The organism is Streptomyces sp. NPDC000229, assembly GCF_040300825.1.
GTDB lineage: Bacteria > Actinomycetota > Actinomycetes > Streptomycetales > Streptomycetaceae > Streptomyces.
The window spans coordinates 1-43971 of record NZ_JBEPEL010000063.1; the positions used below are offsets into that span (position 1 = coordinate 1).

The 43971-nt window shown below is 71.5% G+C and carries 41 protein-coding genes and 3 pseudogenes; 25 read left to right on the top strand and 19 right to left on the bottom strand.

The annotated features are described in order from the left end of the window. The first annotated feature begins 189 nt into the window (after positions 1–189). Positions 190–1599, top strand: a complete 1410-nt coding sequence (locus tag ABT360_RS25695; protein WP_351820995.1) for an RtcB family protein — start codon at positions 190–192, stop codon at positions 1597–1599. A 34-nt stretch (positions 1600–1633) separates the two neighbouring features. On the opposite strand, the gene ABT360_RS25700 is transcribed toward ABT360_RS25695, so the two are convergent. The 7 genes and pseudogenes from ABT360_RS25700 to ABT360_RS25730 all read right to left on the bottom strand — a co-directional run bounded on the left by ABT360_RS25700 (position 1634) and on the right by ABT360_RS25730 (position 8849). Next, on the bottom strand, positions 1634–2089 hold the full coding sequence (locus tag ABT360_RS25700) for an archease (protein WP_351820998.1): 456 nt from the start codon (positions 2087–2089) through the stop codon (positions 1634–1636). A gap of 52 nt (positions 2090–2141) precedes the next feature. Further along, entirely contained in the window at positions 2142–3689 is a 1548-nt protein-coding gene (locus ABT360_RS25705; RefSeq protein WP_351821001.1) for an IclR family transcriptional regulator domain-containing protein, read from the bottom strand. 5 nt (positions 3690–3694) lie between these two features. Then, positions 3695–4288 carry an RNA polymerase sigma factor gene (locus ABT360_RS25710; protein WP_351821004.1) on the bottom strand — a complete coding sequence of 198 codons (594 nt, stop codon included), beginning with the start codon at positions 4286–4288 and terminating at the stop codon, positions 3695–3697. 700 nt (positions 4289–4988) lie between these two features. Beyond that, entirely contained in the window at positions 4989–5447 is a 459-nt protein-coding gene (locus ABT360_RS25715) for a MaoC family dehydratase (protein WP_351821007.1), read from the bottom strand. A gap of 35 nt (positions 5448–5482) precedes the next feature. Continuing rightward, positions 5483–7037 (bottom strand): annotated as a pseudogene (locus ABT360_RS25720) (acyl-CoA synthetase). An 11-nt stretch (positions 7038–7048) separates the two neighbouring features. Beyond that, entirely contained in the window at positions 7049–7936 is an 888-nt protein-coding gene (locus ABT360_RS25725; protein ID WP_351821010.1) for an amidohydrolase family protein, read from the bottom strand. A gap of 1 nt (position 7937) precedes the next feature. Further along, positions 7938–8849, bottom strand: a complete 912-nt coding sequence (locus ABT360_RS25730; RefSeq protein ID WP_351821013.1) for an SDR family oxidoreductase — start codon at positions 8847–8849, stop codon at positions 7938–7940. Positions 8850–8979: 130 nt separating this feature from the next. On the opposite strand from ABT360_RS25730, the gene ABT360_RS25735 reads away from it, so the two are divergent. Beyond that, positions 8980–9435, top strand: coding sequence for a MarR family winged helix-turn-helix transcriptional regulator (locus ABT360_RS25735; protein ID WP_351821016.1), 456 nt, complete (start codon positions 8980–8982; stop codon positions 9433–9435). Positions 9436–9465: 30 nt separating this feature from the next. On the opposite strand, the gene ABT360_RS25740 is transcribed toward ABT360_RS25735, so the two are convergent. Further along, positions 9466–9927: a DUF3237 domain-containing protein gene (locus ABT360_RS25740; RefSeq protein ID WP_351821019.1), complete on the bottom strand. Its 462-nt coding sequence runs from the start codon at positions 9925–9927 to the stop codon at positions 9466–9468. Between the two features lie 446 nt (positions 9928–10373). On the opposite strand from ABT360_RS25740, the gene ABT360_RS25745 reads away from it, so the two are divergent. Both ABT360_RS25745 and ABT360_RS25750 read left to right on the top strand, forming a co-directional pair. Then, positions 10374–12026 carry an ABC transporter substrate-binding protein gene (locus ABT360_RS25745; RefSeq protein WP_351821022.1) on the top strand — a complete coding sequence of 551 codons (1653 nt, stop codon included), beginning with the start codon at positions 10374–10376 and terminating at the stop codon, positions 12024–12026. A gap of 67 nt (positions 12027–12093) precedes the next feature. After that, a pseudogene (locus ABT360_RS25750) lies at positions 12094–13431 on the top strand (amidase); the annotation flags it as partial. Positions 13432–13476: 45 nt separating this feature from the next. Here the strand turns inward: ABT360_RS25750 and ABT360_RS25755 are convergent. The 3 genes and pseudogenes from ABT360_RS25755 to ABT360_RS25765 form a co-directional block, all read right to left on the bottom strand. Beyond that, positions 13477–14001: pseudogene (locus ABT360_RS25755) on the bottom strand (TerD family protein); the annotation flags it as partial. Between the two features lie 112 nt (positions 14002–14113). After that, the gene (locus tag ABT360_RS25760; protein WP_351821025.1) at positions 14114–14599 is read right to left on the bottom strand and encodes a peroxiredoxin; all 486 of its coding nucleotides are present in this window, start codon (positions 14597–14599) and stop codon (positions 14114–14116) included. Positions 14600–14722: 123 nt separating this feature from the next. Continuing rightward, a complete protein-coding gene (locus ABT360_RS25765; protein WP_351821028.1) occupies positions 14723–15163 on the bottom strand; it encodes a DUF3052 domain-containing protein in 441 nt (146 codons plus the stop codon). Positions 15164–15614: 451 nt separating this feature from the next. Between ABT360_RS25765 and aceE the strand changes: the two genes are divergently transcribed. Together aceE and ABT360_RS25775 are read left to right on the top strand one after the other, a co-directional pair. Beyond that, complete coding sequence (gene aceE, locus ABT360_RS25770) at positions 15615–18347, top strand: pyruvate dehydrogenase (acetyl-transferring), homodimeric type (RefSeq protein WP_351821031.1); 2733 nt, start codon at positions 15615–15617, stop codon at positions 18345–18347. A 91-nt stretch (positions 18348–18438) separates the two neighbouring features. Next, on the top strand, positions 18439–19209 hold the full coding sequence (locus ABT360_RS25775; RefSeq protein ID WP_351821034.1) for a potassium channel family protein: 771 nt from the start codon (positions 18439–18441) through the stop codon (positions 19207–19209). Between the two features lie 126 nt (positions 19210–19335). On the opposite strand, the gene ABT360_RS25780 is transcribed toward ABT360_RS25775, so the two are convergent. From ABT360_RS25780 to ABT360_RS25790, 3 genes are all read right to left on the bottom strand, one after another. Continuing rightward, positions 19336–19644 carry a small hydrophobic protein gene (locus ABT360_RS25780; protein ID WP_351821037.1) on the bottom strand — a complete coding sequence of 103 codons (309 nt, stop codon included), beginning with the start codon at positions 19642–19644 and terminating at the stop codon, positions 19336–19338. 19 nt (positions 19645–19663) lie between these two features. Beyond that, positions 19664–20053 carry a peptidase inhibitor family I36 protein gene (locus ABT360_RS25785; protein WP_351821040.1) on the bottom strand — a complete coding sequence of 130 codons (390 nt, stop codon included), beginning with the start codon at positions 20051–20053 and terminating at the stop codon, positions 19664–19666. 237 nt (positions 20054–20290) lie between these two features. Further along, a complete protein-coding gene (locus tag ABT360_RS25790; RefSeq protein WP_351821043.1) occupies positions 20291–21901 on the bottom strand; it encodes an MFS transporter in 1611 nt (536 codons plus the stop codon). A gap of 115 nt (positions 21902–22016) precedes the next feature. Between ABT360_RS25790 and ABT360_RS25795 the strand changes: the two genes are divergently transcribed. The 7 genes from ABT360_RS25795 (at position 22017) to ABT360_RS25825 (ending at position 29773) form a co-directional block, all read left to right on the top strand. After that, entirely contained in the window at positions 22017–22727 is a 711-nt protein-coding gene (locus ABT360_RS25795) for a TetR/AcrR family transcriptional regulator (RefSeq protein WP_351821046.1), read from the top strand. Positions 22728–22890: 163 nt separating this feature from the next. After that, positions 22891–24102: an alpha/beta hydrolase gene (locus ABT360_RS25800; protein ID WP_351821049.1), complete on the top strand. Its 1212-nt coding sequence runs from the start codon at positions 22891–22893 to the stop codon at positions 24100–24102. Positions 24103–24187: 85 nt separating this feature from the next. Beyond that, complete coding sequence (locus ABT360_RS25805; RefSeq protein WP_351821051.1) at positions 24188–25054, top strand: DUF4429 domain-containing protein; 867 nt, start codon at positions 24188–24190, stop codon at positions 25052–25054. 284 nt (positions 25055–25338) lie between these two features. Further along, positions 25339–26625 (top strand): sensor histidine kinase, encoded by a 1287-nt coding sequence (locus ABT360_RS25810; protein ID WP_351821054.1) that lies wholly within the window; start codon positions 25339–25341, stop codon positions 26623–26625. Next, complete coding sequence (locus ABT360_RS25815; protein ID WP_351821056.1) at positions 26622–27299, top strand: response regulator transcription factor; 678 nt, start codon at positions 26622–26624, stop codon at positions 27297–27299. Before ABT360_RS25810 ends, ABT360_RS25815 begins: the two co-directional genes overlap by 4 nt. 129 nt (positions 27300–27428) lie before the next feature. Further along, positions 27429–28589: an alpha/beta hydrolase gene (locus ABT360_RS25820; protein ID WP_351821059.1), complete on the top strand. Its 1161-nt coding sequence runs from the start codon at positions 27429–27431 to the stop codon at positions 28587–28589. Next, positions 28586–29773 (top strand): acyltransferase family protein, encoded by a 1188-nt coding sequence (locus ABT360_RS25825; protein WP_351821062.1) that lies wholly within the window; start codon positions 28586–28588, stop codon positions 29771–29773. Before ABT360_RS25820 ends, ABT360_RS25825 begins: the two co-directional genes overlap by 4 nt. A gap of 4 nt (positions 29774–29777) precedes the next feature. Here the strand turns inward: ABT360_RS25825 and ABT360_RS25830 are convergent, their stop codons facing one another. Beyond that, the gene (locus ABT360_RS25830) at positions 29778–30797 is read right to left on the bottom strand and encodes an aldo/keto reductase (RefSeq protein ID WP_351821065.1); all 1020 of its coding nucleotides are present in this window, start codon (positions 30795–30797) and stop codon (positions 29778–29780) included. Continuing rightward, a complete protein-coding gene (locus ABT360_RS25835) occupies positions 30794–31261 on the bottom strand; it encodes a MerR family transcriptional regulator (protein ID WP_351821067.1) in 468 nt (155 codons plus the stop codon). The genes ABT360_RS25830 and ABT360_RS25835 overlap by 4 nt, the downstream gene beginning before the upstream one ends. An 87-nt stretch (positions 31262–31348) precedes the next feature. Here ABT360_RS25835 and ABT360_RS25840 point away from each other — a divergent pair, with 87 nt between their 5' ends. The 7 genes from ABT360_RS25840 (at position 31349) to ABT360_RS25870 (ending at position 36328) form a co-directional block, all read left to right on the top strand. Further along, positions 31349–32170 (top strand): serine hydrolase domain-containing protein, encoded by an 822-nt coding sequence (locus tag ABT360_RS25840; RefSeq protein WP_351821069.1) that lies wholly within the window; start codon positions 31349–31351, stop codon positions 32168–32170. 380 nt (positions 32171–32550) lie between these two features. Further along, positions 32551–32895, top strand: coding sequence for a MerR family transcriptional regulator (locus ABT360_RS25845; protein WP_351821072.1), 345 nt, complete (start codon positions 32551–32553; stop codon positions 32893–32895). A 265-nt stretch (positions 32896–33160) separates the two neighbouring features. Further along, positions 33161–33364, top strand: a complete 204-nt coding sequence (locus tag ABT360_RS25850) for a cold-shock protein (protein WP_064071132.1) — start codon at positions 33161–33163, stop codon at positions 33362–33364. Between the two features lie 224 nt (positions 33365–33588). Beyond that, positions 33589–35043, top strand: a complete 1455-nt coding sequence (locus tag ABT360_RS25855; protein WP_351821076.1) for a DEAD/DEAH box helicase — start codon at positions 33589–33591, stop codon at positions 35041–35043. 198 nt (positions 35044–35241) lie between these two features. Continuing rightward, complete coding sequence (locus ABT360_RS25860; protein ID WP_351821079.1) at positions 35242–35577, top strand: CBS domain-containing protein; 336 nt, start codon at positions 35242–35244, stop codon at positions 35575–35577. Positions 35578–35605: 28 nt separating this feature from the next. After that, on the top strand, positions 35606–35908 hold the full coding sequence (locus ABT360_RS25865) for an SCO5918 family protein (RefSeq protein ID WP_351821082.1): 303 nt from the start codon (positions 35606–35608) through the stop codon (positions 35906–35908). A gap of 48 nt (positions 35909–35956) precedes the next feature. Continuing rightward, on the top strand, positions 35957–36328 hold the full coding sequence (locus ABT360_RS25870; protein WP_351821085.1) for a hypothetical protein: 372 nt from the start codon (positions 35957–35959) through the stop codon (positions 36326–36328). Positions 36329–36346: 18 nt separating this feature from the next. Here the strand turns inward: ABT360_RS25870 and murJ are convergent, their stop codons facing one another. The 3 genes from murJ to ABT360_RS25885 form a co-directional block, all read right to left on the bottom strand. Continuing rightward, complete coding sequence (gene murJ / locus ABT360_RS25875; RefSeq protein WP_351821087.1) at positions 36347–37981, bottom strand: murein biosynthesis integral membrane protein MurJ; 1635 nt, start codon at positions 37979–37981, stop codon at positions 36347–36349. Beyond that, positions 37978–38130 carry a hypothetical protein gene (locus ABT360_RS25880; RefSeq protein WP_351821090.1) on the bottom strand — a complete coding sequence of 51 codons (153 nt, stop codon included), beginning with the start codon at positions 38128–38130 and terminating at the stop codon, positions 37978–37980. The genes murJ and ABT360_RS25880 overlap by 4 nt, the downstream gene beginning before the upstream one ends. A gap of 86 nt (positions 38131–38216) precedes the next feature. Further along, positions 38217–38876 carry a pirin family protein gene (locus tag ABT360_RS25885; RefSeq protein WP_351821105.1) on the bottom strand — a complete coding sequence of 220 codons (660 nt, stop codon included), beginning with the start codon at positions 38874–38876 and terminating at the stop codon, positions 38217–38219. Between the two features lie 117 nt (positions 38877–38993). On the opposite strand from ABT360_RS25885, the gene ABT360_RS25890 reads away from it, so the two are divergent. From ABT360_RS25890 to fabF, 5 genes are all read left to right on the top strand, one after another. Next, entirely contained in the window at positions 38994–40178 is a 1185-nt protein-coding gene (locus ABT360_RS25890) for a PucR family transcriptional regulator (RefSeq protein WP_351821093.1), read from the top strand. An 89-nt stretch (positions 40179–40267) separates the two neighbouring features. After that, positions 40268–41191, top strand: coding sequence for an ACP S-malonyltransferase (locus ABT360_RS25895; protein WP_351821096.1), 924 nt, complete (start codon positions 40268–40270; stop codon positions 41189–41191). A 16-nt stretch (positions 41192–41207) separates the two neighbouring features. Continuing rightward, positions 41208–42209, top strand: coding sequence for a ketoacyl-ACP synthase III (locus ABT360_RS25900; RefSeq protein WP_351821099.1), 1002 nt, complete (start codon positions 41208–41210; stop codon positions 42207–42209). Between the two features lie 82 nt (positions 42210–42291). Next, positions 42292–42540 (top strand): acyl carrier protein, encoded by a 249-nt coding sequence (locus ABT360_RS25905; protein WP_018486956.1) that lies wholly within the window; start codon positions 42292–42294, stop codon positions 42538–42540. A gap of 67 nt (positions 42541–42607) precedes the next feature. Further along, entirely contained in the window at positions 42608–43870 is a 1263-nt protein-coding gene (gene fabF, locus ABT360_RS25910; RefSeq protein ID WP_351821103.1) for a beta-ketoacyl-ACP synthase II, read from the top strand. The last annotated feature ends 101 nt before the right edge of the window (positions 43871–43971 follow it).

Consider the following 43971-nt stretch of genomic DNA (forward strand, 5'->3'; position numbering starts at 1 on the left):
GACGTGGAACCGCCCGGTTGCCTCCGTGACGTCCAAGGACCCCTCCGTACAGGTGATCGCGACGGGGTCGCGGCGACGCCGGGCGGGTGAGGCGGCGGCGGGGTGGCGGCGGGGTGGCGCGTTTATCCGGGGCGGTGCGGGAAACGCGGCAGACGGTGCCGGTGCCGCGCGCCGCCTCTGGAGGCTGCGATGGAGTACGTGGAAGAGCGCCCCTACCGCTTCCGTATCGGCCGCCGGGGAGACATGCGGGTGCCCGGAGTGGTGTTCGCGTCCCGGGAGCTGCTGCGTGACGCGGAGAAGTCCCTGGAACAGGTGGTCAACGTGGCGACGCTGCCGGGCATCGTGGCCGCCTCGTACGCCATGCCCGACATCCACTGGGGCTACGGATTCCCCATCGGGGGAGTCGCCGCCACGGACATCGACAACGGCGGCGTGGTGTCACCCGGCGGCGTCGGCTTCGACATCTCCTGCGGGGTGCGGCTGCTGGCCGCCGACTGCGACCGGCGGGCCCTGGAACCGGTGCTGCGCCCGCTCATGGACGGCCTGGGCCGGGTGATCCCACGCGGTGCCGGACCGGGCGGGGTCTGGCGGCTGGGCGGCCCTGAGCTGGAACGGATACTTCAGGGCGGCTCCCGGTACGCGGTGGAAGAGGGCCACGGCGAGGAACGCGACCTCAGGCGCTGCGAGGACGGCGGGGCCGTCGCCGACGCGGATGCGGACCAAGTGAACGACCGGGCGCGCGAGCGGGGGCTCGGCCAGGTCGGCAGCCTCGGCTCGGGGAACCACTTCCTCGAGGTCCAGCAGGTCGCCGAGATCTACGACGAGGCCGTGGCCGCCGCGTTCGGGCTCGCCGCCGACCAGGTGTGCGTGATGATTCACTGCGGATCGCGCGGACTCGGGCACCAGATCTGCTCGGACCACGTCCGGGTGATGGACAGGGCCATGGCCCGGTACGGGATCGTCGTGCCGGACCGGCAACTGGCCTGCACCCCGGTCGACTCGCCGGAGGGCCGCGCCTACCTGGGGGCGATGGCAGCGGCCGCCAACTACGGCCGCGCCAACCGGCAGCTGCTCTCCCAGGCGGCCCGCCGGGTCTTCCGCCGAGAGGCGGACGCCCGTCTTTCACTGGTGTACGACGTGTCCCACAACCTCGCCAAGGTCGAGACCCACCCGGTGGACGGTGAGCCCCGCAGGCTCTGCGTGCACCGCAAGGGCGCCACCCGGGCCTTCCCGCCCGGACACCCGGAGCTGCCCGGGGACCTGCGCGCGGTGGGCCAGCCGGTACTCATCCCCGGCACCATGGGGACCGCCTCGTACGTCCTCACCGGCGTCCCCGGCGGCGACGCCTTCCACTCCACCTGCCACGGCGCGGGCCGCGTCATGAGCCGCCACCAGGCCGCCCGGACCATCGGCGGCAAGCAGCTTCGGGCGCGGCTGGAGGCGGACGGCATCGCCGTGCGGCCGGTGTCGTGGCGCGGCCTGGCGGAGGAGACCCCGGAGGCGTACAAGGACGTCACCGCGGTCGTGGAGGCGAGCGAGGGTGCGGGCCTGTGCCGGAAGGTGGCCCGCCTGGTCCCGCTCGGCGTGGTCAAGGGCTAGGCCCGGGCCTCGGACGCCGACGACCGTACGGGCCTCAGACGTCGACCGTCACCGAGCACGACCACCCGTAGGCGTCCGGGGCCAGATGAAGCTCGTGCCAGGAAACGGCCTTCGGCACGGCGCCGATGATGGGCACCGAGCTCACGTCCGTCACCGCCATCCGGACGTCCAGCCCGCCGTCCACCGTCTCCACCTCGACGTCCACCGGCACGTCGCCGTGCACCTCCAGCCGGAAGACCACCTCGTCCAGCAGCGCGGCCAGCAGGTCGTCGTCACTGCCCTCGGCCATCTGTACCTGCCGCATGGCGGTCGCCCGGGCCCCCGTAAGGTCCGCGAAGCACTCGACCATCCCGAGCACCGCCTCGACCAGGCACTGCTCGCGGTTGGCGCCCCAGGCCTCGACGCGCACGTCGGCCGTGTGCGGCACCGCCCGGTGCCCGCTCGCCCCGGGGCGGCGGATCCGCATGTCGTCGTCCGTGTCACCGGCCATGCCGATCGCGTGCCCCTCTCGCCCCGCCCGCATGCATCGGAAGCGGCACCGGTTACTCCGCGGCGGGCGGCGCCCCCGTGGGGACGAACGCCTCCGCACCCTCGGCGGCCCCGCCCGCGCCGCACTCGTCCTGCGGCGGATCCTGCGCGAGCAACAGGGTCGCCAGGAGGCTCGCCGAGCGGTTGCTCAGGGCGTCGGCCGCTTCGAGCAGCCGGTGCTGCTGCGCGACGGGCAGCGACAGCGCCACACATCCCGCCCGACCGGCGACGGTGAGCGGGAAGGCGACGCACACCTCGTCGTTGGAGTACTCGAGCAGGTCGAACTGGGCCGCGTGCGGACCGTGGTGGTCGAGAGCCTGGAACAGGTGGCGATGGTCGGTGATGGTGCGCGGTGTCAGAGGCACCGGGCGGCGCCGGTGGAGGTGGTCCATACGCCCCGCGAAATCGAGCTGCGCCAGCAGGCTCTTGCCGACGGCGCTGGCGTGCGCCGCCTCGCGGAAGTCGACCCACTCGTGCACCGCCGGGGTGCCGGGGCCGGCCGCGTACTGGGTGATCCGCACCTCCCCGTCGGTGTAGCGGCTCACGTACACCGCCGCACCCACCCTGTCCCGGAGCTCGGAGAGGACCTCCCGCAGGGCGTTCTCGCGTGCGGTGCCCTCCTGGTCCGCCCATGCGCGAAGGAGCGGACCCGCGGTGAACGTACCGGGCTCCGGGGCGGCCACCAGGCCCTGCTCCATCAGCCAGGCCAGCAGGTGTTCCAGCGCGGACGCGTCCAGGCCCGTGTCGCGCCCGATCTGTACGGCGCTCATCGGTCCCTCCGCGCCGCCGATGGCATGGAGCACGTCCAGCACCCGCATGGCCTGCTGCCATCGCTGAGCCGACTCCCGCGCGGACGGCACGTGCTGGGCGAGGCCGGTCAGGGACGCGGGACGCAGGGGGGCCGGGGTCCACAGCCGACTGCTCCCGGGGCGGCCGGGAACCCACAGCCCACCGGCCGGGGCATGCGCGCCGTCCCGCACCCGAGGCGCACCGGAACCGGCCCCCGCCTCGGCCCCGCCTGCCCGAGGGCGGGCACCGCACGGCGGCGGCACGGCCGGGCGTTCGCTCAGCGAGGACGCGGTGTGCGGCAGGCCGAGGACGGTACGGACCTCGCCCACGAACTCCGGGTCCTGGGCCGGGTTCTCCGCCTCCGCCGCCCCTGCCGCGGTGCCGCACAGCATCGCCCTGGCATCACCGTGACCGTGCCGCGCCGCTTCCGCGACGAGGAACGCGGCATCGTCCCGGCCCTCGTCCCCGAACCGGCGGTGGACGACGACCGCCAGACGGAACAGCGCTCCGGGATGACCCCGCTCGGCGGCCTGCCCCAGCCAGTCCGCCGCGGTGGCCAGCTCGTCGCGGCGCAGGGCTTTGGTCCCCAGCCGGTAGAGGGAGTTCGCCAGGGACCGCTCCGCCTCGGCGGCATCCTCCGAGGCGGGGCCGCCCACGTCGTGCGGCCGGTCCCAGAAGTCCTCCGGCCCTTCCAGCTCCTGCAGCAGTTCGGTGAGCCCGGCCGGAACCGGCGGCTCCGAGCAGTCGCCCCGGGGACCGTCGTACCTGCTCACATCACTCACCTGATTCCCTTTCCGTGCACCGCCGTGTCCTTCCGCCGCTGTGGGCGGCAATGCCGTCGGAGCCTGCGCCGCAGCTCCACGATCGCGTTGTGCCGCTGGACCCTGAGGTTCTCCAGGGATATGTCGAGCACTTCCGCGATCTCCTTGTCCTCCAGCCCCCGGGCCTGCAGTTCGACGATCCGCTTCCGCGACCCGGGCACCATCTCCTCGATGGCGGGCACGACCAACTCGTGCAGCACACGCAGGTCCATGGCCGGCGGCGGCAACCGCCGCTCCTGCAACCGGGCCAGTACGGTGTCCGCCACCAGCACCGTCCGCTCCCGGCGGAACGTGCTGACGGCCAGGTTGTACGCCGCGCCCAGCAGGTAGGCCATCAGGTGCTTGCCCGGTACGGCCCGCCCGGTCAGACACGCGCGGGTCACCCGGAGAAACGCCTCCTGCGCCACGTCCTGGCCCTGGACCAGTGACATGCCGAAGTTCCGGCGCAGGGCGTACGGCGCTCGCTCGATGTACGCCGGATAGATCTCCAGCAGTCGCTGCCCCACGTCCCCCCGCAACCGAAGTGTTTCGCCGGACGGTACGTCGTTCACCACAGGGCGGTCTCCTCGCGACACCCTCCTGGGGCCGGTCGCACCGTCCATACGGTCAGTACGCTTCCGTCGGCCGCCTCGAACCGCACCACCCATGGCACCAGGCACCCGCAAAGCTCCTGCTCCACTCCGTTGCCCGCGCCCGGTGTCCGCCGAGTCAGCCGCCTCCAGGGCCGACGCCGCACGGCGCCCAGCGCGTGCACCGCGCTCAACGCGGCCGTGACCAATCCGACCCACTCCAGGGACGACGTCATGCAAGGGCTCCCGATCTTCCGTAAGAGAGCGCGGCGCGGATTGCGCCGTCACCCATGGACGCCTCGGTGGGCCGGGACATTAACGCGTGATCGCAGAAGGCCGGAGATGTTCGGTCGACGGCGCAGCCTGATCTGTTCCGAGCAGGTTGGGAGCGGAGTCGGACTGGTCGGCCGCCGGGCCGCGGAGCGGGGAGCGTCGTCGTAGACAGGGGTCATGAGCCCGGACGCCCGGGCGGCTCGTGGTCGTGAAGACCGAGGCGCACGCGCACCCGGGCGACCGACACCCGCGGTCGGCGGCGCCCCCTTCAGCCGGACGGCCAGCCGTGCCCCTCCGCGACAGCCCGCCGCCGTCCGTGCGTTTCCGGCACGGCGGTAAGGCCGGTGGGCCGGTAGTGCCGTAGGGCAGCAAGGCGGCAGGGCCGTAAGGCGGTCCGACGGCCGGACGGTCAGGCGTAGTGGCGGTACACCGCCTGGGCCACGCAGGCGGGCTTCTCGCTGCCCTCGACCTCCACCGTGAAGGTCAGTGGCATCTGTACGCCGTTGCCCTTGACCTCCTCCACCGGCCCGACCGCCGCGTGCAGCCGGACCTTGGAGCCGACCGGCACCGGGCTGGGGAAGCGGACCTTGTCCAGGCCGTAGTTGACGCTCATGGAGATGCCGGTGATCTCCAGCAGCTCGTTGAAGAGGGGGATGATCAGGGACAGGGTCAGGTAGCCGTGGGCGATGGGGGCGCCGAAGGGGCCCTCCTTGGCCTTCTCCGGGTCCGTGTGGATCCACTGGTGGTCATCGGTGGCATCGGCGAAGGTGTTCACCCGGTCCTGGGTGATCTCCCGCCATGCGGTGCGGCCGAGGTCGGTCCCGCTCAGGGAGGCCAGTTCGTCGAGGCCGTGGGCTGTTGTGGGCATGGGAGTTCCTTAGGGGGTGGGAGAGTTCCGGGAACCTAGGAGTGGTCCGGGGCCGCCGGGCGACCGGCGTAGGTGGCGCGCACGGCGGGTTTGACGATCTTTCCGGTGGCCGTACGGGGAAGGGCGTCGGCGAAGACGACCGACTTCGGGATCTTGTACTTGGCCAGCCTGCCGTGCAGATGGTTCAGGACGTCCTGCGCGTCGGTGGCGACGGTGGCGTCGGCCGTGGGCCTGAGGACGACCACCGCGCGGCCGACCTCGCCCCAGACCTCGTCGGCCACGCCGATGACCGCGCACTCGTCGACGGCGGGGTGGCTCAGGATCGCGTCCTCGACCTCGGCCGGGTAGACGTTCTCCCCGCCCGAGACGAACATGTCCTTCACCCGGTCGACGATGTAGGCGTACCCGTCCGCGTCCGTCCTCGCGACGTCGCCCGTGCGCAGCCAGCCGCCGTCGGTGAAGGCGGCCGCCGTGTCCTCGGGCCGGCCCCAGTATCCGGACATGACGTTGGGGCCGCTGACGAGGATCTCGCCGCGCTCGCCCGGTGCGGCGTCACGGCCGTCGGGCAGCACCACGCGGGTGTCGGTGAAGAAGTGCGGTACGCCCGCCGAGCCGGCCTTGGCGGAGGCCTGTTCCCGGTCCAGGTAGAGGACCCCCGGGGAGGCCTCGGTCATGCCGTAGCCCTGACTGAAGGCCAGACCGCGGTCGAGGTAGGCGGCGATGGTGCGGGCCGGGACGGGCGCGCCGCCGCAGTTGAGCGTGCGCAGGCTGGACAGGTCGGTGTCCGCCCAGCGGGAGCTCGCGGCCATGGCGTCGTACATGGTGGGAACGCCGAACATGTACGTCACGCGCCGGCTCTCGACGAGTTCCAGGACGCGGGCGGGGTCGAAGGCGCCGAGGAGCACCACGCGGCCGCCCTTGAGGAGTGTCGGCAGGCAGGTCATGTTCAGCCCGGCCGTGTGGAACAGCGGGGCGGCGACCAGGGTGACCTCGTCACCGGCGAGGTCGGTGTCCACGAGGACGTTGACGCTGTTCCAGATGATGTTGGCGTGGGAGAGGACGGCGCCCTTGGGGCGCCCCGTGGTGCCGGAGGTGTACATGATCAGGCATGGGTCGTCGGGGGTGACGGTCTCGTCCAGCGGCCCGGTTCCGCCGCCCGCGAGCAGTTCCTCGTAGTGGAGGACACCGGCCGCGGGCGCGCCCAGGGTGACGCGGTGGCGTACGCCCGCTTCCGCGGCGGCCGCGCCGGCGACCTCGGCCGATTCCGGAGCGTACGAGCACGGTGCTTCCCGAGTCGGACAGGTTGTACGCCAACTCCGGCGCCGCAAGGCGGGTGTTGAGCGGTACGAACACCGCTCCCAGCGCACCGGCCGCGAACAGTGTTTCCAGGAATGCCGGGTGATTGGGGCCCAGGTAGGCGATCCGGTCGCCCCGGCCCGCACCCAGGGCACGCAGGGCGTGGGCCAGCCGGAGCACTCGCTGGTGCAGGTCGTGGTAGGTCGACGAACGGTCCTCGTGGACGACGGCGATCCGGTTCGGGGTCTTGCGGGCCCGGCGGGCCGGCCAGGAGCCGATGCCCTGGTTCAACACGGCGCCTCCCTTCAGTCCTTGAGCAGGCCGAGCAGGCGGGCGGCGTTGTCCTTGAGGATCCTCGGCCGGACCTCCGGCCTGATGTCCAGCTTCTCGAAATCGGCGAGCCACCGGTCGGGGGTGATGACCGGGTAGTCGGAGCCGAAGAGGACCTTGTCCTTGAGCAGGGTGTTGGCGTACCGCACCAGCTGCGGCGGGAAGTACTTCGGCGACCAGCCGGACAGGTCGATGTACACGAACGGCTTGTGGGTGGCGACCGCCAGCGCCTCGTCCTGCCAGGGGAAGGACGGATGGGCCAGGATGATCCGCAGCTCGGGGAAGTCCACGGCGACGTCGTCCACGAGCATGGGGTCGGAGTACTTCAGCCGGATGCCGCCGCCCCCGGGGACGCCCGCGCCGATGCCGGTCTGCCCGGTGTGGAACAGGGCCGGGACGCCGAGTTCCTCGATCGCCTCGTACAGCGGATAGGCGAGTCGGTCGTCGGGGGAGAACGCCTGGATGCTGGGGTGGAACTTGAAGCCGCGCACTCCGTACTCCTCCACCAGACGCCGGGCTTCCCGCACGCCCGCCCGGCCCTTGTGGGGGTCGACGCTCGCGAAGGGGATGAGCACGTCGGCGTGGGCGGCGCAGCTTTCGGCGATCTCCTCGTTGGATATGCGCGGATGCCCGGTGGCGTGCTCGGCGTCCACGGTGAACACCACGGCGGCCATGCGGCGTTCGCGGTAGTGGGAGGCCATCTCGTCGATGGTCGGCTTCCGGTGTCCGTGGGCCTTGAAGTACTCCTCGGAGGCGCCGAACAGTTCGGGGCTCAAGGACCCGTGACCGTCCTTGGACACCTCCGCATGGGTGTGCACGTCGATGGCGGTCAGCTGCGCGAGGTCGAGCGCGAGGTCGCCCATGTCAGGCCTCCGGTGCCTGGGGAGCCGGGATGCCGTACGTCTCGGGCTCGGCGCCGACGCCTTCGTACCACTCCGCGGCGATCGCCTCCGCGCTCCAGCCACCGTCGGCGAAGGCGACCGCCTTCTCCTTGGGGTGCGCCCACAACGCCAGCCGGTCCCCACCGATGCCGATGGCCTGCCCGGTGACGCCCTTGGAGGCGTCGGAGGCGAGGAAGGTGATCAGCCCGGCGACGTCGTCGACCGTGCCCAGGCCTTCGTCCCTGCGCAGCCAGTCGGGCAGTGGCTCGCCGGTGCGCTCGGCTTCGGCGATGACCGGCGCGAAGGCCGGGACGGTCTTGGTCATCTCGGTGGCCGCGACCGGAACGACGGCGTTGACCGTGATGTCGGCCCTGGCCAGCTCCATGGCCCAGGTCCGCGCCATGGCGACCACGCCCGCCTTGGCCGCGGCGTAGTTGGTCTGGCCGAAGTTGCCCCGCTGCCCGGCCGGGGAGGAGATGAGGATGAGACGGCCGCCTGTCCCCTGCTCGCGCATCCGCACCGCGGCCGCCCGGGCGCAGGTGAAGGTGCCGCGGAGGTGAACCCCTGTCACGGCGTCGAAGTCCTCGTCGGTCATCTTCCACAGCACGCGGTCGCGCAGGATGCCCGCGTTGGTGACGAGCACGTCCAGGCGTCCGAATTCGCGTACGGCCGTGTCCACCAGCTGGTCGGCCGCCGCGCTGCCGCCGACCGCGGCGACGACACCGGTGGCCCTGCCGCCCGCGGAGGTGATGGTGCCGACCGCGGCGTCGACCACCGCGCGGTCGATGTCGTTGACGACGACCGAGGCCCCGGCGGCGGCGAGGGCCTGGGCGTAACCGAGTCCCAGCCCGCGTCCGCTTCCGGTCACGACGGCGACTTTCCCGTGGAGATCCATCTGCGCACCTCACTACTCGACGATCGACAGGAATCCTGATGGTTCGGAGTGTGCTGATTATCAGGATTCCTGTCAATGGCCTAGGCTGGTGCAGCACCGGAGAGTGGCCGGCAATGCGGGGAGGCGTGACGTGGGGGCGGATGTGAAGCCTGTGGCGGACGGCGGGGCGAGCAGGGGCCCCTCGCTGCTCTATCTGGTCAAGCGGACCGAACTGGTGGTTCGCGCACGTCTCGAAGAACTGCTCAAGCCCGCCGGGATCACGGCGTTGCAGTACACGGCGCTCACCGTCCTGGAGCGGCACGACGGGCTGTCCGCCGCGCAGCTGGCCCGGGACTCCTTCGTCACGGCCCAGTCCATGGCCGACATGGTCCGCACCCTGGAGGGCCGCGGCCTGATCCGCCGTGAACCCAACCCCCGCAACCGGCGCGAGAAGGTCGTCCTGCTCACCGACGCCGGCCGCGGTGTGCTGGCCGAGTACGCCGAACCCGCGCGGCGGCTCGAAGAACGCATGGTCCGGGACCTCGGCGCGGAGGGAGCCGAGCTGTTCCGCGACTCCCTCAACCGCGCGTACCGGGCCCTGTCCTGATCCCGGTCCCGCGCGGGCGGTGCGGGGGCCCTATCGCACCGCGTACATGCGGATGGCGACGACGTCGTCGCCCACGGGGCGGGCGAGTCCCACGAACACCGTCTCGGCGAGCCAACGGTGCGCGGGCGCGTCCGTCCTGAAGGCCGGTGAGGTGCGGTAGTAGTGGCCCGCTTCCGAGACCTGGAGGTCGCCGTCGTACTGGTCCGGGCTGTCGGGCCTGGGCCGGTAGTAGCCCCGGTTGACGATGTCGATCACCGCGCCGTCATCGGCCTGGATCAAGTAGCGCGCGTCGAGCTCGCAGACCTCGCCCCGGGTGCTGCTCCAGTCGCCGCCGCCCGCCAGCACCTTTCCGCGCAACAGCGGCCCTTCCACACTGCCTCCGACGATGGGGGTGAACTCGGTGGTCTCTCCCTCGCCGTGGCCGATGTGGAGCGTCGGTGCGATCTCGGCCCGGATCTCGAAGGCGTAGGTGAGGGCGGGTGTGAAAGGCACGGTGTGACTCCGTTTCCGTGGGTGGGATGTGGCGTACGCCAAGGGGGCGACGGTCCGGTGCGCAGAGGCGCGCAGACCGGCAAGGGGGGGTGGCGAGCACAGCGGGTGCCGCTCCGTACGACAGCGACGGCGGCGTGCGGTGCCGTGCCGTGGGGGAGGGTGCTGTCGCCACCGGTCGGGCCGCGCGGTGGGCTGCTCGATGCGCGGCGCGGCGGTACGGAGCGAGAAGCTACCCCCCTCGGGCGGTTGTGTCACCCCCGGTCCGGGTCCCGTCGCCGGATCACCGCGAAGACGGCGCCAGGGTCTTGACTCGTTCGCCCGCCTGATGCAAGCGTGACGTGCAACAGCGTTATATGACGTTCGTTTATCAAGGCTTGCCGCCACCCCCGCGCCTCGACGGCGAGCGCTCCTCCCCCCTTCCTCCGCCTCGGCAAGGAGCATCAGCCATGGCCGCAAGAAGACACGTGCTGACGGTGCTCATCAGCGTGGGTGCGCTGGTCACCACGTCCTGCACCGCCACCTCGACCTCCCACGGGGGCAACGGCACACCCCGGCCCGCACGGCTGACCACCACCACCCCGCCCGGCACCGGCACCGTGGACCGCGTCACCTGGGCACTGCCGTACGGAGAGCCGACGACACTGGACCCGGCGAAGACCGGTGACTACTCGCCCCAGACGGTCGGAGCGAACCTCTGCGACACCCTGACGCGGATGAACGCGGACTTCTCCCTGAGCCCGGGCCTCGCCCGGAAGACCACCTGGACCGACACCCGCACCCTGGTCCTCGACCTCCGGCCGGATGTGCGGTTCTGGGACGGTTCCCGGATGACACCGCAGGACGTGGTCCACAGCCTCGAACGGCAGACCGACCCGAAGACCCAGGCGCTGTACGGGCACTACCTCGCCGGGGTGACGTCGATCAAGGTCACCGGGCCGAACCAGGTGACACTGCGTACCAAGACGTACGACCAGAGCCTGCCCAAGGCGCTGGCGACGTCCTTCGGCGCGGTCAGTCAGAAGGCCTACACCGAGAAGGCCGGCGCGGCCTACGGCACCGCCAAGGGCGGACTGATGTGCACCGGACCGTTCAAGCCGGCCTCATGGAAGTCCGGCCACAGCATCACCCTCGAACGCAACGACAGCTACTGGGACGCCCGGCTCAAGCCGAAGGCCGACGAACTGGTCTTCACATTCATCACCAACAGCAACACGCTGACCAGCGCCCTTCTCTCCGGTGACGTGGACGGCACCTACGAGCTGCCACCCAGCAGCGGCACCGCGCTCGCCAGGGCCGGCAACGGCACCACCTTCCTCGGTCCGTCCACCCAGAACGTCCTGCTGGTCCCCGGCAGCGCGACGTCGCCCGCCGCGGACCGCCGGCTGCTGGACGCCCTGTCGCTCGCCCTGGACAGGGACGCACTCATCACGAACGTGTTCGGCGGCGACGCCACCACCCTCAAGTCGCTCGTCCCGCCACTCACCTGGAGCGGCGACCGGGCCGCCGACCGGTTCGACGCCGCCTACAAGGCGCTGCCCGACGCACCGAAGCCGGACCTGGAGCGGGCAGGGAAGCTGATGGACCAGGTGGGCCCCGTGTCGCAGCCCCTGGTGGCGGCGATCCCCGCGGGCGACCAGAAGGGCCTGCAGATCCTGACGTTCCTCCAGGCCGCCGCCAAGAAGCTCGGAGTGGGGATACGGATACGGCAGCTCCAGCCCACCGAGATGTCCTCCCTGTTCTACGACCCCTCCGTCCGGCAGGGCATCGACCTGGTCCTCACCTTCGGGTACGTCGCCGCGCCCGACCCGGCGGCCTACGTGTCCGAAATGGTGACCCCCCGCGGACTGTTCAACTGGACCGGCTACGACAATCCCGAGGTCACCCGGCTGCTCCAGCAGGCCCGCACGACCTCGGACCCGGACGCCGCGGCCAAGGCCTACACCGAAGCACAGGCACTCTTCACCCCCACCGTCCCGGTGATCTACCTCGCCACCACCCACGAACGGATGTTCATGAACAAGCGCATCAGCGGCGCGCCCACGTCCTTCGCCTATATGGGGATGCCCTGGGCCGCCCACCTCGGCGGCACCGAGAAGTGACCCACGGCCGACTCGGCCCGCTTCGCCCACTCCGCCACTCCGACCCCTCACGCATCAGGAGACAACGATGACCGACACCCCGGGCGAGAAGCCACTGTGGGACCACTCGGCCGCCGAACTGGCAGCAGGCATCCGCGACAAGGCCTTCACCGCGACCGAGGTGGCCGAGGCGTTCCTGCGCCGGATCGACGCAACCAACCCGGCCCTCAACGCCCTCGTGGACGTACGCCCCGAAGAGGCACTCGCGCAGGCCGCGGCGGCCGACGCCACGCTCGCCGCCGGCAAGCCCGCAGGGCCGCTGCACGGCGTCCCGGTCTCCACGAAGATCAACACCTCGCAGCGGGGGTACGCCAGCTCGCACGGCATCCCGGCCTGGGCCGACGCCGTCGCCACCGACGACGCCGCATGCGTCGCCGCACTGCGCCGCGCGGGCGCCAACCTCATGGGCCGCAGCAACAGCCCCGCCTTCGCCGTGCGCTGGTTCACCGGCAACGACCTGCACGGCAGGACGCTCAACCCGTGGAGCACCGCCCACACCCCGGGAGGCTCATCGGGCGGCGCGGCCGCCGCGGTCGCGTCCGGGATGGTGCCGATCGCCCAGGGCAATGACATCGGCGGTTCCATCAGGTTCCCGGCCTACTGCTGCGGAGCGGTCGGCCTGCGGCCCACGGTGGGTCTCGTCTCCGCCACGGAGCCTGCCGGGGGAGGGGAGTTCGACGCCCCGATGTCCTTCCAGACCATGGCGGTGCACGGACCGCTGGGCTGGACCGTCGACGACGTCCGCCTGGCGCTCGACGCCATGGTGACACCCGACCTGCTCGACCCGGTCGGCCTTCCCGCGCGCCCGCCGCTCGGGGAGCCCCGCCCGGTGAAGGTCGCCGTCGTCCGAGACGTCGGACTGGCCAAGCCCCACCCCGCGGTGGAAGCGGCCATCGACAGCGCCGCCGCATGGCTGACCGAAGCGGGCTACGAGGTCGAAGAGGTGGAACTGCCGCTGCTGGCCGAGGCGGCCCGGCTGTGGTCGCTGCTGCTCTACGAGGAGCTGCGCACGATGATGCCGGAGATCGAACGGTTCGGTGACGACACCGTACGGCTCTCGCTCGCCTCCTCCTTCGCGGCCGCCGCCGAGACCTGGGGCGAGCGCCCCACGCTGGACGCCTACATCAAGGGCTACGCGCGGCGCGGCACCCTCATCACCCGGCTCCAGCAGTACCTGGGTGACGAGCGGATCCTGCTGACGCCCGTGTCGGCGGAACCCCCGTTCGAACAGGACGCGGACCTGGCCGGCGACAGCCGCGTACGCGAACTCCTCGCCGCCCAGTGGCCCATGCAGGCGGTCCCCGTGCTCGGGTTCCCGGCGATGGCGGTACCGACGGGCACCAGGGACGGGCTCCCCTCCGGCGTCCAGCTCATCGGCGGACGCTTCCGCGAGAACCTGCTGCTCCATGCGGCCACGGCCCACCGCGCGGAACTTCCACTCCGCGCCGTTGCGGTACAGCTCGCCGAAGACCATGGCCGTCTCCGTCGAGGCGTCCTCGCTCAGGTCGTAGCGGGCGATCTCCGCGCCGCCGGCCTGGTTCACGACGCGGATGAACGCGTTGCGGACCTGGCCGAAGGACTGCTGGCGGGTCTCGGCGTCGTAGATCGACACCGGGAAAACGATCTTGGCGACGTCGGCCGGGACGTTGGCGAGGTCGACCTTGACCTGCTCGTCGTCGCCCTCGCCCTCACCGGTGAGGTTGTCGCCGGTGTGCTCGACCGAGCCGTCCGCGCTCTTCAGGTTGTTGAAGAACACGAAGTCCTGGTCGTTGCGGACCTTGCCCTCGGCGTTGACCAGAATGGCGCTGGCGTCGAGGTCGAAGTCCGTTCCGGTGGTGGTGCGGACGTCCCAGCCCAGACCGACGGTGACTGCCGTCAGGCCCGGGGCCTCCTTGGTCAGCGAGACGTTGCCGCCCTTGCTGAGGCTGACTCCCACGAGTCCCTCCATTGGTTTTCAGGGGCAGCGCCCCCATCGTGCGTTGGCATCGGATCAACGACTGGATCCTAGTGACCGGTTCCCGTCATGAGCAGGCACTTGCGCCGAAGATTCAGAGGGTGTCGAGCGCCGCGACGTACTCGTTCAGGTCGCGGGCGTCCGGCAGGCCGTTGACGACCGTCCAGCGGACGACGCCTTCCTTGTCGATGATGAAGGTGCCGCGCACCGCGCAGCCCTTCTCCTCGTCGAAGACGCCGTACGCGCGCGAGACCTCGCCGTGCGGCCAGAAGTCCGACAGCAGCGGGTACTCCAGGGCCTCCTGCTCGGCGAAGACGCGCAGCGTGTGGATCGAGTCGTTGGAGACGGCGAGGAGCTGGGTGTCGTCGTTGACGAACTTCGGCAGCTCGTCGCGGAGCGCGCACAGCTCGCCCGTGCAGACACCGGTGAAGGCGAAGGGGTAGAAGAGGAGCACGACGTTCTTCTCACCGCGGAAGTCCGCGAGCGACACGGTACGTCCGTGGTTGTCCTTCAGCTCGAAGTCCGGGGCCTTGGTGCCGACCTGGACAGGCGCGGTCGTCTCGATCGTGTCGATCGCCATGACAGCAAGCATTCCCTTCGCTGGGTTCCCCTGGGGTCTCGTGGGGTCCCACCCTACGCAAAGGGCCCCCGCCGACGGATGTCGCGGGGGCCCTGGTGGCCTTGGGCCGGCGGGGGAACGGACTCAGCGCTTGCCGGTCTTGGCCGCCTTCGGCGTGACCAGGCGGCTGCCGGTCCAGTCCTTGCCCGCGTTGATGCTCCGGGTCTGCGAGAGGCCGGCGGTCTGGGCGGCCTCGTTGATGTCGCTGGGCTCGATGTAACCGTCACGGCCGGTCTTGGGCGTCAGGAGCAAGATCTCCCCGCCCTCGTCGACCAGACCGATGGCGTCCACCAGCGCGTCCGTGAGGTCGCCGTCGTCATCGCGGAACCACAGCAGCACGACGTCGGCGACGTCGTCGTAGTCCTCGTCAAAGAGCTCCTGGCCGATGACGGCCTCAATTGCCTCACGGAGCTCCTGCTCGACGTCGTCGTCGTAGCCGATCTCCTGGACCACCTGTCCGGGCTCGAACCCCAGCTTTGCCGCCGGGTTGGTCCGCTCCTCCGCGTGGTCCGCGGTCGCGCTCACGGCTTGCCTCCTGATCGTTTTTTGGGAAGTGCTTCGGCCGCGCGCGTACGCGTGGCATTGGGCGTAGTCCACACGTGCGGGGCGGATCGCGCAAGTACCCGGCGATCGAGACCGTCGAAACGGTGACTTTTGGGGCCGTCTCGCCGCAACTCCAGGCAGCTTCCCGCCCGCGCCCGTGATACACACCACGGCTCTTGACCCACTTTATTCGCTTCTACTCCTTCCGTGCGCCCGTGGTGGACGAACGGCCGATCGGAACACATGGTCGGGTTGGGCGTAAGGTTGCGATTTGACCAGCGTCTTCCGGTGACCCGGGCCCGGATACGGCGACCCGTGGGGGTTACCCCTCGGTAAAGATGACGTTTACGGCCTCGGGGTACACGATGGTGGCGGCGCGACCGCACTGCTGACACTCCCCTCCCCGTAGGCTCCACCGAACAGAAGGAACAGCGTGGCTTCCGGATCCGATCGCAACCCGATCATCATTGGCGGCCTTCCCAGCCAGGTCCCGGATTTCGATCCCGAAGAGACCCAGGAATGGCTCGACTCCCTCGACGCCGCCGTGGACGAGCGCGGCCGCGAGCGGGCCCGCTACCTGATGCTCCGCCTGATCGAGCGGGCCCGCGAGAAGCGCGTGGCCGTGCCCGAGATGCGCAGCACGGACTACGTCAACACCATCGCCACCAGGGACGAGCCGTTCTTCCCCGGCAACGAGGAGATCGAGCGCAAGGTACTGAACGCCACGCGCTGGAACGCGGCCGTGATGGTGTCGCGCGCGCAGCGCCCCGGTATCGGTGTCGGCGGCCACATCGCCACGTTCGCCTCCTCCGCGTCCCTGTACGACGTGGGCTTCAACCACTTCTTCCGTGGCAAGGACGAGGGCGACGGCGGCGACCAGATCTTCTTCCAGGGCCACGCGTCCCCCGGCGTCTACGCACGCGCGTTCATGCTGGACCGGCTGACCGAGGCACAGCTCGACGGCTTCCGGCAGGAGAAGTCGAAGTTCCCGAACGGGCTGTCGTCCTATCCGCACCCGCGGCTGATGCCGGACTTCTGGGAGTTCCCGACCGTCTCCATGGGCCTCGGCCCGATCGGTGCGATCTACCAAGCGCGCATGAACCGCTACATGGAGGCGCGCGGCATCGCCGACACCTCCAAGTCGCACGTGTGGGCGTTCCTCGGCGACGGCGAGATGGACGAGCCGGAGTCGCTCGGCCAGCTGTCGATCGCGGCCCGGGAGGGCCTCGACAACCTGACCTTCGTCGTCAACTGCAACCTGCAGCGGCTCGACGGGCCGGTGCGCGGCAACGGCAAGATCATCCAGGAGCTGGAGTCGCAGTTCCGCGGCGCCGGCTGGAACGTGATCAAGCTGGTCTGGGACCGCTCCTGGGACCCGCTGCTGGCCCAGGACCGCGACGGCATCCTGGTCAACAAGCTGAACACCACGCCCGACGGTCAGTTCCAGACGTACGCGACGGAGACCGGCGCGTACATCCGTGAGCACTTCTTCGGTGACGACCACCGGCTGCGGGCCATGGTCGAGAACATGACCGACGACCAGATCCTGCACCTGGGACGCGGCGGTCACGACCACAAGAAGATCTTCGCGGCGTACAAGGCGGCGGTCGAGCACCAGGGCCAGCCGACCGTGATCCTCGCGCAGACGGTCAAGGGCTGGACGCTCGGCCCCAACTTCGAGGGCCGCAACGCGACGCACCAGATGAAGAAGCTGACGGTCGACGACCTGAAGCGCTTCCGCGACCGCCTGCACCTGCCGATCTCCGACAAGCAGCTCGAGGACGGCGTGCCGCCGTACTACCACCCGGGCCGCGACTCGGAGGAGATCCAGTACATGCACGACCGCCGCAAGGCGCTGGGCGGGTACGTCCCGACCCGGGTCGTGCGGGCGAAGCCCCTCGCGCTGCCGGACGACAAGACGTACGCGGCGGTCAAGAAGGGTTCGGGACAGCAGTCGATCGCCACGACGATGGCGTTCGTGCGGCTGCTGAAGGACCTGATGCGGGACAAGGAGATCGGCAAGCGGTTCGTGCTGATCGCGCCGGACGAGTACCGCACGTTCGGTATGGACTCGTTCTTCCCGAGCGCCAAGATCTACAACCCGCTGGGCCAGCAGTACGAGGCCGTGGACCGTGAGCTGCTGCTCGCGTACAAGGAGTCGCCGACCGGGCAGATGCTGCACGACGGCATCTCGGAGGCGGGCTGCACGGCGTCCCTGATCGCGGCCGGTTCGGCGTACGCGACGCACGGCGAGCCGCTGATCCCGGTGTACGTCTTCTACTCGATGTTCGGTTTCCAGCGGACCGGCGACCAGTTCTGGCAGATGGCCGACCAGCTGTCGCGTGGTTTCGTGCTGGGTGCGACCGCCGGCCGTACGACGCTGACCGGTGAGGGCCTCCAGCACGCGGACGGCCACTCGCAGCTGCTCGCCTCGACGAACCCGGCCTGTGTCGCGTACGACCCGGCCTTCGGCTTTGAGATCGCGCACATCGTCAAGGACGGTCTGCGCCGGATGTACGGCGAGAACGCCGAGGACGTCTTCTACTACCTCACCGTCTACAACGAGCCGATCCAGCACCCGGCCGAGCCCGCGGACGTCGACGTGGACGGCATCCTCAAGGGCCTGTACCGCTTCAGCGCCGGCCAGGCGGGGGCGATCCCCGCGCAGATCATGGCGTCCGGTGTGGCCGTCCCGTGGGCGGTGGAGGCGCAGCGGATCCTCGCCGACGAGTGGAACGTACGCGCCGACGTGTGGTCGGCCACCTCCTGGAACGAGCTGCGCCGCGACGCCGTGGCGGTGGACGAGCACAACCTGCTCCACCCGGAGGAGGAGCAGCAGGTTCCGTATGTGACGCGGAAGCTCTCGGGTGCGGAGGGTCCGTTCGTGGCCGTCTCCGACTGGATGCGGTCGGTTCCGGACCAGATCTCACGCTGGGTGCCGGGGACGTACACCTCCCTGGGTGCGGACGGCTTCGGTTTCGCGGACACGCGTGGTGCGGCGCGGCGCTACTTCCACATCGACGCGCAGTCGATCGTGCTGGCGGTGCTGACGGAGCTGGCCCGGGAGGGCAAGGTGGACCGCTCGGTGCTGAAGCAGGCCGTGGACCGCTACCAGCTGCTGGACGTGTCGGCGGCCGACCCGGGCGCCGCGGGAGGCGACGCCTAGGCGTTGCCCGCCCGGCGGCGCGGCTTCACCGGTGGGGCGTGCGGGGCGTGCGGGGATTTCGTCCCCGTGCGCCCCGCCTACCATTCCCGGCATGAAGGAACGCTGGGAAGCACGCACCCAGACGCCGCTCCTGGCGCTCGCCCTGGTTTTCGGTGTCGCGTACGCGGTGCCGATAGTCGCGCCCGACGCCGAGCGTTGGGTGCACTCGCTGTGCACGGTCGTGGAGTGGGTGGTGTGGGGCGCGTTCGCCCTCGACTACACGGTGCGGCTGGTGCTCGCCCCGTCGCGGTGGCACTTCGTCCGCAGCCATCCGCTGGATCTGGTGGCGGTGCTGCTGCCACTGGTCCAGCCACTGCGGCTGCTGCGGCTCGTCTCCACGCTGCTGCTGGTGGGCCGACGGGCACGGATGGCGTCGCAGATCACGCTCACGACGTATGTGGTGGGGTCGGTCGCCGGGCTGCTGATGTTCGGCTCGCTCGCGGTGCTGCACGTGGAGCGCGACGCCCCGGACGGGAACATCAAGACGCTGGGTGACGCGGTGTGGTGGTCGTTCACGACGATGACCACCGTGGGGTACGGGGACCACGCCCCGACCACCGGACTCGGGCGGCTGCTGGCCGTGGGCCTGATGCTGTCCGGTATCGCGCTGCTGGGTGTGGTGACGGCGAACATCGCGGCGTGGTTCATCTCCCGCTTCGAGCGGGACGACGCGGAGGAACGCCGCCAGAGCGCGCTCCTGGAGGCACTGACTCAGGAGGTCCGGGAGCTTCGGGCGGAGGTCGGCCGGCTGGCGGGCAGCGCCCCGGCCCTGCCTGCGCCGCCGGCTGTTCCCACGCAGACCACCACGGAGAGCGCCCCTTAGGGCGCGGCCGACGGGCCCGACAGGCGGGCCCGGTGCGGCACGCAGCGGTCCGGTGCGGCCAGTCACGGGTGGGGCGCCGGGGGCGCGGGAACTGGCCCGGCCCCGGCCCCGGTGGCACGCGAGTGCCTAGAACGTGCCGTTGCCCGGGGTGCCGGTACCGGCCAGCCAGACGAGGGCCAGGACGGTGTCGATCGCCCCGAGAACGAACGCGACCAGCGCCGGGATGTGATCACTCGCCCAGCGTCGGCCCATGCCGAGCCAGCCGCAGACGATCGCCACCGGACCCAGGACGATGCCCAGTACGAAGAATCCGGCGACCGCGCAGACCAGCCCGACGATCCCGAACGTCGCGCGATCCGGCCCGGTCCGCGACCACATCCGGCCGCGTGAGCGGGGGCTCCTGCGCGAACGCGAGGTGTACCCGAAACTGTCCATGGCCCCCGGGTGCCCTGCCTCAGGTCTCCCACACCTTGAAGGCCCGTACCTGATAAGGCGATTGGGGAACCCATGTGCCGCCGCCCGGATAGGTCTCGAACTCGCCGGTCTCGGCGCACTCGGCGGACTGGTACGTGGTGACGGGTCGTCCGGTGCGGTTGGCGAGGGCGGCCGCGGTCGTTCCGGCCGGGAGCGGAACGCACGACTCGATGTCGAGGTCGGTCAGCTCGTGGGTGTGCCGGGCGCCTCTGAACCCCTCCTTGGCCCACAGGCACAACTGCCCGGTGTCACAAGGCCCGAGGCGGGGCGGCGCCGCGGCCACGGGAACGGCGCCCCCGAGCACGGTGGCGGCGAGGGCGCCGGCGAGGAGAGTGGTGGTGGCGCCGGTTAGAACGGTCGTGGAACGCATGAGAACCCCCGTATGTACGGCGTGACGATCACGCACGCCAATCGTGACGCTGTGTGACTGCCCTGGGGAAGGGTTCCTCGGGTGATCCACCCGGACGGGTGACACCGCGCAGCGCCGAGGGCCCCGCAGCGCCAGCTGCGGGGCCCTCTGAACTCCGGTCAGGCGGTGGGGACGGCCAGGCGACGGCCACGCGGAGGTGACAGTCACGCGGAGGCGGCAGTCACGCGGAGGCGGCAGTCAGATGTGGGCGCCGCCCGCGCCCGCTTCCGCGTTCTCGCCGCGCTTGGTGAGCGTGGCCACCAGCGCCGCGACGACCGCCACGACGCCCGCGACGGTGAAGGCCAGGCCCATACCGGAGAGGAACGTCTCGTGGATGACACCGCCGATCTTCGACACCAGGTCCGGCGTCATACCGGGCGCCTTCGCCAGTTCCGCGGGAACCATGCCGAACTCCGCCGCCTGCTCCAGCCGCGGGTCGGCCGGGACCGGGATCCCGGCGTCCTGCCAGTTGGCCGCGAAATCGGAGCTCACCTTGGAGGACATGACCGCGCCCAGCACCGCCGTACCGAGAGCGCCGCCGACCTGCATCGCGGCCTGCTGGAGGCCACCGGCCACGCCGGAGAGCTCCAACGGCGCGTTGCCGACGATGACCTCCGTGGCGCCCACCATGACGGGCGCGAGGCCCAGGCCCAGCAGGGCGAACCAGAGGGACATCGCGAGCGTGCCGGTTCCCTCGGTGAGGCTGATCATGCCGAACATGGCGATCGCCGTGCAGACCATGCCGCCCACCAGCGGGACGCGCGGCCCGAACCTGGTGATGAGCGCGCCCGCCAGCGGCGAGGAGACGATCATCATGGCCGTCAGCGGCAGCAGGTGAAGGCCGCTGTCGACCGGGCTGAGGCCCTTGACGCCCTGAAGATAGAAGGTGACGAAGAAGAGGCCGCCCATGAAGGCGAAGGCCATGAGCACCATCAGGACGGTGCCGGCCGACAGCGGTACGGAGCGGAACATGCCGAGCGGGATGAGCGGTTCCCGGACCTTCGTCTCCCAGATCGCGAACACCGCGAACAGGACCAGCGCGCCGCCCAGGAAGCCCCATGTGTTGACGCTGCCCCAGCCCCAGCTCTCGCCGGCCTTGATGATGCCCCAGATCAGGGACCCCATCGCGGCGGACAGCAGCACGATGCCGAGCACGTCGAACGAGCGCGGCGCGTTCTGCGCGCGGTGGTCCTTGAGGATCACGAGGCCCATGACGAGCGCGAGGACACCGACCGGCACGTTGATGAAGAACACCGACTGCCAGCTGACGTGCTCCACGAGTACGCCGCCGAGGATGGGCCCGCCGGCCGTGGACGCGCCGATGACCATGCCCCAGATGCCGATCGCCATGTTCAGCTTCTCGGCGGGGAAGGTGGCGCGCAGCAGGCCGAGTGCGGCCGGCATGAGCAGCGCGCCGAACAGGCCCTGGAGCACTCGGAAGGCGATCACCAGGGTGATCGAGTCGGACATGCCGATCGCGGCGGACGCGGCGGCGAAGCCGGCGATGCCGATGAGGAACGTCTGGCGGTGGCCGAAGCGGTCACCGAGCTTGCCGGCGGTGATCAGCGCGACGGCCAGGGCGAGCAGGTAGCCGTTGGTGATCCACTGGACGTCGGCCAGTGACGCGCCGAGGTCCCGCTGGATCGCGGGGTTGGCGATCGCGACGATCGTGCCGTCGAGCGCGACCATCATCACGCCGACCGCCACGGCGAACAGCGTCAGCCAGGGGTGGCCGCGCAGACCCTTGGCCGGTGCCGACACGGGATCCTGGCCCTGTGGCGACTTTTCGATGGTGGTCTGACTAGTCATACCGCGAGGCTAATGTCAGCCACTGACAATTGACAAAGCATTTCATACGCCGGTCACTGTCGCGTCGCTCACAGGTAGCCTGAGCAGCCGGAAATGGCAGAAAGAGGACCATGAAGTGACGGCAGAGCAGCCGACCACCCCCGGGACACCGGCGCCCTCCGGGCTGCGCGAGCGGAAGAAGCAGCGCACCCGCGACGCCCTGCTGCGCGCCGCACTGGAGCTCTTCACCACCCAGGGGTACGAGCGGACGACGGTCGACGAGATCGTCGACGCCGTCGACGTGTCGCAGCGCACCTTCTTCCGCTACTTCACCAGCAAGGAAGAGGTCGCGTTCGCCGTCCAGCAGATGGTCGAGCGGCATTTCGTCACCGCCCTGCGCGCCCGCCCCGCCCACGAGGCGCCGCTGGAGGCACTGCGCAACGCCGTCCTCTCGGCCTGGGACACCATCGGCGAGGCGATCATGGAGGTCGTCCCGATCGAGCTGTACCTCCGCACCTTCCAGGTGATCGAGTCGACGCCCGCTCTCCTCGCCGTACACCTGAGGCGCTCCATCGAGATGGAGGAGAACATCGCGCGGCTGATCGCCGACCGCGAGGGTCTGGACGTGGACGCCGATCCGCGCCCGCGCGTGGCCGTCGCCGCGTTCAGCGGCGTCATGCGGATCACCGGCCAGCTGTGGGGCCGCGGGGAGGACCCGTCCCTCGAGGCGATCCGCGCGCTCACCGAGGCCTACCTGGACCATTTGGGCCCGGCGCTCGCCACCCACTGGCGCGACGCCCCGAGCCGGGAAGGCGCGCCCGCCCGAAAGCGACCCCATGGTGAGTGACCCCATGGCGGGCGCAGCATGCCAACGGCCCTCGGGAGCACGCCGTTGTGCGGCGCCCGGCGCGTACGGGGAGTAATCGCGCTACCCCGATCAGCCACTCTTACGCGTGAGGTACATCACCCTCGTCGCGAGGCCCCTCGGAGGTCTCCTAGGGTGTCCCGCAGTGACTTCCTTCGACTCCTCCTCCAGGCTCCAGGTGTGGCGCGCCCTCCTCGCCCTCGCCGTGGTCTTCGTCCTCCTCATGACGACCGGCTGGACGGCGATACGTCATCAACCCGGGCCGGGGGAGCCGCGCGAGGCCGCGCTCGCCGCGTGGCGGGACGGCCGGATAGGTACGCGGGACCTTCCCGATCCCACGTCGCCGCCGACCGTACTGGCCGCGTTCTTCCGGTCCCTGACCGAACGTCAGCGTCACCGGCTCGCCGCGGAGCACCCTTTCGTCGTCGGAAACCTCGACGGCGCGCCCGTCACCCTGCGCTACCGCGCCAACCGGCTCGCCCTGCGCGCCGCGCACGACGCCGAGCGCGCGCGGCTGGAGGACAAGCGGCTGTCGCCCGACGGCCACAACGAGGCCGTCCGCCGCACGCACCGGTTCGCCTCCCTGATGCGCAAGGACCGGCAGATCCTGGCCTTCGACCCGTCCGGCAAGGGCCGCGTCGCCGAGGTCTTCGGCGACCTCGACCGGGCGCAGCACGTCTCGGTGGTCGTCCCGGGTGTCGACACCAACCTGCTGACGTTCCAGAAGACCGCCCGCAAGTACACGGCGCCCGTCGGGATGGCCGAATCCCTGTACGCCGCCGAACGCGCCGCCGCGCCTACCGCCCGTACCGCCGTCATCGCCTGGGCCGACTACACGGCGCCCGTCGGCGTCGGCATGGACGCGGCCATCGGGAGGCTCGCCGAGAACGGGGCGGCCCGGTTGGTCTCCCTCACCACCGCGCTGCCCGGCGACTCCCGGGTGGCGCTGTTCTGCCACAGCTACGGCTCGGTGGTGTGCGGCGTCGCCGCCCACCGGCTGCCCGCGCGCGTGGCCGACGTCGCGGTGGCCGGAAGCCCCGGGATGCGGGCCGAGAACGCCGCCGGGCTCGGCACCCGCGCCCGGGTGTGGGCCATGCGCGACGCCGACGACTGGATCGCCGACGTGCCGTACCTGGACGTCGGCGGCCTCGGCCACGGCGCCGATCCCGTGGCCCCGGAGTTCGGGGCGCGGGTGCTGTCGGCGGCGGGCGCGGTCGGGCACGCCGGGTATTTCGAACCGGACACCGAGAGCCTCCGCAACTTCGCCGAGATAGGTGTCGGCTCGTACCGCACCGTCCGCTGCGCGGGCGACCAGGACGCCTGCCGCCGTGGAATCTCCGGCGCGGACGTGCTCTGACGCGCGTAGAGACGCGTGGAGCGCCGCCGAAGCCGTAAGTCTCCGGGGGGCGACGCGCGGGCGCACGCCGCATACGATGAGGCGCATGGGTGATGTGCTGGCCGGAATTCATGCCACCTGGGAGTTCGAACCCGAAGCCGTGCTCATCCGCTTCGAACGGGGGATCCGCGCACCGAAGCTCTACCAGGCGCTGCGCGAGCGACGCATCCCGCACGAAGCGCTGGCATCGGTGACCCTCTCCCCGGGCAGACGCGGCACGGTGGTGCTGCACGCGGTGCCGAGAGCGGGCGCCGATCCGCTGATGGAGGCGGCCGCGGGTCAGCTCAAGGACGCCTGCGACCCCTACCGGCTGGTGCTGCCCGCCGAGCGGGAGACCCTCGCCGAGTACTACGCCGACGAGCTGCGGGCGCAGCTCGGACCGGACGCGACGGAACCGGCCGAACGGTTCCTGGTCGCCGCGCCCGAGGCGCCGCTGCAGTTCAAGGCGTACGACGGCAAGGCGTCCTTCGACGGCGGCCAGGTGGCGTTCCGCTGGTTCTGGACCGGCGCGTCGTCCGCCAAGTGGAAGGCGGGCGACCAGACCTTCTCCGTGCGGGAGCTGAGCGGCGTCGAATGGCGCTCGCCCGACGTCTTCGACGGTTACCTGCGGCTGCTGCGCCGCGGCCACGCGGGCGACACCCAGCCGGCGCAGGCCGACCAGGACCCGGCGGCGGTCGTCTTCGGGCTCGGCTACGGGCCGGTGCACGAATCACTGCCGTTCGCCGCCGCGGTCCTGGCGGCGGTACGTGACGCGGGCGCGGCGCCCGTACCGGTTCCGGCCGCGGTGACGGCCGGCCGGGACCCGGCGGTCATCGCCGAACGGATACGTCACCTGGGCGAGCTGTACCAGGCGGGCCTGGTGACGGACGAGGAGTTCGCCGCGAAGAAGGCCCAGCTGCTCGCGGAACTGTAGGACGCGGAACGCCGAGCCGCGTGGCGGCCCGCCAGGCGGTAGGGCTCGCCGGCCCGTAGGCCCCGGGGCGCGGGCAGCGCGGGGCGCGGGCAGCGCGGGCGGTCGCGCTCTCCCGGGCCGCGCGCCCAGGGCGGCGCCGGGCCCCGGGGCGCCGCACGGATCCCCGCCGCACGACACCGGGCGGCTCGGCCGGATCCTTGGTGGTGTCATACCGCGGTACGAGACCCGAGCCGACACCCAGGTATGACGCCGGGGTGTCCGGCGGGTGCCTAGGCTGCGGGATCATGCCGACCCTCCCCCCGCTCTCCCGGCTGCGTACCTCGGCGCGCGCGCTGGGGCTCGTCATCGCCACGCCCACCGGGCCGGGTGAGCCGCTGCTCGCGCAGGCGGTGTCGCCGTGGCTGCGCCGGCTTCCGTACGCCGTCGCGTTCGCGTTCGTCGCCTCGCTGCTGCCGGTCACCGTGACCGTGCTCGCCAACGACTACGGCGTGAACGGCGCGATCGCCGGGGCCCTGGCGACCGCGCAGACCGCGCCGCTGCTGCTCGCCGTGGCCCGCCCGCTCCAGGCGTGGTGGATCATCATGACCGCCGATGTGCTGGGCGCGCTGTTCCTGCTGGGCGCGGACGGTGTGGCCGGCCGGCCCTGGCCGTGGACGCCGATGATCGTGGTGGGGTACCTGGCGCTGATGGTGGCCCTGGGGCTGCGCGAGCCGCGCCGGACGCTGCTGGGCGTATGGCTGGTGACGGGCGGGGCGGGTTTCCTCTTCGAGCTGCTCTCGCAGACCCGCAGCGACGGCATCCACCTGCTGCTGTTCATCCTGAGCGGAGCCGTGCTCCTGCTCACCGCGACCCTGCGGGAACGCGGGGACGCGCAGCGGCGGCTGGTCGAGCAGGAGACGATCAGCGAGGCCGAGCGTGCCCGGCGCACGCTGCTGGAGGAACGGGCGCGGATCGCCCGCGAGTTGCACGACGTGGTGGCCCACCACATGTCGGTGATCACGGTGCAGGCGGATTCCGCGCCGTACCGGATCGAGGGGCTGCCGGAGGCGGCGCGCGAGGAGTTCTCGACGATCGCCGCGTCCGCCCGCGAGTCGCTCACCGAGATGCGGCGGCTGCTGGCGGTGCTGCGCAGCGAGGGCACGGAGGGCGAACGGGCGCCGCAGCCGGGCCTGGAGCGGGTGCAGCAGCTGGTGGAGGCGACGGTACGGGCGGGGGTGCCGGCCGAGCTGTCGATGCAGGCCGGACTGGGTCCCGTACCGCCGGCGGTGGACCTGTCCGCGTACCGGATCGTGCAGGAGGCGCTCGCGAACGTGGTGCGGCACGCGCCGGGCGCGCCGACGCGGGTCTCCGTGTCGTCGGACGGCGACCGGCTGACGGTTCTTGTCGTCAACGGGCCCTCCGGCGAGGCGGGTTCGCCGCTGGAGACGTCGGGCACGGGGCACGGGCTCGTCGGCATGCGGGAGCGCGTACGGTTGACCGGCGGCACCCTCGACACCGGGCCGCTGCCGGAGGGCGGTTTCCGGGTCGCCGCCTGCCTGCCCCTCGCCCTCGGCACGAAGGAACCCGCGTGACCATCCGCGTGATCATCGTCGACGACCAGGCCATGGTGCGCGCGGGGTTCGCCGCCCTGCTGTCGGCGCAGCCGGACATCGACGTGGTGGGTGAGGCGCCGGACGGCCGTGCGGGGGTCGCCGTGGCTCGTTCCACGCACCCCGACGTGGTCCTCATGGACGTCCGGATGCCGGAGATGGACGGGCTGGCGGCGGCGCGGGAGATCCTGTCACCGCCTCCCGGGGTCGTCCACCGCCCGAAGGTCCTGATGCTCACCACCTTCGACGTGGACGACTACGTGTACGAGGCGCTTCGCGCCGGCGCGTCCGGGTTCTTGCTGAAGGACGCCCCGCCGGCCGACCTGATCTCCGCGGTACGGGTGGTGGCGGCCGGCGAGGCGCTGCTGGCTCCGTCCGTGACGCGCCGTCTGATCGCCGACTTCGCCGCCTCCCGCCCGGCCCCGCGCCGTGACCGCTCGCTGCGCCTGAACGGTCTGACGCCCCGTGAGACGGAGGTCCTGGAGCTGGTCGCCCGAGGGCTGTCGAACCAGGAGATCGCCGGCCACCTCGTCCTCGCCGAGCAGACGGTGAAGACCCACATCGGCCGGGTCCTGTCGAAGCTGGACCTGCGCGACCGGGCGCAGGCGGTGATCTTCGCGTACGAGTCGGGCCTGGTGACCCCGGGCGACGCGTAGCGCCCGCGTCTCGCCCACCCCCTACTCCGGTATGACCCGGCACTTGGCTCCGCGGGGTGACGTCCGCCCGGAGACCGCGCTCTTACCTTCCTCTCGCCGCACAGGACGAGGGACGAAGAGGGGGGCGTCATGCGCCGCTGGAAGAGCGACGGACCGAGCCACGAGGAGAGCCACGGGGCGAGCGACGGCACGCGGGGCGGGAGCGACGTAAGGAAGAGGAAGAAGGGGACGAAGGGGGAGAAGGGAAAGAAGAGGAAGAGCCGCCGGTACCGGACCCTCGTCGCCCTCGCGCTCACGACCGTCGTCGTCGCCGGAACCGCCGGGTGGGCCTCCGGGAGCGGTCATCGGCCCGTGACCGGCCCACCGCCGGGCAGCGAGGCCTGGCTGGGCGACACCTTCCTCGGGCGCGCCCTGCCCGACCCGGTGAGCGCGGCGCCCCGCGACATCGCCACCTTCTTCCGTACGCTCACCACGGCCCAGCAGCGGAGCCTCGCGCACCGGCACCCCACCGTCGTGGGCAACCTCGACGGCGCCCCGGTCGCCCTCCGCTACGAGGCGAACGCGACCGCCCTGCGCCGTGACGCCCGGTTCGCACACCTCGCCGGGCACGGGCGGCGGATCCTCGCGTTCGACCCACGCGGCCGGGGCCAGGTCGCCGAGGTGTACGGGGACCTGACGCGCAGCCGCCACGTCTCCGTCGTCGTGCCCGGATCGGACATCGACGCCGGGACGTACGACCGTCCCACCGACCCGTACGGCACCCCCGCCGGAATGGCGAAGCAACTGCGGGCCGCCGCACCGGACACCGCCGTCGTCGCCTGGGCCGGCTACACCACCCCCGTCGGGGTGGGCCTCGACGCCGCCACCGGGGATCTCGCCGAGGCCGGTGCCGCGCGGCTGACCCGGTTCACCGACGGGCTCGCCGCCACCGGCGCCCCCGCGCCCGCGGTCTTCTGCCACAGCTACGGCTCCGTCGTCTGCGGCCTGGCCGCGCCCCGCCTGAAGGCCCGGGACCTGGTCGTCCTCGGCTCGCCCGGCATGCGCGCCGACACCGTCGCCGACCTGGACACCGGCGCCCGCGTGTGGGCCGCCAAGGACCCGTCCGACTGGATCTCCAAAGTGCCGAACGTCCAGTTCGCCGGCCTCGGACACGGCACCGACCCGGCCTCCCCCGAGTTCGGCGCCCGAGCGGTGCCCGCCGCCGACGCCCAGGGCCACACCGGCTACTTCGCGCCGGGCACCGAGTCGCTCCGTACCTTCGCCGCCATCGCCCAGGGAGACGCCCGATGAAGGCCCTCGCCCAGAAGATCGAAGCCCGGACGCCCGCCCACCGCGACCGCGCCATCGACGGGCTGCGCGCCCTCGCGCTGCTCGCCGTCCCCACCGGCCACTGGCTCCTCGGCGGTTTCACGCTCGACGGCGACGGGGCGATCCACAACGCCAGCCCGCTCACCGCCTTCGGGTTCTTCGCACCCGTCAGCTGGGTGCTGCAGATGCTGGGGATCTTCTTCCTGGTCGGCGGGTACGCGTCCGTCCTGTCGTACAACAAGCGCGACGGCTCCACGGGCGCGTGGCTCAGGGGGCGGATCGCCCGGCTGGGCCGTCCCGTCCTCGGTGTCACCGCCGTCTGGGCCGTCCTGATCCCGGTCCTGTACGCCCTGGGCGTCCCGGACGACACCCTGCGCACCGGATCGACGCTCGTCGTCCAGCCGCTGTGGTTCGTCGGGGTCTACACGGTCGTCACCGCCCTCATCCCGTGCTGCGTACGCGCCGCCCGCCGGCTCGGCGCCTGGTCGGCCGCCCCGCTCCTGGTGTCGGTCGCCGTGGTCGACTTCCTGCGGTACGGCCCGTACGCCGAGGCCGTACCGTCCTGGCTGAGCATGCTGAACATCCTTCCCGGCTGGCTCTTCGCGTACCAACTGGGCGTCTCCTGGGGCGAGAAGCGCATCCGCTCCAGGCAGGCGTGGACCCTGCTCCTCGGCGGCGCGGCCCTCTTCGCGGCCCTCCTGTTCACCTTCCACTACCCCACCTCGATGGTCGGCGTCCCCGGGGAGGCGCGGACCAATTCCCACCCGCCGTCGCTGCTCGTCCTCGCGCTCGCCGCCGCGCAGAGCGGCGCGGCGATCCTGCTGCGCGACCGGCTGGGCAGGCTGCTGCGGCGCCCCGCGCTGTGGGCGCCGGTCGTCGTCATCAACCTGTCGGCGATGACGATCCTGTGCTGGCACCAGACGGCGATGCTGGCCGCGGCCGTTCCCGCGTCGCTCCTCGGCCGGGTGCCGGGACTGACGACCGCGCCCGACACCCTCGGCTGGGTCCTGGCGCGACTGGGGTGGATGCCGCTGTTCGCCGTGCTGCTGCTGCTGATCGGGCGGTACGCGCGCGGCTTCGAGACCCCGTGGGCGCACGCGTCCGCCGCCCGCCGCTCGGCAGCGGGGCTGCTGGCGGCGGGCTTCGCGGTGTATGCGCTCGGCTGAGGGGTCAGCCCTCCCGGCCGGCCGAGGTGAACGACATGTCCGGGTACCGGTCGCCGGCCACCTGGGCGGCGATCGGCTCCAGCTCCGCCAGCTCGTCGGCGGTGAACCTGATGCGGGTAGCCTCCGCGTTCTCCAGCAGGCGGGCGCGCTTGCGGGTGCCGGGGATGGGCACGACGGTCAGGCCGTGCACCTCCGCCCGCTGCTGGACCCAGGCGAGCGCGATCTGCGCGGGCGTCGCCCCGTGCGCCTCCGCGATCTCACGGACGGGCTTCAGCAGATCGGCGTTCCGCCGGGCGTTCTCACCGGAGAAGCGCGGCTGGTTCTTCCGGAAGTCGTTCCTCGCCAGGTCCTTCGTCGCGTCGGCGAACGCCCCGGTGAGGAATCCGCGCCCGAGCGGGGAGTACGGCACGAACGCCACGCCCAGCTCGGCCGCCGCGCCCACCGCGCTGCGCTCGACGTCCCGGGAGAACAGCGACCACTCCGACTGGAGGGCCGCGATCGGATACACGGCGTGCGCCTCGCGCAGCTCGGGGCCGGTCACCTCGCTCAGCCCCAGGTGCTTGACCTTGCCCTCCTCGACCAGCTCCGCCATCGCGCCGACGGACTCGGCGAGCGGCACGGCCGGGTCGCGGCGGTGCATGTAGTAGAGGTCGATGACATCGACGCCGAGGCGGCGGAGGCTGCCCTCGACGGCGGACCTGATGTACGCGGGGTCGTTGCGGATGCCCCGGTAGTGCGGGTCGTCGGTGCGCTCGATGGCGAACTTCGTCGCCAGGGTGATCTCGTCACGGTGCCGGGCGACGAACGGCGCGAGGAACTCCTCGTTGGCGCCGCGCCCGTAGATGTCGGCGGTGTCGATCAGCGTGACGCCCGCCTCCAGCGCGGCGTCCAGGGTGTCGCGGGCGGCGGCCTCGTCGGTGTCGCCGTAGAACTCGCTGATGCCCATGGCGCCGAAGCCCTGGACTCCGACCTCCGGCCCGTCCGTGCCGAGGCGTACCGTCGCGATCTTCTCGATGCTGCTCATGTGGTCCTCTCCGGGGCCCGCCGGGCACCCGCATAGAAGTCGATCTTGTAGTCGAGTACGGCGAGCGTGTCCTGGAGCTCCGCGATCCGGGCCCGTACGTCCCGCCGCGTGGACTCCAGCAGCTCCTGCCGCTCCTCGAAGGTGTGCTCGCCCTCACGCACCAGCTCCGCGTAGCGCACCATGTCCGCCACGGGCATCCCGGTCAGCCGCAGCTTGCCGACGAAGACGAGCCAGTCCAGGTCCCGGTTGGTGAAGCGGCGCTGGCCGGTGTGGGACCGGTCGATGTGCGGCATCAGCCCGATCCGCTCGTACCAGCGCAGTGTGTGTGCGGTGAGCCCGGTCCAGGCCGACACCTCGCTGATCGTGTAGCGGTCCTGCCCGTCGGGGCGCGGGTGCGGAGGCGGCGCGGAAATACAGATCTCGGGGCGCTCGGTCCGTACGGGAGTGCTCTCGATCACCGTCATGGCCTCCACGCTAGGACCTTGGAGTGCACTCCAAGCAAGCCCGGACCCGGAGGGATTCCGGCCGGTCCCGGCGATACGCTCGTACGCATGCGAAGCGTGGCGATGATCGAGAACTGGCCGGTGGAGACGGCGGCGACGGCCGTGGTGCGGGCGGACGGCACCGTCGTGGGGGCGCACGGCCCCACGGGCCGGCAGTTCCCGCTGGCGTCGGTGACCAAGCCGCTCGCCGCGTACGCCGTGCTCGTGGCGTACGAGGAGGGGGCGGTCGAGCTCGACGAGCCGGCCGGGCCCGAGGGGTCCACGGTGCGGCACCTGCTGGCCCACACCTCGGGGCTGGCCTTCGACGAGCACCGGGTCATGGCGGCACCGGGCACGCGCCGGATCTACTCCAACACCGGGTTCGAGGTGCTGGGCGACCACATCGCGAAGGTCACCGGCATCCCGTTCGCGGAGTACCTGCGCCAGGCGGTGCTGGAGCCGCTGGGCATGAAGGACACGTTGCTGGACGGTTCGCCCGCGAAGGACGCCGTCTCGACGGTGGACGACCTGGTGCGGTTCGCCGCCGAGGTGCAGGCGCCGCGGCTGCTGGACCCGCGCACGGTGCTGGAGGCCATGTCGGTCGTCCACCCGGGGCTGACCGGCATCCTGCCCGGTTACGGGCACCAGCGGCCGAACGACTGGGGGCTCGGCTTCGAGATCCGTGACGGCAAGGCCCCGCACTGGACGGGCAGCTCCTCGTCCCCCCGCACGTTCGGCCACTTCGGCCAGTCGGGCACCTTCCTGTGGATCGACCCGGACGCCCGGGCGGCCTGCGTCGCCCTGACCGACCGGCCCTTCGGGCCGTGGGCGATCGAGGCGTGGCCGCCGTTCACGGACGCGGTACTGGCGGAGCTCCGCGCGGCGCACTGACCGCCGACGCGACCACCCTTCCGTGACTCCAGGAATCTCTTCCGGCGAAGGTAGATTTCCGTTGGCGTGGCACGTAGGGTTTCTGCCGTACACGTTGGCCGCGGACCTTCGTCCAGAGCGAAGGCCCGTCCCGGAGAGACAAGGAGACGACACCGTCCAGGATCGCCCGGGCACGCACGGCGCCCGGGTACCGCAGACCCCGAACGGCAGGTGGTCCACGGTCGCGTATTCAGGATCCCGCATCCCCGCCCTCCCGGGCGCCGTTGCGGAATACAGAGAGCCGGTCCCACGAGCGGACCGCCAGATGGTGTTGTAACCCCTCGGGGCCCGGGTGTGGAGTACACCCGGGCCCCTCGACGCGTCCCCGAAACGAAGGTGCTATGCCCTCTGAGAAGCCCACCGTCGTCGACAGCCTCGACGACGACGACTACCCCGCCTACACCATGGGGCGGGCCGCCGCCCTGCTGGGCACCACGCCCGCGTTCCTCCGCGCCATCGGCGAGGCCCGGCTCATCACCCCGCTGCGCTCGGAGGGCGGGCACCGCCGTTACTCGCGCTACCAGCTGCGCCTCGCCGCCCGTGCTCGTGAGCTCGTCGACCAGGGCACCCCGGTCGAGGCCGCCTGCCGCATCGTCATCCTCGAGGACCAGCTCGAGGAGGCCCTGCGCCTCAACGAGGAGATGCGCCGCCGCGCCGGTACCGCCGCCACGGACGAGGGCTCCTGAGCAGAGCGACCGGGATCGAATATCTCTTGTCGCCGTTGCAGAAATACAGAAAATGAGCGGTCAGATTTTTCCGCCCCGCCGAGCCGGGCAGAAAAACGCATCGCACCTGCCCGCTGATCCCGTGCTACGGTGTTGTCAGTTGCAGTTGTGGTTCCCAGAGACTTTCAACAGTTCATTTCCGGTGTTTTCCGGAGGGGAAATCATCCCAGCGACTCCGGGTTCGCAAGGTGCGGACTCCGGGCACTGCCCCAAAGGGAGATTCAATATGGCATCTGGCACCGTGAAGTGGTTCAACGCGGAAAAGGGCTTCGGCTTCATCGAGCAGGACGGCGGCGGCGCTGACGTGTTCGCCCACTACTCGAACATCGCCTCCTCCGGCTTCCGCGAGCTTCAGGAAGGCCAGAAGGTGAACTTCGACGTCACGCAGGGCCAGAAGGGCCCGCAGGCCGAGAACATCGTTCCCGCCTGACGCTGACGCGTAACGACGCAGCCGGGGCCCGCACCATGGGTGCGGGCCCCGGCTCGTCACTTTTTCCGCCCGTCGGAGAGACGACGGGCCAAGACGAACCGGCCGCACCTGGCGGCCCGGATTTTTTTTCGTCTTTTTCTCGGACCGTTCTTGCGAATCCTCATGCGGCCGTCCGGCTGCCGGGAGGAATTCCTCGATACGTTCCGCATCGAGGAAGGTTCCGCATGAACCGCACTGCTCGCACGAACGACAGCTCCTACCGCTCCCGCCGAGGCGCCGCGGTCCGGTCGCCCGGCAACCGCCGAGCCGGCGGTGGCGGCCACGCACGCCGTCCCGCCCCGCTGCACGGCGAATTCGCCCTGCCGGTCGGCGGCACCGCGCCGCTGCCCCCCGTCGAGACCTTCACCGAGCTCGGCCTGCCTCCGCGGCTGCTGGCCGCGCTCCACTCCGAAGGCATGACCGTGCCGTTCCCCATCCAGGGAGCGACCCTGCCGAACTCGCTGGCCGGCCGGGACGTGCTGGGCCGCGGGCGCACGGGCTCCGGCAAGACCCTCGCCTTCGGCCTCGCGATGCTGGCCCGCACCGCCGGGAAGCGGGCCGAGCCGCGCCAGCCGCTCGCCCTGGTCCTCGTACCCACCCGGGAACTGGCCCAGCAGGTCACCGACGCGCTCACCCCCTACGCCCGGTCGCTGCACCTGCGGATGGCCACGGTGGTCGGCGGAATGTCGATCGGCCGCCAGGCCGGCGCCCTGCGCGGCGGGAGCGAGGTCGTCGTGGCGACACCCGGCCGGCTCAAGGACCTCGTCGACCGGGGTGACTGCCGGCTGGACCAGGTCGCCATCACGGTCCTGGACGAAGCGGACCAGATGACCGACATGGGCTTCATGCCGCAGGTGACCCACCTGCTCGACCAGGTGCGGCCCGGCGGACAGCGCATGCTCTTCTCCGCCACCCTCGACCGGAACGTGGACACCCTGGTCCGCCGGTACCTGACCGATCCGGTCGTCCACTCCGTCGACCCCTCCGCGGGGGCGGTCACCACGATGGAGCACCACGTGCTCCACGTGCACGGCGCCGACAAGCACGCCACCACCACGGAGATCGCCGCCCGCGACGGGCGGGTGATCATGTTCCTGGACACCAAGCACGCGGTGGACCGGCTCACCAAGGACCTCCTGGCCGTCGGCGTTCGCGCCTCCGCCCTGCACGGCGGCAAGTCCCAGCCCCAGCGCACCCGCACCCTCGACCGGTTCAAGAGCGGGCACGTCACGGTCCTGGTGGCGACCAACGTCGCCGCCCGTGGCATCCACGTCGACGACCTCGACCTCGTCGTCAACGTCGACCCGCCCACCGACCACAAGGACTACCTGCACCGCGGCGGCCGCACCGCCCGCGCCGGCGAGTCCGGCACCGTCGTCACCCTGGTGCTCCCCGCCCAGCGCCGCGGCATGGAGCGCCTCATGGCCGACGCCGGCATCACCGCCCGGGTGACCCGGGTCCGCTCCGGCGAGGCCGAACTGAACCGCATCACCGGCGCTCAGGCACCCTCGGGCGTACCCGTCACCATCACCGCTCCCGCCACCGAGCGGCCCAGGGGCTCCGGCGCCTCCACGCGCGGCCGGCGCCGCCGCCCCTCCCGCTGGGGTGGCCGCACCGCCCCCTCCGGCACCGCCGCGTAGTCGCCGTTCCGCTCGTCGCGCATGCCAGGTCGAACCGTCGGCGGCCGAACGGTCGACGGCCCACGGCCGAACGGTCGACGGTCGAAGGGTCGGCGGCCGAACGGTCGACGGTCGAACAACCGAAGAGGAGCAGCATTGACGCCGGTTCAGACACGGCTCCGAGAAGCACGCGGCACGGGACTGACCGCCCGTGACGCCATGAACGCGCCCGGACCGCAGGTCGACGACCACATGACGGTCGACGTGGCCCTGTCCGTACTCATCAGCGCCCGCGTCGATCACCTTCTCCTCCAGGACGAGGCGGGCCGCTGCTCGGGCCTGGTGACCCGGGCGCAGCTCGCCGCCCACCGGGGCGGCTCCTGGTACAGCGACCGCACCCGGCTGCGTGACATCCCGCTCGACCGAGGTCCGTTCACCTGCTCCGCCGCGCATCTGAACGACGCGGAGGCGGCCATGCGGGTGCGGACCCTGGACGTCTCGCCCGTGGTCGACGAGCACGGCTACACCCTGGGCGTCCTGGCCCTCACTTCCTGACCGTCCCTTCCACCGCTGCCGAGGCCCCATGCGCTGCGTCATCGCCCACTTCCCCTTCGACCTGTTCAAGAGCGACGTGCAGGCGGCGATGAAGGGCGTCCGCCCCGAACCCGTCTCGGGTCCCTCCGTGACCATCGGACGCCGGACCTACCCCGTCAAGCAGGTCGGGGAATTGATCACCAAGCAGGACCGCCGCGACTTCACCTCGCACGAGGTGACCAGGGCGCTTTCCCGGCTCGGCTTCACCTGCCACGATCCCGCGGCCACGCCCGTGGCCGTCCTCACCCCGATGCAGACGGCGGCGGCAATGCTGGGCGGCGGGGCGCGGTGACGACCTCCTCGGTCCACAGGAGCGCCCCGGGTTCTAGAATCAACGCCCATGTCGAACCCTGATGAACTGCTCGTTGACATCGCCGCCACGGTGGAGTCGGAGCAAACCACTCAGATGTCCCTCACCGTCGTGGTCCACGGGGCCGTCATCACGGGCCGGCTGGCGCCCGAGACGGTGTGGCGGCAGCGGGTGGCCGAGGTCCTGAGGGACTCGGATCGGCTCGGTCCGTTCGCCGGTACCTTCGCGCCGCCCGGCGGCGCCGGTTCCCGGCCGGACGGGGCGCCGACCCATCTGCACTTCCACGTCGCCAGGATCCTTCAGGGACCGGTGGGCATCCCCGAGACGGGCGGGATGTACCGGATCGCCATCAAGGACGTGAGCGCCTGGACGGTGGGAGACTTCAGCTACTCCGACCAGTGACCACCGCGCGGTGCGCCCTCAGCGGCGCACCGCGCGCCGTACCAGCGCTTCCACCTCCGCGAGCCGCAGTGGCCGCGCCAGCAGCGCGAACACCGCCGCGATCACCACCGCGCCGGCCACCGCGGCCACGAACGGCCCGCCCCCGGCCGCCCACCGCGCCACCAGATGGCCGAGACCCGCCGCCGGTACGGCCGCCACCATCAGCCGCACCAGGGCCGCCGGCGCCCCGCCGCCGCGCCCGCCGACCGAGGGCAGCCGCCGCCGCAGCACATACGCGGTGGCCGCCCAGCCGGCCCACAGCGCCACCGAGTACGCCCCGGCCATGCCGGTCACCGCCCACCGCGCCGGCAGCAGCTGGTACGCCGCCACCGACAGGCCCGCGTTCAGCCCGGCGGTCAGCAGGTTCAGCAAGAACGGCGTCCGTGTGTCGCGCAGCGCGTAGAAACCGCGCGTCAGCACGTACTGTCCGGAGAAGGCCACCAGCCCGGGCGCGAACGCCATCAGGATGGCCGCCATGCGCGCGATGTCGTCCGCGTCGGTCCTGCCGTACTGGAAGACGGCGGCCATCAGCGGCCCCGCCAGCGCCAGCAGCGCGCACGCGGCGGGGACGACGGCGGCCGCGCTGCCCCGCAGCGCGTACGAGACGTCCCGCCGCACCCCGCCCGTGTCGCCCTCCGCCGCCGCGCCGCTCATACGCGGCATCAGGGCGGTGACCAGCGAGACGGTGACGATGCCGTGCGGGACCATCCACAGCAGGTAGGCGTTGGTGTACGCGGCGAACCCGGCACCTCCGTCACCCGCCCGTGTGCCCGCCGCCGTGGCGAGCCGGGTGGTGACCCAGTACGCGCCCTGATTGGTGAGCACCAGAAGCACCAGCCAGCCCGCTGACCTCAGCGGCGCGGTCAGTCCGCTGCCGCGCCAGTCGAAACGGGGCCGGAAGCGGAACCGGGCGGCGCGCAGGGAAGGCAGCAGGGCGAGCGCCTGGACGACGATCCCGGCGGTGGTGCCCCAGCCGAGCAGCGCGGTCTCCCGGGGGCTGAGCGCGCCGCCATCACTCACGCCCAGGTACAGCCCGAACACGGCGATGACGACGACGTTGTTGAGGACAGGCGTCCACATCATCGCGCCGAACCGGCCGCGTGCGTTGAGTACTTGGCCCAGCAGCGTGAACAGCCCGAGGAAGAAGATCTGCGGCAGGCAGTAGCGGGCGAAGGCGACCGTCATCGTGGCCTGCGGGCCGGTGTAGTCGGTGTACGCGTCGATGATGGCGGGCGCGGCGAGTACCGCGCCGGCGGTGAGGACCAGAAGCCCGATCAGGCAGGCCGTCAGCAGCCGGTCGGTGTAGGCCCTGCCCGCGTCCGCGTGCTCCTTGGCGGCCTTGACCAGCTCCGGTACGAAGACGGCGTTGAGGGCGCCGCCGAGGAGCAGCATGTAGACGATGTTGGGGATGGTGTTGCCGACCGTGTAGCCGTCGGCGATCAGGCCGGTGCCGAGCGCCGCGGCGACGATGGCGGACCGGACGAACCCGGTGGCGCGGGAGAGCAGCGAGCCGGCTGCCATCACGACGCCGCTGCGGGCCAGGGAGGGCGAGGACGGCGAGGATGCCGAGGGCGGCGGCGCCGTGGTCGGCGAATCGACGGACGCGGCGCTCATCGGCGGGCCGGGCCGGCGGTGGGGGCGCGGTGGGCGTCGTGCGGCGCACGGTTCGGCAGGCGGCCGGACTCGCTCGGCGCGTGGTGCGGCGCACGGTTCGGCAGGCGGCCGGACTCGCTCGGCGCGTGGTCGGTGGTGTTGTCGGTCATCGGTGTCCCATCCCCCAGGTGTGGCCCCGGCTCTCACCAGCCGGGAAACGCCATGATCATCCACTCGCCGCGCGCAACGGCGGGGTTCAGCCGCTCATCTCCCACAGCAGCACCTCGGCCTGCCCGGGTGCCACCAGTTCCAGGCCCTCCGCGCCGGTGATCCGGGCCGCGTCCCCCGGGCCGAGCTCGTCGTCGCCGAGCCGCACCGCTCCCCGCACGACGTGGACGTACACGAAGGCGGCGTCCGGGACGGCGATCCGCTCGCCGGGGGCCTCCGGGCGGCGTACGTGGAGCATCGCCCCGGCGGCCGGCAGGGCGTACGGCGTCGCGTCCGCGATACCCCGGACGACGTCGTACGCCGGGTCGCCGCCGGGTTGCTCCGGGGCCAGCCACATCTGCACGAAGACCAGCGGGGCGTCGCCGTCGTTGCGCTCCTCGTGCCGGACACCGGCCGCCGCGCTGAGGTGTTGTACGTCACCGGGGCCGATGCGCGAGGTGTGCCCGGCCGAGTCGCGATGGGTGAGCTCGCCCTCGACGACCCAGGTGACGATCTCGGTATGGCTGTGGGGGTGCTCGTCGAACCCGGAGCCGGGCGCGAGCCGCTCCTCGTTGCAGGCCAGGAGGGCGCCGAAACGGAGGTTGCCGGGGTCGTAGAAGCGCCCGAAGGAGAACGCGTGCAGGGTCTCTATGCCGGCCGTCGCCCCGCCGCCGCGGTAGCGCTCACCGGCCCGCTGGACGGTCCACACCGGCGGTCCCGTCGCGGGCCGCGCGGCGGCCGCCGCGCCGTCTGGATGCCATGAACTCACGGGACCACCGTAGACCCGGCGCCGCACTCCCCCGTCCGGATAAGGCAGTCTTGTCCCGTGCCTGAACCCGCAGCGAACGACACCCACCCCCATGCCGCCACCCTGAAGCGCCTCGAGCAGTCCTCCGGGCGGCTCGCGGCGAACGCCATTGCCCGCATGGACGAGACGCTGCCCTGGTACCGGGCCATGCCCCCGGAGAACCGGTCGTGGATCGGCCTGGTCGCCCAGGCCGGTATCGCCGCGTTCACCGAGTGGTTCCGGCACCCGGAGACCCCACAGGCCATCTCGACCGACGTCTTCGGGACCGCTCCGCGCGAGCTGACCCGGGCGATCACCCTGCGCCAGACCGTGGAGATGGTGCGGACGACGATCGAGGTCATGGAGTCGGCGATCGAGGAGGTCGCCGCCCCGGGCGACGAGTCGGTGCTGCGCGAGGCGCTGCTGGTGTACGCCCGGGAGATCGCCTTCGCGACGGCCCAGGTGTACGCGCAGGCCGCCGAGGCGCGCGGTGCGTGGGACGCCCGCCTGGAGTCCCTGGTGGTGAACGCGGTGCTGTCCGGCGAGGCCGACGAGGGCGCCGTCTCGCGTGCGGCCGCACTCGGCTGGAATTCGCCGGAGCACGTGTGCGTCATCCTGGGCACGGCCCCGGACGGCGACAGCGAGCTGACCGTGGAGGCGATAAGGCGGGCGGCCCGGCACGCCAAGCTCCAGGTGCTCACCGGGGTGCTCGGTGACCGGCTGGTCGTGATCGCGGGCGGCAGCGACAACCCGCTCCAGGTCGCCAAGGCGCTGATCGGCCCGTACGCCGCCGGGCCGGTCGTCGCCGGGCCGATCGTGCCGGACCTGCTGGCGGCCACCCGGTCCGCGCAGGCCGCGGCGGCGGGCCTGAAGGCGTGTTCCGCCTGGCAGGACGCGCCGCGGCCGGTGCTGGCGGACGATCTGCTGCCGGAACGCGCGATGGCCGGCGACCCGTCGGCGCGCGAGCAACTGGTGGAGGAGATCTACAGACCGCTGGAGGAAGCGGGCTCGGCGCTCCTGGAAACCTTGAGCGTGTATCTGGAGCAGGCGAGCAGTCTGGAGGGCGCGGCACGGATGCTCTTCGTGCATCCCAACACCGTGCGCTACCGGCTGCGACGTGTGACCGATGTCACCGGATGGTCACCCTCCGATGTGCGTTCCGCGTTCACGCTGCGGATCGCGCTGATCCTCGGGCGTCTGGTCGATGGAGATCCTCAGTCCTAGACTTTTGTCGAACATCCACAATTAGCCCGACGGTTCTTCGTCCCTGTCCCCACGGGCGGTGGGAGCCGTCCACAAGAGAGAGTGTGAGGGTGCTCGTACTCGTCGCTCCCGGCCAAGGCGCTCAGACGCCCGGCTTCCTGACTCCCTGGCTCGACCTCCCCGGCGCCGCCGACCGCGTCGCCGCATGGTCCGAGGCCATCGGGCTCGACCTCGTCCACTACGGCACCAAGGCCGACGCGGAGGCGATCCGCGACACGTCGGTGGCTCAGCCGCTGTTGGTCGCGGCCGGTCTGCTGTCCGCCGCCGCGCTCGGTGACGTGACTCCGCAGGCCGTCGCCGGCCACAGCGTCGGCGAGATCACGGCGGCCGCGTTCGCCGGCGTCCTCGACGACACGGCCGCGCTCGGCTTCGTACGGACCCGCGGCCTGGCGATGGCCGAGGCCGCCGCCGTGACCGAGACCGGTATGTCCGCGCTGCTGGGCGGTGAGCCGGAGGTCACCGTCCCGCACCTGGAGAAGCTGGGCCTGACCCCGGCGAACGTGAACGGCGCCGGCCAGATCGTCGCCGCCGGCACCATGGAGCAGCTCGCTGCGCTGGAGGCGGACAAGCCCGAGGGCGTACGCCGCGTGGTGGCGCTCAAGGTCGCCGGGGCGTTCCACACGCATCACATGGCGCCCGCGGTCGCGTCGCTCCAGAAGGCCGCCGACGGCCTGACGGTCGCCGACCCCACCGTGACGTACGTCTCGAACAAGGACGGGCAGACCGTCGCCACGGGCGCCGATGTCGTCGCCCGCCTGGTCGGTCAGGTCGCCAACCCCGTCCGCTGGGACCTGTGCATGGAAACGTTCCGGCGGCTCGGCGTGACCGGCCTGGTCGAGGTGTGCCCCGGCGGCACGCTCACCGGCATCGCCAAGCGCGCCCTCCAGGGCGTGAAGACGGTCGCCCTGAAGACGCCGGACGACCTCGACGCGGCCCGTGCGCTCATCGCAGAGCACACGACGCCCGCCGTCTGACAAGGAGCCGTAGAGCATGGCGAAGATCAAGCCCAGCCAGGGCGCCCCGTACGCGCGCATCATGGGTGTCGGCGGGTACCGGCCCACCCGTGTGGTGCCGAACGAGGTGATCCTGGAGACGATCGACTCGTCCGACGAGTGGATCCGCTCGCGCTCCGGCATCGCCACCCGCCACTGGGCCTCCCCCGAGGAGACCGTGACCGCGATGTCGGTCGAGGCGGCCGGCAAGGCCATCGCGGACGCCGGAGTCACGCCCGAGCAGATCGGCGGCGTGATCGTCTCCACCGTCTCGCACTTCAAGCAGACCCCTGCCGTCGCCACCGAGATCGCGGACAAGATCGGCGCCAACAAGCCGGCCGCGTTCGACATCTCGGCGGGCTGCGCGGGCTTCGGCTACGGCCTGACCCTCGCCAAGGGCATGGTGGTGGAAGGATCCGCCGAGTACGTCCTCGTCATCGGCGTGGAGCGGCTCAGCGACCTGACCGACCTGGAGGACCGCGCGACGGCCTTCCTGTTCGGTGACGGCGCGGGCGCCGTCGTCGTCGGCCCCGCCAAGGAGCCAGCGATCGGCCCCACCGTGTGGGGTTCCGAGGGCGACAAGTCCGAGACCATCAAGCAGACCGTCGCGTGGACCGACTACCGCGACGGCACGGTCGACAAGTTCCCCGCCATCACGCAGGAGGGCCAGGCGGTGTTCCGCTGGGCCGTCTTCGAGATGGCGAAGGTCGCCCAGCAGGCCCTGGACGCGGCCGGCATCTCGGCGGCCGACCTGGACGTCTTCATCCCGCACCAGGCGAACATGCGGATCATCGACTCGATGGTGAAGACGCTGAAGCTGCCGGAGCACGTCACGGTCGCCCGTGACGTGGAGACGACCGGCAACACTTCGGCCGCCTCGATTCCGCTCGCGATGGAGCGGCTCCTGGCGACCGGTCAGGCGAAGAGCGGTGACACCGCGCTCGTCATCGGCTTCGGGGCGGGTCTCGTCTACGCCGCGACGGTCGTTACCCTCCCCTAGGCACCGTTCGGGTTTTCTCCGGACGATCAGCCTCAAAACCCTCTGAGAAACACCTCTGAGACACACACCGAAGGAGCGCCACATGGCCGCCACTCAGGAAGAGATCGTCGCCGGTCTCGCCGAAATCGTGAACGAGATCGCCGGCATCCCGGTCGAGGACGTCCAGCTGGACAAGTCCTTCACCGACGACCTGGACGTCGACTCGCTCTCCATGGTCGAGGTCGTCGTCGCCGCCGAAGAGCGCTTCGACGTCAAGATCCCCGACGAGGACGTCAAGAACCTCAAGACGGTCGGCGACGCTGCCGACTACATCCTGAAGCACCAGGGCTGATCGGATCGCCACCCGGTGGTGGCGCCGCATTCCCCGCATACCTCATAGACGTGGAGAAAGAATTCCTGTGAACTCGACCAATCGCACCGTGGTCGTCACCGGTATCGGCGCAACCACACCGCTGGGTGGCGACTCCGCCGCGACCTGGGAAGGTCTGCTGGCGGGACGCTCCGGCGTCACGCCCCTCGAGGGTGACCGCTTCGCCGACATGCCCGTCCGCATCGCGGCCCCCGTGGCCGTCGATCCGGGCGAGGTCCTGCCGCGCCCGCTCGCGCGCAAGCTGGACCGCTCGGCGCAGTTCGCCGTGATCGCGGCCCGTGAGGCATGGGCGGACGCGGGCTTCACCGGCCCGGCGGGCGAGGACTCGGCCATCCAGCCCGAGCGGCTGGGCTCCGTCATCGCCTCCGGCATCGGCGGTGTGACGACCCTGCTCGACCAGTACGACGTGCTGAAGGAGAAGGGCGTACGCCGAGTCTCCCCGCACACCGTGCCGATGCTGATGCCCAACAGCCCCTCGGCCAACGTGGGCCTGGAGGTGAACGCCCGCGCGGGCGTCCACACCCCGGTCTCGGCGTGCGCGTCGGGTGCCGAGGCGATCGGCTACGCCATCGAGATGATCCGCACCGGCCGCGCCGACGTGGTCGTCGCGGGCGGCACCGAGGCGGCGATCCACCCGCTGCCGGTCGCCGCGTTCGCCAACATGATGGCGATGTCCAAGAACAACGACGAGCCGGAGAAGGCCTCGCGCCCGTACGACAAGGGCCGCGACGGCTTCGTCCTCGGTGAGGGCGCCGGTGTCGTCATCCTGGAGTCCGCCGAGCACGCCGCCGCGCGTGGCGCGAAGGTCTACTGCGAGGCGCTCGGCCAGGGCCTGTCGGCCGACAGCCACCACATCGCCCAGCCGGAGCCGACGGGGCGCGGTATCGCCGCCGCCCTGCAGAACCTGCTGGACACCACCGACCTGAAGCCGGCCGAGGTCGTGCACCTCAACGCCCACGCCACGTCCACCCCGCAGGGTGACGTCGCCGAGGTCAAGGCGCTGCGCAAGGTGCTCGGCGAGGAGCTGGACCACGTGGCGATCTCCGCCACCAAGTCGATGACCGGCCACCTGCTGGGCGGCGCGGGCGGTATCGAGACCGTCGCCACGGTGCTGGCCCTCCACCACCGCACGGCCCCGCCGACCATCAACGTCGACGACCTGGACGAGGAGGTCGACGCCGACATCGTCCGCGACACCCCGCGGCCCCTCCCGGAGGGCACGATCGCCGCGATCAACAACTCGTTCGGCTTCGGCGGCCACAACGTGGTGCTGGCGTTCCGCACGGTCTGACCTCGCGGTCGGCAACCGTGGACATGGGTGTGCCCCACCTGTATACGCTGCGCGGCCCCGCCCGGTTCCCCGCCCCGCTCGTCCCCGACGGTCTCAACGGG

What these genes read in the sequence shown, in the direction of transcription:
- ABT360_RS25760 (WP_351821025.1), bottom strand. Translation starts at nt 14,599, where the DNA reads ATGGCGATCGACACGATCGAGACGACCGCGCCTGTCCAGGTCGGCACC.
- ABT360_RS25845 (WP_351821072.1), top strand. Translation starts at nt 32,551, where the DNA reads ATGCCCTCTGAGAAGCCCACCGTCGTCGACAGCCTCGACGACGACGAC.
- ABT360_RS25825 (WP_351821062.1), top strand. Translation starts at nt 28,586, where the DNA reads ATGAAGGCCCTCGCCCAGAAGATCGAAGCCCGGACGCCCGCCCACCGC.
- ABT360_RS25830 (WP_351821065.1), bottom strand. Translation starts at nt 30,797, where the DNA reads ATGAGCAGCATCGAGAAGATCGCGACGGTACGCCTCGGCACGGACGGG.
- ABT360_RS25865 (WP_351821082.1), top strand. Translation starts at nt 35,606, where the DNA reads ATGCGCTGCGTCATCGCCCACTTCCCCTTCGACCTGTTCAAGAGCGAC.
- ABT360_RS25805 (WP_351821051.1), top strand. Translation starts at nt 24,188, where the DNA reads ATGGGTGATGTGCTGGCCGGAATTCATGCCACCTGGGAGTTCGAACCC.
- murJ (WP_351821087.1), bottom strand. Translation starts at nt 37,981, where the DNA reads ATGAGCGCCGCGTCCGTCGATTCGCCGACCACGGCGCCGCCGCCCTCG.
- ABT360_RS25745 (WP_351821022.1), top strand. Translation starts at nt 10,374, where the DNA reads ATGGCCGCAAGAAGACACGTGCTGACGGTGCTCATCAGCGTGGGTGCG.
- ABT360_RS25785 (WP_351821040.1), bottom strand. Translation starts at nt 20,053, where the DNA reads ATGCGTTCCACGACCGTTCTAACCGGCGCCACCACCACTCTCCTCGCC.
- ABT360_RS25725 (WP_351821010.1), bottom strand. Translation starts at nt 7,936, where the DNA reads ATGGGCGACCTCGCGCTCGACCTCGCGCAGCTGACCGCCATCGACGTG.
- ABT360_RS25905 (WP_018486956.1), top strand. Translation starts at nt 42,292, where the DNA reads ATGGCCGCCACTCAGGAAGAGATCGTCGCCGGTCTCGCCGAAATCGTG.
- ABT360_RS25780 (WP_351821037.1), bottom strand. Translation starts at nt 19,644, where the DNA reads ATGGACAGTTTCGGGTACACCTCGCGTTCGCGCAGGAGCCCCCGCTCA.
- ABT360_RS25715 (WP_351821007.1), bottom strand. Translation starts at nt 5,447, where the DNA reads ATGCCCACAACAGCCCACGGCCTCGACGAACTGGCCTCCCTGAGCGGG.
- ABT360_RS25870 (WP_351821085.1), top strand. Translation starts at nt 35,957, where the DNA reads ATGTCGAACCCTGATGAACTGCTCGTTGACATCGCCGCCACGGTGGAG.
- ABT360_RS25810 (WP_351821054.1), top strand. Translation starts at nt 25,339, where the DNA reads ATGCCGACCCTCCCCCCGCTCTCCCGGCTGCGTACCTCGGCGCGCGCG.
- ABT360_RS25840 (WP_351821069.1), top strand. Translation starts at nt 31,349, where the DNA reads ATGCGAAGCGTGGCGATGATCGAGAACTGGCCGGTGGAGACGGCGGCG.
- ABT360_RS25850 (WP_064071132.1), top strand. Translation starts at nt 33,161, where the DNA reads ATGGCATCTGGCACCGTGAAGTGGTTCAACGCGGAAAAGGGCTTCGGC.
- ABT360_RS25730 (WP_351821013.1), bottom strand. Translation starts at nt 8,849, where the DNA reads ATGGATCTCCACGGGAAAGTCGCCGTCGTGACCGGAAGCGGACGCGGG.
- ABT360_RS25695 (WP_351820995.1), top strand. Translation starts at nt 190, where the DNA reads ATGGAGTACGTGGAAGAGCGCCCCTACCGCTTCCGTATCGGCCGCCGG.
- ABT360_RS25835 (WP_351821067.1), bottom strand. Translation starts at nt 31,261, where the DNA reads ATGACGGTGATCGAGAGCACTCCCGTACGGACCGAGCGCCCCGAGATC.
- ABT360_RS25860 (WP_351821079.1), top strand. Translation starts at nt 35,242, where the DNA reads ATGAACGCGCCCGGACCGCAGGTCGACGACCACATGACGGTCGACGTG.
- ABT360_RS25775 (WP_351821034.1), top strand. Translation starts at nt 18,439, where the DNA reads ATGAAGGAACGCTGGGAAGCACGCACCCAGACGCCGCTCCTGGCGCTC.
- ABT360_RS25820 (WP_351821059.1), top strand. Translation starts at nt 27,429, where the DNA reads ATGCGCCGCTGGAAGAGCGACGGACCGAGCCACGAGGAGAGCCACGGG.
- ABT360_RS25790 (WP_351821043.1), bottom strand. Translation starts at nt 21,901, where the DNA reads ATGACTAGTCAGACCACCATCGAAAAGTCGCCACAGGGCCAGGATCCC.
- ABT360_RS25855 (WP_351821076.1), top strand. Translation starts at nt 33,589, where the DNA reads ATGAACCGCACTGCTCGCACGAACGACAGCTCCTACCGCTCCCGCCGA.
- ABT360_RS25880 (WP_351821090.1), bottom strand. Translation starts at nt 38,130, where the DNA reads ATGACCGACAACACCACCGACCACGCGCCGAGCGAGTCCGGCCGCCTG.
- ABT360_RS25900 (WP_351821099.1), top strand. Translation starts at nt 41,208, where the DNA reads ATGGCGAAGATCAAGCCCAGCCAGGGCGCCCCGTACGCGCGCATCATG.
- ABT360_RS25700 (WP_351820998.1), bottom strand. Translation starts at nt 2,089, where the DNA reads ATGGCCGGTGACACGGACGACGACATGCGGATCCGCCGCCCCGGGGCG.